Origin of the sequence: Sphingomonas sp. UYEF23 (genome assembly GCF_040546165.1) — a bacterium.
Classification (GTDB): Bacteria; Pseudomonadota; Alphaproteobacteria; order Sphingomonadales; family Sphingomonadaceae; genus Sphingomonas; species Sphingomonas glacialis.
Genome location: NZ_JBEPNG010000001.1, coordinates 342,227 through 396,605 on the forward strand (window position 1 = coordinate 342,227; position 54,379 = coordinate 396,605).

The 54,379-nt window shown below is 66.7% G+C and carries 58 protein-coding genes and 3 tRNA genes (2 of these 61 cut by a window edge); 24 read left to right on the forward strand and 37 right to left on the reverse strand.

Features of this window, described 5'->3' with window-relative positions; translation table 11 throughout:
* The 3 genes in view from ABIB28_RS01535 to smpB are tightly spaced (at most 58 nt apart) and all read right to left on the reverse strand, a layout consistent with a single transcriptional unit that may run on beyond the window.
* Nucleotides 1-409, reverse strand: partial view of a M13 family metallopeptidase gene (locus ABIB28_RS01535; protein WP_189674846.1) — the 5' portion only. It extends 1,643 nt beyond the left edge of the window; only the first 409 of its 2,052 coding nucleotides appear in the window; it begins with the start codon at nucleotides 407-409; its stop codon lies off the left edge, out of view.
* A 58-nt stretch (nucleotides 410-467) separates the two neighbouring features.
* The gene (locus tag ABIB28_RS01540; RefSeq protein WP_189674847.1) at nucleotides 468-1,052 is read right to left on the reverse strand and encodes a DUF2062 domain-containing protein; all 585 of its coding nucleotides are present in this window, start codon (nucleotides 1,050-1,052) and stop codon (nucleotides 468-470) included.
* Nucleotides 1,045-1,527, reverse strand: a complete 483-nt coding sequence (gene smpB, locus ABIB28_RS01545; RefSeq protein ID WP_010186783.1) for an SsrA-binding protein SmpB — start codon at nucleotides 1,525-1,527, stop codon at nucleotides 1,045-1,047. Before smpB ends, ABIB28_RS01540 begins: the two co-directional genes overlap by 8 nt.
* 153 nt (nucleotides 1,528-1,680) lie before the next feature.
* Here smpB and ABIB28_RS01550 point away from each other — a divergent pair, with 153 nt between their 5' ends.
* Nucleotides 1,681-2,097 carry an acyl-CoA thioesterase gene (locus tag ABIB28_RS01550; protein ID WP_133188542.1) on the forward strand — a complete coding sequence of 139 codons (417 nt, stop codon included), beginning with the start codon at nucleotides 1,681-1,683 and terminating at the stop codon, nucleotides 2,095-2,097.
* Nucleotides 2,098-2,103: 6 nt separating this feature from the next.
* Here the strand turns inward: ABIB28_RS01550 and ABIB28_RS01555 are convergent, their stop codons facing one another.
* Entirely contained in the window at nucleotides 2,104-2,466 is a 363-nt protein-coding gene (locus tag ABIB28_RS01555) for a GIY-YIG nuclease family protein (RefSeq protein ID WP_354285860.1), read from the reverse strand.
* A 62-nt stretch (nucleotides 2,467-2,528) separates the two neighbouring features.
* Nucleotides 2,529-3,407 (reverse strand): 4-hydroxy-tetrahydrodipicolinate synthase, encoded by an 879-nt coding sequence (gene dapA, locus ABIB28_RS01560; protein WP_354285862.1) that lies wholly within the window; start codon nucleotides 3,405-3,407, stop codon nucleotides 2,529-2,531.
* A gap of 86 nt (nucleotides 3,408-3,493) precedes the next feature.
* Here dapA and ABIB28_RS01565 point away from each other — a divergent pair, with 86 nt between their 5' ends.
* The 6 genes from ABIB28_RS01565 to ABIB28_RS01590 all read left to right on the forward strand — a co-directional run bounded on the left by ABIB28_RS01565 (nucleotide 3,494) and on the right by ABIB28_RS01590 (nucleotide 8,271).
* Nucleotides 3,494-5,485 carry a lytic transglycosylase domain-containing protein gene (locus ABIB28_RS01565; protein ID WP_354285864.1) on the forward strand — a complete coding sequence of 664 codons (1,992 nt, stop codon included), beginning with the start codon at nucleotides 3,494-3,496 and terminating at the stop codon, nucleotides 5,483-5,485.
* A 45-nt stretch (nucleotides 5,486-5,530) separates the two neighbouring features.
* Nucleotides 5,531-6,265: an NYN domain-containing protein gene (locus ABIB28_RS01570; protein ID WP_354285866.1), complete on the forward strand. Its 735-nt coding sequence runs from the start codon at nucleotides 5,531-5,533 to the stop codon at nucleotides 6,263-6,265.
* A gap of 21 nt (nucleotides 6,266-6,286) precedes the next feature.
* Entirely contained in the window at nucleotides 6,287-6,793 is a 507-nt protein-coding gene (gene greB / locus ABIB28_RS01575; RefSeq protein ID WP_354285868.1) for a transcription elongation factor GreB, read from the forward strand.
* Between the two features lie 55 nt (nucleotides 6,794-6,848).
* Entirely contained in the window at nucleotides 6,849-7,229 is a 381-nt protein-coding gene (locus tag ABIB28_RS01580; protein WP_189674852.1) for a DoxX family protein, read from the forward strand.
* 126 nt (nucleotides 7,230-7,355) lie between these two features.
* Entirely contained in the window at nucleotides 7,356-7,631 is a 276-nt protein-coding gene (locus ABIB28_RS01585) for an acylphosphatase (protein ID WP_189674853.1), read from the forward strand.
* A 67-nt stretch (nucleotides 7,632-7,698) separates the two neighbouring features.
* The gene (locus ABIB28_RS01590) at nucleotides 7,699-8,271 is read left to right on the forward strand and encodes a Uma2 family endonuclease (RefSeq protein ID WP_354285871.1); all 573 of its coding nucleotides are present in this window, start codon (nucleotides 7,699-7,701) and stop codon (nucleotides 8,269-8,271) included.
* A gap of 24 nt (nucleotides 8,272-8,295) precedes the next feature.
* Here ABIB28_RS01590 and ettA read toward each other — a convergent pair whose 3' ends face one another.
* Nucleotides 8,296-9,975, reverse strand: coding sequence for an energy-dependent translational throttle protein EttA (gene ettA / locus ABIB28_RS01595; protein ID WP_140849044.1), 1,680 nt, complete (start codon nucleotides 9,973-9,975; stop codon nucleotides 8,296-8,298).
* Nucleotides 9,976-10,076: 101 nt separating this feature from the next.
* Between ettA and ABIB28_RS01600 the strand changes: the two genes are divergently transcribed.
* From ABIB28_RS01600 to ABIB28_RS01615, 4 genes are all read left to right on the forward strand, one after another.
* A complete protein-coding gene (locus ABIB28_RS01600) occupies nucleotides 10,077-10,337 on the forward strand; it encodes a hypothetical protein (protein WP_189674855.1) in 261 nt (86 codons plus the stop codon).
* Entirely contained in the window at nucleotides 10,334-10,777 is a 444-nt protein-coding gene (locus ABIB28_RS01605; protein ID WP_354285874.1) for a type II toxin-antitoxin system VapC family toxin, read from the forward strand. The genes ABIB28_RS01600 and ABIB28_RS01605 overlap by 4 nt, the downstream gene beginning before the upstream one ends.
* Nucleotides 10,774-12,177, forward strand: a complete 1,404-nt coding sequence (locus ABIB28_RS01610) for a M20/M25/M40 family metallo-hydrolase (RefSeq protein WP_354285876.1) — start codon at nucleotides 10,774-10,776, stop codon at nucleotides 12,175-12,177. Before ABIB28_RS01605 ends, ABIB28_RS01610 begins: the two co-directional genes overlap by 4 nt.
* 158 nt (nucleotides 12,178-12,335) lie before the next feature.
* A complete protein-coding gene (locus ABIB28_RS01615; RefSeq protein ID WP_133188568.1) occupies nucleotides 12,336-12,614 on the forward strand; it encodes a hypothetical protein in 279 nt (92 codons plus the stop codon).
* A 44-nt stretch (nucleotides 12,615-12,658) separates the two neighbouring features.
* Here the strand turns inward: ABIB28_RS01615 and ABIB28_RS01620 are convergent, their stop codons facing one another.
* The 16 genes from ABIB28_RS01620 to ABIB28_RS01695 all read right to left on the reverse strand — a co-directional run bounded on the left by ABIB28_RS01620 (nucleotide 12,659) and on the right by ABIB28_RS01695 (nucleotide 26,520).
* Nucleotides 12,659-13,312 (reverse strand): tetratricopeptide repeat protein, encoded by a 654-nt coding sequence (locus ABIB28_RS01620; protein WP_354285878.1) that lies wholly within the window; start codon nucleotides 13,310-13,312, stop codon nucleotides 12,659-12,661.
* Nucleotides 13,313-13,471: 159 nt separating this feature from the next.
* Nucleotides 13,472-13,870 (reverse strand): VOC family protein, encoded by a 399-nt coding sequence (locus ABIB28_RS01625; protein ID WP_133188572.1) that lies wholly within the window; start codon nucleotides 13,868-13,870, stop codon nucleotides 13,472-13,474.
* Between the two features lie 85 nt (nucleotides 13,871-13,955).
* A complete protein-coding gene (locus tag ABIB28_RS01630; protein ID WP_354285881.1) occupies nucleotides 13,956-15,008 on the reverse strand; it encodes a Glu/Leu/Phe/Val family dehydrogenase in 1,053 nt (350 codons plus the stop codon).
* Between the two features lie 27 nt (nucleotides 15,009-15,035).
* A tRNA-His gene (locus ABIB28_RS01635) sits at nucleotides 15,036-15,112 on the reverse strand.
* A 54-nt stretch (nucleotides 15,113-15,166) separates the two neighbouring features.
* Complete coding sequence (locus tag ABIB28_RS01640; protein WP_354285883.1) at nucleotides 15,167-15,898, reverse strand: type II secretion system protein N; 732 nt, start codon at nucleotides 15,896-15,898, stop codon at nucleotides 15,167-15,169.
* Complete coding sequence (locus ABIB28_RS01645; RefSeq protein ID WP_354285885.1) at nucleotides 15,895-16,371, reverse strand: type II secretion system protein M; 477 nt, start codon at nucleotides 16,369-16,371, stop codon at nucleotides 15,895-15,897. Before ABIB28_RS01645 ends, ABIB28_RS01640 begins: the two co-directional genes overlap by 4 nt.
* Nucleotides 16,368-17,465, reverse strand: coding sequence for a type II secretion system protein GspL (gene gspL, locus ABIB28_RS01650; protein WP_354285887.1), 1,098 nt, complete (start codon nucleotides 17,463-17,465; stop codon nucleotides 16,368-16,370). The genes ABIB28_RS01645 and gspL overlap by 4 nt, the downstream gene beginning before the upstream one ends.
* Nucleotides 17,462-18,457, reverse strand: a complete 996-nt coding sequence (gene gspK, locus ABIB28_RS01655; RefSeq protein WP_354285889.1) for a type II secretion system minor pseudopilin GspK — start codon at nucleotides 18,455-18,457, stop codon at nucleotides 17,462-17,464. Before gspK ends, gspL begins: the two co-directional genes overlap by 4 nt.
* The gene (gspJ, locus tag ABIB28_RS01660; protein ID WP_354285891.1) at nucleotides 18,441-19,067 is read right to left on the reverse strand and encodes a type II secretion system minor pseudopilin GspJ; all 627 of its coding nucleotides are present in this window, start codon (nucleotides 19,065-19,067) and stop codon (nucleotides 18,441-18,443) included. The genes gspK and gspJ overlap by 17 nt, the downstream gene beginning before the upstream one ends.
* Nucleotides 19,064-19,432: a type II secretion system minor pseudopilin GspI gene (gene gspI / locus ABIB28_RS01665; RefSeq protein ID WP_354285893.1), complete on the reverse strand. Its 369-nt coding sequence runs from the start codon at nucleotides 19,430-19,432 to the stop codon at nucleotides 19,064-19,066. Before gspI ends, gspJ begins: the two co-directional genes overlap by 4 nt.
* Entirely contained in the window at nucleotides 19,425-19,901 is a 477-nt protein-coding gene (locus tag ABIB28_RS01670; RefSeq protein ID WP_354285895.1) for a GspH/FimT family pseudopilin, read from the reverse strand. Before ABIB28_RS01670 ends, gspI begins: the two co-directional genes overlap by 8 nt.
* Entirely contained in the window at nucleotides 19,876-20,316 is a 441-nt protein-coding gene (gspG, locus tag ABIB28_RS01675; protein ID WP_354286325.1) for a type II secretion system major pseudopilin GspG, read from the reverse strand. The genes ABIB28_RS01670 and gspG overlap by 26 nt, the downstream gene beginning before the upstream one ends.
* A 104-nt stretch (nucleotides 20,317-20,420) precedes the next feature.
* Nucleotides 20,421-21,647: a type II secretion system inner membrane protein GspF gene (gene gspF / locus ABIB28_RS01680; protein ID WP_354285897.1), complete on the reverse strand. Its 1,227-nt coding sequence runs from the start codon at nucleotides 21,645-21,647 to the stop codon at nucleotides 20,421-20,423.
* Nucleotides 21,648-21,751: 104 nt separating this feature from the next.
* Entirely contained in the window at nucleotides 21,752-23,296 is a 1,545-nt protein-coding gene (locus ABIB28_RS01685) for a GspE/PulE family protein (protein ID WP_354285899.1), read from the reverse strand.
* 147 nt (nucleotides 23,297-23,443) lie between these two features.
* Nucleotides 23,444-25,660 carry a type II secretion system secretin GspD gene (gspD, locus tag ABIB28_RS01690; protein WP_354285901.1) on the reverse strand — a complete coding sequence of 739 codons (2,217 nt, stop codon included), beginning with the start codon at nucleotides 25,658-25,660 and terminating at the stop codon, nucleotides 23,444-23,446.
* The gene (locus ABIB28_RS01695) at nucleotides 25,657-26,520 is read right to left on the reverse strand and encodes a type II secretion system protein N (RefSeq protein WP_354285903.1); all 864 of its coding nucleotides are present in this window, start codon (nucleotides 26,518-26,520) and stop codon (nucleotides 25,657-25,659) included. Before ABIB28_RS01695 ends, gspD begins: the two co-directional genes overlap by 4 nt.
* A gap of 210 nt (nucleotides 26,521-26,730) precedes the next feature.
* On the opposite strand from ABIB28_RS01695, the gene ABIB28_RS01700 reads away from it, so the two are divergent.
* On the forward strand, nucleotides 26,731-27,342 hold the full coding sequence (locus tag ABIB28_RS01700) for a prolyl hydroxylase family protein (RefSeq protein ID WP_354286327.1): 612 nt from the start codon (nucleotides 26,731-26,733) through the stop codon (nucleotides 27,340-27,342).
* Nucleotides 27,343-27,385: 43 nt separating this feature from the next.
* On the opposite strand, the gene ABIB28_RS01705 is transcribed toward ABIB28_RS01700, so the two are convergent.
* From ABIB28_RS01705 to lon, 3 genes are all read right to left on the reverse strand, one after another.
* Nucleotides 27,386-27,460 (reverse strand) — tRNA-Val (locus ABIB28_RS01705).
* Between the two features lie 130 nt (nucleotides 27,461-27,590).
* Entirely contained in the window at nucleotides 27,591-27,863 is a 273-nt protein-coding gene (locus tag ABIB28_RS01710; protein ID WP_133191967.1) for an HU family DNA-binding protein, read from the reverse strand.
* Between the two features lie 153 nt (nucleotides 27,864-28,016).
* Nucleotides 28,017-30,503, reverse strand: coding sequence for an endopeptidase La (gene lon / locus ABIB28_RS01715; protein ID WP_133188600.1), 2,487 nt, complete (start codon nucleotides 30,501-30,503; stop codon nucleotides 28,017-28,019).
* Between the two features lie 82 nt (nucleotides 30,504-30,585).
* Here lon and ABIB28_RS01720 point away from each other — a divergent pair, with 82 nt between their 5' ends.
* From ABIB28_RS01720 to ABIB28_RS01730, 3 genes are read left to right on the forward strand one after another with little or no spacing between them, the layout of a single operon-like run.
* Nucleotides 30,586-31,254: a hypothetical protein gene (locus ABIB28_RS01720; RefSeq protein ID WP_354285906.1), complete on the forward strand. Its 669-nt coding sequence runs from the start codon at nucleotides 30,586-30,588 to the stop codon at nucleotides 31,252-31,254.
* Complete coding sequence (locus ABIB28_RS01725) at nucleotides 31,251-32,978, forward strand: M1 family metallopeptidase (protein WP_354285908.1); 1,728 nt, start codon at nucleotides 31,251-31,253, stop codon at nucleotides 32,976-32,978. Before ABIB28_RS01720 ends, ABIB28_RS01725 begins: the two co-directional genes overlap by 4 nt.
* Nucleotides 32,979-33,029: 51 nt before the next feature.
* Nucleotides 33,030-33,632: a methyltransferase family protein gene (locus ABIB28_RS01730; RefSeq protein WP_354285910.1), complete on the forward strand. Its 603-nt coding sequence runs from the start codon at nucleotides 33,030-33,032 to the stop codon at nucleotides 33,630-33,632.
* On the opposite strand, the gene ABIB28_RS01735 is transcribed toward ABIB28_RS01730, so the two are convergent.
* The 6 genes from ABIB28_RS01735 to ABIB28_RS01760 all read right to left on the reverse strand — a co-directional run bounded on the left by ABIB28_RS01735 (nucleotide 33,627) and on the right by ABIB28_RS01760 (nucleotide 39,463).
* The gene (locus ABIB28_RS01735; protein WP_354285912.1) at nucleotides 33,627-34,271 is read right to left on the reverse strand and encodes a GNAT family N-acetyltransferase; all 645 of its coding nucleotides are present in this window, start codon (nucleotides 34,269-34,271) and stop codon (nucleotides 33,627-33,629) included. The two genes, ABIB28_RS01730 and ABIB28_RS01735, sit on opposite strands and share 6 nt — an antisense overlap.
* Nucleotides 34,272-34,328: 57 nt before the next feature.
* Nucleotides 34,329-35,597 (reverse strand): ATP-dependent Clp protease ATP-binding subunit ClpX, encoded by a 1,269-nt coding sequence (clpX, locus tag ABIB28_RS01740; protein WP_010186846.1) that lies wholly within the window; start codon nucleotides 35,595-35,597, stop codon nucleotides 34,329-34,331.
* A gap of 154 nt (nucleotides 35,598-35,751) precedes the next feature.
* Complete coding sequence (locus ABIB28_RS01745; RefSeq protein ID WP_133188610.1) at nucleotides 35,752-36,426, reverse strand: ATP-dependent Clp protease proteolytic subunit; 675 nt, start codon at nucleotides 36,424-36,426, stop codon at nucleotides 35,752-35,754.
* A 62-nt stretch (nucleotides 36,427-36,488) separates the two neighbouring features.
* A complete protein-coding gene (locus tag ABIB28_RS01750) occupies nucleotides 36,489-37,442 on the reverse strand; it encodes a glycosyltransferase family 2 protein (RefSeq protein ID WP_354285915.1) in 954 nt (317 codons plus the stop codon).
* Nucleotides 37,443-37,658: 216 nt separating this feature from the next.
* Nucleotides 37,659-39,302 carry a trigger factor gene (tig, locus tag ABIB28_RS01755; RefSeq protein ID WP_354285917.1) on the reverse strand — a complete coding sequence of 548 codons (1,644 nt, stop codon included), beginning with the start codon at nucleotides 39,300-39,302 and terminating at the stop codon, nucleotides 37,659-37,661.
* A gap of 76 nt (nucleotides 39,303-39,378) precedes the next feature.
* A tRNA-Leu gene (locus ABIB28_RS01760) sits at nucleotides 39,379-39,463 on the reverse strand.
* A gap of 133 nt (nucleotides 39,464-39,596) precedes the next feature.
* Between ABIB28_RS01760 and ABIB28_RS01765 the strand changes: the two genes are divergently transcribed.
* The 4 genes from ABIB28_RS01765 (at nucleotide 39,597) to ABIB28_RS01780 (ending at nucleotide 41,390) form a co-directional block, all read left to right on the forward strand.
* Complete coding sequence (locus ABIB28_RS01765; RefSeq protein ID WP_354285919.1) at nucleotides 39,597-39,773, forward strand: hypothetical protein; 177 nt, start codon at nucleotides 39,597-39,599, stop codon at nucleotides 39,771-39,773.
* On the forward strand, nucleotides 39,770-39,973 hold the full coding sequence (locus tag ABIB28_RS01770; RefSeq protein WP_133188616.1) for a hypothetical protein: 204 nt from the start codon (nucleotides 39,770-39,772) through the stop codon (nucleotides 39,971-39,973). The genes ABIB28_RS01765 and ABIB28_RS01770 overlap by 4 nt, the downstream gene beginning before the upstream one ends.
* 66 nt (nucleotides 39,974-40,039) lie before the next feature.
* A complete protein-coding gene (locus tag ABIB28_RS01775; protein ID WP_354285924.1) occupies nucleotides 40,040-40,681 on the forward strand; it encodes a hypothetical protein in 642 nt (213 codons plus the stop codon).
* Nucleotides 40,682-40,868: 187 nt separating this feature from the next.
* Complete coding sequence (locus ABIB28_RS01780) at nucleotides 40,869-41,390, forward strand: hypothetical protein (protein ID WP_354285926.1); 522 nt, start codon at nucleotides 40,869-40,871, stop codon at nucleotides 41,388-41,390.
* 45 nt (nucleotides 41,391-41,435) lie between these two features.
* Here ABIB28_RS01780 and gatB read toward each other — a convergent pair whose 3' ends face one another.
* The 4 genes from gatB to ABIB28_RS01800 all read right to left on the reverse strand — a co-directional run bounded on the left by gatB (nucleotide 41,436) and on the right by ABIB28_RS01800 (nucleotide 46,704).
* Nucleotides 41,436-42,908: an Asp-tRNA(Asn)/Glu-tRNA(Gln) amidotransferase subunit GatB gene (gene gatB, locus ABIB28_RS01785; RefSeq protein WP_133188622.1), complete on the reverse strand. Its 1,473-nt coding sequence runs from the start codon at nucleotides 42,906-42,908 to the stop codon at nucleotides 41,436-41,438.
* A 71-nt stretch (nucleotides 42,909-42,979) separates the two neighbouring features.
* Nucleotides 42,980-44,464, reverse strand: a complete 1,485-nt coding sequence (gene gatA / locus ABIB28_RS01790) for an Asp-tRNA(Asn)/Glu-tRNA(Gln) amidotransferase subunit GatA (RefSeq protein ID WP_354285928.1) — start codon at nucleotides 44,462-44,464, stop codon at nucleotides 42,980-42,982.
* A gap of 109 nt (nucleotides 44,465-44,573) precedes the next feature.
* On the reverse strand, nucleotides 44,574-44,876 hold the full coding sequence (gene gatC, locus ABIB28_RS01795) for an Asp-tRNA(Asn)/Glu-tRNA(Gln) amidotransferase subunit GatC (protein ID WP_354285930.1): 303 nt from the start codon (nucleotides 44,874-44,876) through the stop codon (nucleotides 44,574-44,576).
* A gap of 37 nt (nucleotides 44,877-44,913) precedes the next feature.
* Entirely contained in the window at nucleotides 44,914-46,704 is a 1,791-nt protein-coding gene (locus ABIB28_RS01800) for a DUF4153 domain-containing protein (protein ID WP_354285932.1), read from the reverse strand.
* Between the two features lie 135 nt (nucleotides 46,705-46,839).
* Here ABIB28_RS01800 and ABIB28_RS01805 point away from each other — a divergent pair, with 135 nt between their 5' ends.
* From ABIB28_RS01805 to ABIB28_RS01825, 5 genes are all read left to right on the forward strand, one after another.
* Nucleotides 46,840-47,940 carry a DUF3089 domain-containing protein gene (locus ABIB28_RS01805; RefSeq protein WP_354285934.1) on the forward strand — a complete coding sequence of 367 codons (1,101 nt, stop codon included), beginning with the start codon at nucleotides 46,840-46,842 and terminating at the stop codon, nucleotides 47,938-47,940.
* Nucleotides 47,937-48,401, forward strand: coding sequence for a Holliday junction resolvase RuvX (gene ruvX, locus ABIB28_RS01810; protein WP_354285936.1), 465 nt, complete (start codon nucleotides 47,937-47,939; stop codon nucleotides 48,399-48,401). Before ABIB28_RS01805 ends, ruvX begins: the two co-directional genes overlap by 4 nt.
* A 239-nt stretch (nucleotides 48,402-48,640) precedes the next feature.
* A complete protein-coding gene (locus tag ABIB28_RS01815; protein ID WP_354285938.1) occupies nucleotides 48,641-49,264 on the forward strand; it encodes an alpha/beta hydrolase in 624 nt (207 codons plus the stop codon).
* A 105-nt stretch (nucleotides 49,265-49,369) separates the two neighbouring features.
* Nucleotides 49,370-50,104 carry an SDR family oxidoreductase gene (locus tag ABIB28_RS01820; protein ID WP_354285940.1) on the forward strand — a complete coding sequence of 245 codons (735 nt, stop codon included), beginning with the start codon at nucleotides 49,370-49,372 and terminating at the stop codon, nucleotides 50,102-50,104.
* Nucleotides 50,101-51,261: an L-dopachrome tautomerase-related protein gene (locus ABIB28_RS01825; RefSeq protein ID WP_354285942.1), complete on the forward strand. Its 1,161-nt coding sequence runs from the start codon at nucleotides 50,101-50,103 to the stop codon at nucleotides 51,259-51,261. Before ABIB28_RS01820 ends, ABIB28_RS01825 begins: the two co-directional genes overlap by 4 nt.
* A gap of 10 nt (nucleotides 51,262-51,271) precedes the next feature.
* On the opposite strand, the gene ABIB28_RS01830 is transcribed toward ABIB28_RS01825, so the two are convergent.
* Complete coding sequence (locus ABIB28_RS01830) at nucleotides 51,272-52,051, reverse strand: formate/nitrite transporter family protein (protein WP_133188640.1); 780 nt, start codon at nucleotides 52,049-52,051, stop codon at nucleotides 51,272-51,274.
* 5 nt (nucleotides 52,052-52,056) lie between these two features.
* Nucleotides 52,057-54,379, reverse strand: partial view of an FdhF/YdeP family oxidoreductase gene (locus tag ABIB28_RS01835; protein WP_354285945.1) — the 3' portion only. It continues 23 nt past the right edge of the window; the window shows 2,323 of its 2,346 coding nt (coding positions 24-2,346); its start codon lies off the right edge, out of view; it ends in the stop codon at nucleotides 52,057-52,059.

Sequence of the window (54,379 nt, forward strand, 5' to 3'; positions counted from 1 at the left end):
CGATCCAGGGCTGGATCGGCGCGATGCCCTTCGCGTTGACCGCGGCTTCATCCATGAAGCTCGCGTAGAAATCGCCGATCTTGTTGCCCGGCGTCTGCGTCGCCTTGTCGAGGATGATGCGCGTCCGCTCGAGCGAGCGATCGGCCAGCGCGTTGAACATCCCGTAGGTCGCCTTGTCGTCGGGGATCTGCGTCTTGGCTTCCCACGCGCCGCCGGCATATTTGGCGAAATCGTCGCCGGGCTTTACTGCGCTATCCATGCCGGCGGTATCGATGCCGAAGCTACCGATCTCGGCGCCGGTGCTTGCGCTCGGCGCAACGACGGGCTTGGGCTTGCTCGTCTGGGCGTAGGTTACGCCCCCCGCAGCGGCCGATGCCAGCAGCGAGAGTGTTAGGAGCGAAAACCGCATACAAATGTATCCTTCCTGAACCGTATTGCCGCGTGTTGTACCGCTATGACACGGCCAGTCAAATCGTTCTTGTCGCCCCACCGCGATGCGCGCGCGCGCGCCATTTCCGTGCGATCCGCAGCCGCCAGACGAGGCTCGTCACGCCGTAACCCGCGACCGAGAGCCCGATCGCCAGGATCACCAGCCCGACGATCGTCGCGGGGCCGCCATGCGACACCAGCCAATGCAGCCAGCTCGCATTCGCCGCGACGTTGCTCGCGATCGGCGCGCCGGGAACATCGCGGTCGAGCCGCAGCACCCAATGGCCGATCTCGTACGCGCTCCAGAACAGCGGGACGGTGGTCAGCGGATTGTGGAGCAGCGTCGTGCCGACCGCCACGGGCACGTTCGCGCGCACCGGCAGCGCGGTCAGCGCGGCGAGCGGCATGTGCGCCAGGGGAAAGAGGATGCCGGTGAACAGCCCGAGCGCGACGCCGCGCGGCACCGAGCGGCGCGTGAAGCGCCACAGCGACGGTGCGAGGATGCGGTGCGAGACGGGGCGGAGAAAGCGATTCGCCTCGATACTGTCGCGCGTCGGCACATGACGGCGCGCCCAGCCCGTCGCACGGGCAACGGGTCCGCCACGCGCCACGCGATCAGCCACGGTCGCGCATGATCCGGCCCTGCTCACGCTTCCAGTCGCGCTCCTTGATCGAGTCGCGCTTGTCGTGATCCTTCTTGCCCTTGGCGAGCGCGAGCTCGATCTTGGCGCGGCCCTTCGAGTTGAAATAGACCATCAGCGGCACGAGCGTCATGCCCTCGCGGTTGACCGCGCCATGCATCTTGTTGATCTCGCGCTCCTTGAGGAGCAATTTGCGGACGCGCTTGGGCTCATGGTTGTAGCGGTTGCCGTGGCTGAATTCGGGCACGTTCGAATTGATCAGCCAGACCTCGCCGTCCTTCACCTCGGCATAGCTCTCGGCGATCGAGCCGGTGCCGCTGCGCAGCGACTTCACCTCGGTACCCGTCAGCGCGATTCCCGCTTCGTACACCGTCTCGATGTAATAATCGTACCGTGCGCGCCGGTTCTCGGCGACGATCTTGGTCTTTTCGAAGAGCGGGGGTTTCGGACGTGCCATGGGAGCCGCGATGTAGGCGTTGCCGCGACGAAACAAAAGCCATGCGGACAATTTAGCCGACGCGCGCAAGCAAAGCGCGCGCAAAGCCCCTATCTTAAGGTTAGGGTGCAATGGCCGCTCGCGTGATTGCCCGATCCAGTGTAGAGTTCCGCCATGTCCGATTTCGCCGCTCCCAAATTCGCGACCCACAGCTTCCCGATCGCCATCGACGCTGCCGACATTGATTTCATGGGGCACGTCAACAATGCCTCGTATCTCAAATGGGTGCAGGACGCGGTGGTCAGCCACTGGCAGCGCTTCGCGCCGAGCGAGGCGGTGGCGACGCACGCCTGGGTCGCGCTCAAGCACGAGATCACTTATCGCAAGCCGACCTTCCTCGACGACGAGGTGATCGCGACCGTGCTGCTCGAAAAGGTGCAGGGCGCGCGCGCATTCTACGAGACGGTGATCAAGCGCGGCGAGGACGTGCTCGCCGAGGTCAAGTCGAGCTGGTGCTGCCTCAACGTCGAGACGATGCGGCCGGCAAGGCTGGCGCAGGGCGTGATCGATCGGTTCTTCGCAAAGGATTGAGCGCCGTCACCCGGCCGTCACCCCGGCCTTGTGCCGGGGTCCACCGAGAAGGGCGTTAGCCGGCAGCGGCTCGAGGCCGAACCCAACCGCGAGATCGTTCCAGGCGGGGTTGTCGGATTCGATGAGGTTCCGCTTCCAATCTCGGCGATAGCGCTTGAGTTGTTTCTCGCGCATTATCGCGGATTCCATCGTTCCCGCGACCTCAAAGTACACGAGCCGGAGTATCCCATACCTCTTCGTGTGCCCGTCGAAAGTACCGGAGCGATGTTGGAGCACGCGACCAATTAGATTCGACGTCACGCCGACATAGACCGACCCGTTGTACCGGGACGCCAGAATATAGACGCACGGGGTTCGCTCGATCGTCATGCGGTGAACGTTGCCGCACGGTGGACCCCGGCACAAGGCCGGGGTGACAATCGTGTGAGGCGTTAGATCCCTGCCGCAGCCAACCCCGTATCGACCGCGCGCTGGCTCGCTTCGCTCGGCCAGGTCATCGGCAGGCGCAGCGCCGTCGGGAAATCCGGGCGGACCTTGTTTACCGCATATTTCACCGGCCCGGGCGAGGCATCGGTGAACAGCGATACGTGCAGCGCGAACAGGCGGTCATGCAGCGCGAGAACCGCGCCGTAATCCCCTGCCCCGCACGCCGCCTGGAACGCCGCGCACAACCGCGGCGCGACGTTTGCCGTTACCGAGATGCACCCGATCCCGCCGGTCGCATTGAACGCGAGCGCCATGTCGTCATTGCCCGAAAGCTGCTCGAACCCCTCGGGGCACGCCGCGCGCTGCGCCGACACGCGCTGGATCACGCCCGTCGCATCCTTGATGCCGATCACGCTCGGCATGGCGTGCGCAATCCGCGCGACGGTCTCGACCGCGATGTCGGTGACGGTGCGGCCCGGCACGTTGTACAGCACGATCGGCAGGTCGCACGACCCCGCCACCGCCTCGAAATGGCGGAAGATGCCTTCCTGGTTGGGCCGGTTGTAATAGGGCGGGACCATCAGCGCCGCGTCGGCACCTGCCGCCTTGGCGGCCTTGATGTTGTGGATCGCGACGCGCGTGTCGTTCGAGCCTGCGCCCGCCAACACCGGCACGCGACCGCGCGCCTGATCGACGCACACCGCGACGATCGCGAAATGCTCCTCGGCGGTCAGCGTCGCCGCCTCGCCGGTCGTGCCGCACGGCACCAGCCCGGCCGAGCCCTCGGCGATCTGCCACTCGATGAAATCGCGATAGGCGCGCTCGTCGAAACTGCCGTCAGCGGCGAACGGCGTGACCAACGCCGGGATCGATCCCGAAAACATAGCGAATTGCTCCTGCGAACCGAATTTCGTCGCATTTGAGGTGTAATGCGCGGGACAAATACGGACCGGAGGCATAGTCTGTCCACATGATTGCATGGCTCTTCAAATCCGGTGTTCTCCTCGCGGGGGTTTCGACCCTCGCCGTTACCTCTGGCGACGCGCAGGATCAGCTCGGCTGGGGTCGCGCGACGCAGGTGCTGACCGGCACGACCGCCACCAACAGCGCGCTCGCCGCGTCGATCGCCGAGTGGAAATCGCTTCAGCAATCGTCGAGCTACAGCTTCGACAGCTACGCCCGCTTCCTGCTCGCGCACCCCGGCTGGCCCGGCGAGACCGCGATGCGGCGGATGGCGGAGAAGGCGCTCGATTCTGGCGGCTGGTCGCCGTCGACCGTGGTCGCGTTCTTCCGGCGCTTCCCCGCGCTGACCGGCGCGGGGAAGACGCGCTTTGCCGAGGCGCTCGCCGCGTCGGGGCAACAGAGCGAAGCCGCGAGCGCGGCGCGCGCCGCCTGGGTCTCGGGAACGCTGTCGAGCACCGACGAGAGCAAGATCCTCGCGACCTTCCCCGGCGCCCTGTCGCTTGCCGATCACGATGCGCGGATGGACATGCTGCTGTGGCAGGGCGCGACCGCGTCGGCGCAGCGCCAGCTGATGCTGACCAGCCCGGCGCGGCAGAGCGTCTTCGCCGCGCGGCTCGCCTTCCGCACCAGCGCGCCTGATGCGGGCGACCGGCTGATCGCGACGCAGGCCTATGGCGCGACCGATCCCGGCTGGATCGCCGACCGGGCGACCTGGTATCGCAACACCGGCGCCTCGGCCAGCGCGCGCAATTCGCTTGCTCAGCGGCCCGCGCTCGCGGTCGTACCGGGCAGCGCCGAGCAATGGTTCGAAGTGCTGCTGACCAACGCGCGCGCCGCCGCCAATGACGGGCAGAATTCGCTCGCCTATGACATCGCGCGCAAGCTCGGCGATGCCTATCCGATCGGCACCGACGTCAGCACGCGGCCTTACGGCGAGCGCGACGACTATACGAGCCTCGCCTGGCTCGCGGGCCGCACCGCGCTGAAGCAGCTCGCTCGCCCGGCGGATGCAGTGCCGCTGTTCGTCAGTTACGCCGCCGCCTCGAAGACCCCGACGACGCAATCGAAGGGCCTGTATTGGGCCGGGCGCGCCGCCGAGGCCGCCGGGCGTCGCGACGAGGCCAACGGCTATTACGCGCGCGCCGCGGCGTTCCGCGATCTGTTCTACGGCCAGCTTGCCGCCGAGCGGATCGGCCAGCCGCTCGTCGCGCCGGGCGATCCGGTGCTGCGTCCGGTCGACCCGTCGACGCGCGCGGCGTTCTATGCGCGCGAGACGGTGCGCGCGGCGCAATATCTCGGCACCGTCGGCAATTGGGAAGACCAGACCGCGTTCGTCCGCCAGATCGCGCTCGATGCCAAGAGCGACAGCGACCATGTGCTCGCGACCGAACTGTCGCGCACGCTCGGGCGGCCCGATCTCGGCGTGATGGTCGGGCGCAGCGCGCTGCAGAACGGGCTCAGCGAATATTCGACCGTCGGCTTCCCCAATGTCCGCGTGCCGGTGGCGAGCCAGGACGACTGGACGATGATCCACGCGATCGCGCGCCAGGAAAGCCAGTTCGACCGCGCCGCGATCAGCCATGCCGGCGCGCGCGGGCTGATGCAGCTGATGCCCGGCACCGCGCGCGACCAGGCTGGCAAGCTCGGCCTGGCGTACAATGCCGCGGCACTGACGACCGATACCGACTATAATATCATGGTCGGATCGACCTATTTCCGGCACATCTACGACATCTACGGCAGCTATCCGCTCGCGGTGGCGGCGTACAATGCCGGCCCGGGCAACGTGAACAAATGGCTCCGCGCGAATGGCGACCCGCGCAGCGGCGGCGTCGACATGCTCGACTGGATCGAGGCGATCCCGATCTACGAGACGCGCAACTACGTCCAGCGCGTGCTCGAGAATGCCGTGGTGTACGATCTGATGAACCCCACGCGCTCGCGCTCGTCGGGGTCGAACCGGATCAGCTGGTATCTCGGCAAGCGCATTCCAGGCTGAGCGCGGAGGCTGGCCCAGCCGATCGCAAGCGTCTAGAATAGTGCGATGAATGACCTTGTTCCGACCGGCAACGTTGCACTGCTGATTGATGCTGACAACGCCAGCCACACCGCGATCGATCCGGTCCTGACCGCGCTCGCAGATCTTGGCACCGTCAACATCCGGCGGATCTACGGCAATTGGAGCAAAGTCGCGCTCAAGGGTTGGAGCGAGGTCGCGCTGCGCTATGCACTCGATCCCCAACAGCAATTCGACTTGACCAAGGGCAAGAACGCGACCGACATGAAGATGACGATCGATGCGATGGACCTGCTGTTGACGGGGCGCGTCACGGGGTTCGGCATCATGTCGTCCGACAGCGATTTCATGCCTTTGGTGACACGCATCCGTCAGCAGGGGCTTCAAGTCTACGGCTTCGGTCGCGCCAACACGCCGGAGGGCTTTCGGCAAGCGTGCAACCGCTTCATCGATGTCGAAACGCTAGAGAAGACCGCCGCCGAGATGCCGATGCCGCTCCCGCCGGCGATCCTGTCGAAAGAGGGAAAGGAACCTGTCGACAGCGCGCTCGTACGCCTCCTGATCGATGCCTATGATGCGTCAAAGCGCGATGGGCAGGGCTTCGCTTCGCTGGGTGAGGTCGGACAGCGCGCGAGCAACCGCTCGAGCTTCGACACGCGAAACTATGGCTTTTCGCGGCTGTCTGATTTGGTCGAGGCGGTGCCCGGTTTCGTAGTCGAACGACGCGACGGCGGCGGCGTCCTTGTCAAGCGCGTCAAATAGCCGGCCGCCGGACAGATCGCGATGACCGACCGCCCCAATTACATCACCCCCGCGGGCTACGCCGTGCTCAGCGCCGAATATCGCCAGTTGCTCGGCGAGGAACGGCCCAAGCTCGTCGACGTCATCTCCTGGGCGGCGGGCAATGGCGATCGTTCGGAGAATGGCGACTATATCTACGGCCGCAAGCGGCTGCGCGAGATCGACCGGCGGCTCGGCTTCCTCGCGCGGCGGATGAAAGCCGCCAAGGTGATCGACCCCGCCCAGCAGCCCGATCGCGCGCGAATCTGGTTCGGGGCAACCGTGACGATCGCCGATGACGACGATGTCGAGCGCGTGCTGACGCTGGTCGGCGACGACGAGACCGATGCCGCGGCGGGCAAGATCGGGTGGAACGCGCCGATCGCGCGGGCGCTCCGCGGCGCGGCGGTCGGCGATCTGCGGCGCGTACTGCTGCCCGCGGGCGAGCGCGCGTATGAAGTGGTGGCGATCACCTACCCGTCAACCGAGCGTTTCATCCCCGGCGATTGACGCTGGGTGGTGCGCCGCACACGGTTGGGCCCTGACCATCAAAGGACCCTTGCCAATGCCGCTCCCCCCTCTCTGGTCGCCCCGCTTGCTCAGCCTGCTGCGGATCATCGTCGGGCTCGGCTTCGTTCAGCATGGCTGCTCCAAATTCTTCGGCATCCCGCCCTTCCCCATGCCGCTCAATCCCTTGCTGACCGTGGCCGGCGTGCTTGAGCTCGGCGGGGGCGCGCTGATCCTGGTCGGGCTGTTCACTCGGCCGGTGGCGTTCGTGCTGTCGGGCATGTCGGCCGCCGCCTATTTCATCGCGCATTTCCCCAAGAGCGTCTTTCCGGCCGCCAACGGTGGCGAAGCGGCGATGCTGTATTGCTTCGTCTTCCTGTATCTCGCCGCGGCCGGAGCCGGCCCGATCAGCTTGGATGCGCGCCGCTCTAGGATGTGAAGCACGGCGTGCGACGGATATTGCGCGCCGTGCGATCGATGGTCGTGCGTTGCGCGATCGACGCGGCTATAGCGCCGGTCCGGCGTGCGTCATTCCAGCGCGCCGTGTCGGGAGCAGTATAAGACAATGACGATGCAACGCGTGTTCGTGAGTGGGAAGGTTCAGCGGACGGGGTATCGCGATTGGGCAGTGCGCAAGGCGCAGGAGCTGGGCCTCACCGGATGGGTCCGCAATTTGAACGACGGGCGAGTCGAATTGCTCGTCGTCGGCGAGGATGAAGCGGTCGTCGCGATGGCCGAGGCGTGCCGCGAGGGATCCGAACATTCGCGCGTCGACCATGTCGAGGCGCTTCCCGCCGACGAGCGCGCGCCAAAGGGCTTCACCAAGCGCTTCACCGCCTAGCGGACTGCACCGAAACGGGGCCAATTTCGCAACTGCGCTTAACCTATAGCAGTGTTATTCTAGGCGCATGAGCGATGCGCCGCCCCTCAATACCGCGCCGCTGCCAGTCCGGCTGCGGGCCGAGGATTATCTGCTGCTTCACCAAGCAGGAGCATTCGCCCCCTACACTCGCACCGAGTTGATCGACGGGGGGGTGTATTTCGTGAACGCACAGCATCGACCGCACGCGCTCGCCAAGATCGAATTGTATGATGCGATCCGCGCGGCGCTGCGGGCGATCGGCTCGCCGCTGCGCCCGCTGGTCGAGGCGAGCATCGCGCTGTCGGGGCACGACGTGCCCGAGCCAGACATCGTGCTGACGAGCGAGCCGCGCGGCGAGGGCTTCGTCCCGCTCCTATCGGTGCACCTCGTCATCGAAGTGTCCGACACGACAATGCACAGCGACATCCGCCGCAAGGTCGCGAGCTATGCCCGCGCCGCGATGCCCGAATATTGGGTGGTCGATATCAAGGCGCGCACGATCCACCAGATGTGGTCGCCCACCGGCGACATCTACGCCGAACGCTGCGCGGTCGCTTTCGGCGATATCATCGCAGCGGCGACGATCGTCGGGTTGAGCGTCGATACGGCGAACCTGTAGGGCCCGCCGCATCGACCGCGCAGATCAGCGCGTCAGCTTCTTGTAGGCCAGCCGCGTCGGGCGGTCGGCCGCATCGCCGAGGCGACGGCGCTTGTCTTCCTCGTACGATTCGAAATTGCCCTCGAACCATTCGACATGGCTGTCACCCTCGAACGCGAGGATGTGCGTCGCGAGGCGATCGAGGAAGAAGCGATCGTGGCTGATGACCACGGCGCAACCCGCGAAGCTCTCGAGCGCTTCCTCGAGCGCGCGCAGCGTCTCGACGTCGAGATCGTTGGTCGGCTCGTCGAGCAGGAGGACGTTGCCACCCTCCTTGAGCATCTTGGCGAGATGGACGCGGTTGCGCTCGCCGCCCGACAGCTGGCCGACCTTCTTCTGCTGGTCCTGGCCCTTGAAGTTGAACGCGCCGACATAGGCGCGCGTGCCGAGCTCCTGCTTGCCGAAGCGGAACACTTCGAGCTTGTCGGACACTTCCTCCCACACCGTGTTCGACGGCGTCAGGTCGTCGCGCGACTGGTCGACATAGCCGAGCTTGACGGTCTGGCCGACTTCGATCGAGCCGCCATCGGGCTGCTCCTGGCCGGTGATCAGCTTGAACAGCGTCGACTTGCCCGCGCCGTTCGGCCCGATCACGCCGACGATGCCGCCCGGCGGGAGCACGAAGTCGAGATTGTCGAACAGCAATTTGTCGCCGTAAGCCTTGGTCAGGCCCTTGGCCTCGATCACCTTGCCACCGAGACGCTCGGGCAGCTGGATCAGGATCTGCGCCTTGCCGACCGAGCGGTTCTCCTGCTTCTCCATCAGCTCGTCGAACGCGCGGATACGCGCCTTCGACTTGGTCTGGCGCGCCTTGGGGGTCTGCCGCATCCAGGCGAGCTCGTCCGAGATCGCCTTGGCCTTGCCCTGCTCCTCGCGATCCTCCTGCTCGAGCCGCTTGACCTTCTTTTCGAGGTAGCCCGAATAGTTGGACTCATAGGTGTAGTAACGCCCGCGATCGAGCTCGAGCACCCAGTTCACCACGTTATCGAGGAAGTAGCGATCGTGGGTGACGAGGATCACGTTGCCGACATAGTCGCGCAGGTAGTTTTCGAGCCAGGCGACGCTCTCGGCGTCGAGATGGTTGGTCGGCTCGTCGAGCAGCAGGATGTTGGGCTTTTCGAGCAGCAGCTTGCACAACGCGACGCGGCGCTTTTCACCGCCCGAGAGGTTGGTGACGGGGCTGTCGCCCGGTGGGCAACGCAGTGCCTCCATCGCGATCTCGAGCTGGTTGTCGAGGCTCCAGCCGTCGACCGCGTCGATCTTCTCCTGCAGGTCGCCCATTTCGGCGAGCAATGCGTCGAAATCACAATCCTCGGGCGGATCGCCCATGATCGCGACGATCTCGTTATAGCGATCGACCATCCCGCCGATCGGGCCCGCGCCCGCACGCACGTTGCCGATCACGTCCTTGGTCTCGTCGAGCTTGGGCTCCTGCGGCAGATAGCCGACCTTGATGCCCTCGGCGGCCCACGCCTCGCCGGTGAATTCGGGGTCGATCCCGCCCATGATCTTCATGAGCGTCGACTTGCCCGAGCCGTTCGGCCCGATGATCGCGATCTTGGCGTCGGGGAGGAACTGGAGCGAGATGTTGTTGAGCACCGGCTTGGGGGCGCCGGGGAAGGTCTTGGTCAGGCCCTTCATCACATAGCTGTACTGCACGGCCATCGGCTGCGGACTCCGGGGGTAAAGATGGTGGATTGTTGGCGTGGCAGATAGCGATGCGCGGGGGCGTTGGCAACGTGGGCGGGGTGCGGTAGCCTGTTGCGATGGAACGGATCGACATCTCGGATGATCGCCGCGTCGCGGATCTGGTCGAAGCGGTCGAGCGCGACGGCGCGGTGGAGATCGTGCGCGATGGCGTGGTGGTGGCGACCGTTGCGGCGCGGGAGCCAGACGTCTCGGCTCGCGAACCGCAGCCTATCGACATCGCGGAACTCGAGCGCTTCCACGCTGAACACCCGATGCCGCGTTTCGAGAAGAGCTGGGGCGAACTGCTCCGCGAAATGCGGGACGAGGACGATCATTGAGCCACTATTGCGATGCCAGCGTGATGGGCACGCTTGTGTTCCGCGATACCGATTGGATCAGCGTGCGGCATTGGATCGAGACGACCAAGCCCAGCCTCAGCTATAGCGACTTCGGCTTCGGGGAGCTTGCCTCGGCGGTCGGTCGGCGGGTCCGGATGCAGCAATTGGATGCTACCAAAGCACAGACGCTGCTACTCGATTTCCCCACGCGTCTTCCCGATTGGGCCCGCACCACTGTCGCGCCATCCGATATCGATGTCGCGACGGGCTACATGCTGCGCTTCGAACTCGGTTTGCGCCTTCCCGACGCGATTCACATTGCCACTGCCGGACGCCTCGGGCTTACACTCGTTTCGACCGATATCCGCCAAGTCCGCGCTGCCGCCTCGCTCGGTGTCGCCGCCATCAACCCCTTGCAAACAGACGGGACTCCTTCTTGACCAAGCTTCGCGCCCTAGCCCCTTGCCTGCTGCTCGCCTCGACCCTGCTCACCGGCCCGGCGCTCGCCCAGCGCCCTGCCCCGCTGGTCGATCCCGCAGTCGCTGCGCTGCGCGACAAGGCGCTGAACGACGACATCGCCTACGACATCGTCGAGGGGCTCACCACCGAGGTCGGGCCCCGCCCCGACGGCTCGCCGCAGGAAGAGCGCGCGCGGCAATGGGCGGTGGCGAAGCTCAAGAGCCTCGGCTTCAAGAATGTGCGGATCGAACCGTATGAACTGCAGAATGTCTGGGTCCGCGGCGTCGAGACGGCGGAGGTGGTCGCGCCGTTCGCGCAGCCGCTGCGGCTGACCGCGCTCGGCAATTCGGGCGCGACGCCCGCCGAGGGGCTGACGCTGCCGGTCGCCTTCTTCCCCTCGCTCGCAGACCTCCGCGCGGCGCCGGATGGGAGTCTTAAGGGCAAGATCGCCTTCGTCTCGAACGCGATGCAGGCCAATCAGGACGGATCGGCCTATGGCCCCGAAGGCCAGGCGCGTCGCGCCGGACCGAGCATCGCCGCGACCAAGGGCGCGAGCGCGATCGTGATCCGCTCGATCGGATCGGACCACGGCCGTGGCCCGCACGCCGGTGTCACCAATTTCGCGCCGGGCGTCGCGCCGATCCCCGCTGCCGCGCTCTCGGTCTCCGATGCGGCCAACCTCGAGCGGATGATCAAGCGCGGCAAGCCCGTCATGCTCCACCTCACCCTCACCCCGACCTTCGTGCCGAGCCACATGTCGGGCAATGTCGTCGCCGAAGTCCCCGGCACCGATCCCACGGCAGGCACGATCCTGATCGGCGGGCATCTCGACAGCTGGGATCTCGGCACCGGCGCGATCGATGACGCCTCGGGGGTCGCGATCACCACCGCCGCCGCAAAGCGGCTGATGGACAGCGGTCGCCATCGCCGCACGATTCGCGTCGTCTGGTTCGGCGACGAGGAGACCGGCGGCCTCGGCGGCTTCGCCTATGCCAAGGCACATGCCGGCGAGACGCACGCACTGGCGGCCGAATCCGACTTCGGCGCCGACCGCGTCTGGCGATTCGAGACCAACCTCCCCGCGACCGCCAAAGCCGTCGGCGATCGCCTCGCCGCCGCGCTCGCGCCGCTCGGAATCGTTCGCGGCAGCGGAATCGGGGGCGACGGGACCGATGTCGGCCCGGCTCTGGCGACCGGCGTCGCCGCGATCGACCTCAACCAGGATGGCACGCGCTATTTCGATTACCACCACACACCCGAGGACACGCTCGAGCGGATCGATCCGCAACAATTGCGTCAGAATGTAGCGGCTTGGACGACAATGCTCGCGATCGTCGCCGATGCGCCCGAGGCAATCGGCCCGGTTACGCCGAAAAAATAGCCCGCGCTCGCTTCGTCGCAAATATGGCCGAAAGGTGGCAGAAGCGCCCGTCTATGGCCGATTTGCGATTGACGCACCGCAGCGGGGCGCTATGCCTCCGATCTTCGCGGGCGGCATAGGGCCGGCTGCGAAGCGCTAATTTGCTTGGGAGCAATTGCATGAAGAAGATCGCCCTTGTTCTCGTCGCCGCCGGCCTGGTCTCGCTCGCCGCTTGCAACAAGAACCCTGAAGCTGCTGCAATCGAAAACAATGCTGACGTCATCGCCGACGGCATCGACAACAACGCGTCGATGATCGACGACATGGCTTCGAACACCTCGAACGCGGTTGCTTCGGACGTCCTGGCGAACAAGGCCGACGAACTGCATGACGCTGCCGACAACGTCCGTGACGCGGGCGAAGCCAAGGCCGACAACGTCGCCAAGGCTGCCAACTAAGATCACTGGGCTTCGGCCCGGGTCTGAAGATTTGGGGCGCCTTCCTAGCGGAAGGCGCCCTTTTTCGTGCCCGCTGCGTCGAGCTGCGCGAGGACCATGTCGAGCGCCGCCAAGCGCAATGCGATCTCGCGACGATACGAGGTGCCAGCGGGCGCCAGGCTGAGCGCCCGCGCCCAATAGCGATGCGCGGTGCGATAGTCCCTGGCCTGCGCGTAAGCGAGCCCTTCGAAAAATGCTGGTGCGGGATGGTCTGGCGCGAGCCGGGTCGCCTGCTCGAACGCGAGCCGCGCCGCGGGGGACATCGCGGCGTCGTGCTGCGCCATCGCGGTCCCCAGCCCGGTCCACAGCGTCAGGCTGCGCGGATAATGGTTGAGGCCGAGCAGGATGACATTGACGCCGCTACGCCGGCTGCCCGCGCGCATCAGCGCGTCCGACGCGATCAGATATGCGCCGTCGCCAGTAAAGCGACCGAGCATCGCGTCGCGCAGCTCGACCATTTCCGGGGCGACCGCCACGGGGATCGCATCCGACACCGCCAGATGTTCGCCAAGCCCGGCGCGTTGCTGAAGCGCATATCCGGCAGCCCCGAGCATAAAGGCAGCGCCGACCAGCGTCCACAGCGAGCGCGACACGCCGCTGGCCCATAAGGCTGCGGCGGCCACGACGCCGATCAGCGCCAAACCGATCCAGCCACTCATTGCGTCTGCTTTGCGTTCATCAGGCTGCTGTACGGGATTTGCGCGCGACGTCTAAGCACAAGTGCAGGGTCTAAGCACAAGTGCGGGGTCTAAGCACAAGCGCGGGGTCTAAGCACAAGCGCGGGCGCGCCGCCGCTTCACGGGCGCTACACCCACGGGTCAGTGGCCAGAACGTATTGGCTGGATCAGATCCCAGCGGTTTCCGCACAGATCCTCGAAGACCGCGACAATACCGTACGGCTCGTGTCGCGGCGGCTCGACGAACCGGACGCCGCGCTGCGTATAGGCATGATGGTCGCGGGCAAAATCATCGGTCTCAAGAAACAGGAACACGCGTCCGCCGCTCTGATTGCCGACCGCGCTGACTTGTGCCTCGCCAACGGCTCGCGCCAGCAGCAGCCCGTTTGCACTACCCGGCGGCGCAACGACGACCCAGCGCTTCTGATCGCCGAGCGCAGTATCCTCGCGAAGCTCGAACCCGAGCGCATCGACGAAGAAGGCAATGGCGAGATCATAATCCGCAACGAGTAGCGAGGTCAGGGCGAGACGCTGTGGCATCCGGCCCTTCTGACCGATAACGCCCGTCGCGCCAATGCCAGACCGCCCCTCAGCGGACGCCCGAGGGCGTCCGAGTGGGCGGCCTTCAGGCGCGGCCGATCAGACGCTGTGCGATCGTGTCGGCGACGTCGGAGATCGGCGCGCCGGTGCGCTCGGCCTCGTCCCACACCTGGAGCAGCCGGTCGGGAATGCGAGCGATACGCGTCTCGACTTCGGCCTGATCGCCGAGGCCAAGATATTCGAGCGCGACGTTGATGATGCCGCCGGCGTTGATGACGTAATCGGGCGCGTACAGGATGCCGCGCGCCTGGAGGGCCGCACCCTCGGCCTTGGTCTCGAGCTGGTTGTTCGCGCCGCCTGCGACGATCGTGGTGCGAAGCGCAGCGATCGATGCCGGGGTCAGGATCGCGCCCAGCGCGTTGGGGCTGACGATGTCGGCCTCGACGCCGAGAATCTCGTCGGCACCAGCGGTCTGTGCACCAAGCTCTTCGGCAAGCGCCCTCGCACGGTCGGCGTTGACGTCCGCCAGCGTGAGCACCGCGCCGTCCTTGGCGAGCAAGCGGGCGAGCCCGCCGCCGACGCTGCCGACGCCCTGGATCGCGACGCGCACGCCCTTCATGTCGGTCGCGCGGAGACCGCGCTGTGCGGCTGCCTTGACGCCGAGATAGACGCCCATTGCGGTGTACGGCCCGGGATCGCCGCCCGCGCTGCCGGCTGCGACGGGGAGGCCCGACACATGCTTGGTCATCGTCGCGATCGTCTTCATGCTCGCTTCGGACATGCCGACGTCTTCGGCGGTCACATAGCGCCCACCGAGCGATTCGACCGCGCGGCCGAACGCCTCGAGCTGTGCGTGGCTGATGCTGTCACCAGGGTTGGCCGCGAGCACGACGCCCTTGCCGCCGCCCATCGGGAGATCGGCCATGGCGTTCTTGAAGCTCATCCCGCGCGACAAGCGCAGCGCATCGGTGATCGCGCGGTCGCTATCGGCATAGTGCCAGAAGCGCACGCCGCCAGCCGCCGGCCCGAGCTTGGTCGAATGAACCGCAATGACCGCGCGAAGCCCCGAAGCGGGATCGGTGAAGAGGTGCACGCCCTCATGATCATCAAAATCGGGGAAGCCCCAGCCGGTGGTCACGGACAAATTCCTGGCTGTTGAAAGAAGTGGGGCGACCGACGGGACTTGAACCCGCAACATCCGGCATCACAAGCCGACGCTCTAACCAATTGAACTACGATCGCCGCAGAGGAAGCGCCCCTAGCGGGGTCGAGGGGCCAGCGTCAAGAATGGATCGTTCAGAATTTACCGTCAATCGACAGCCGATGCCCCGACGGGCTCGGTTGAAAGCCGCTCAGCTCGAGTTTCTGCGCCGCGCTCGGGTCGCTCGGCTTGACCGTGAGGTCCGCGCGGAACCGCCCGTTCAGCCACAGCCGCAACGCGATCTGCTCGGTCCCCGCCTGGCTCGCGAGCGGCAGCAGCAAAGCACCTGCGTCGCAGCGCGCGGTGCCGGTGAGCCCCTGCCCCAGGCTGATCCCTGCAATATCGGCGCCGAGCGTCGCCTTGACGCGCCCCTCGGCACTCTCGCACGTGCCGTTGACGAAATGGACGGTAACGGCGTCGAGATCGATCCCGCTAACCGGCAGCGGCGCGAACACCGCACCGGCGGGCACGCTCGCGGTCATGTCGTCGAGCCCGACGCCGTGCCGCGAAACGCTGATCGCGCCGTGGATCGCGCGAGTCGCGTCCGCACCCGTCGCCGGATTCGCGAGATCGACGCGCGCCCGGCCGGCGAGCAACGCCCAAGGCGACAGCGATGCGCTCAGATCGCCGAGCGCGATGCTGCCGACCTGCGCCTCGCGGAGATGCCCGAACCACACGCTGCCGCTCGCCTCGCGCGCGGCGACTCGCGTTTGCTCGAGCTCGAACGCCCCGAGCACGAAGCGCAGCGGCAGCAGCACGAGCAGCGCCACGACGAACACCGCGCCGAACAGCGCGACGGGGCCGGTCTTCAATCGAAAGCGCGTCATTGGCCCTTCGCCTTCAAGGTCAGCTGGACCGACACGGTACGGTCGGCGCCAGCAGTGGTGGCGAGCCGGTCGACGAGAATCCCCGCCGCCTCGAGTTCGGCAATCCACGCGACCAGCGCGCCGGGTCGCGCCGAGCCGATCGCGATCTCGACTCGGTCGCTGCCCTGCGGCGTGACGCTCGCTAGCGCGAAGCCGGCATCGTTGGCGCGCGCGCGAATCACCGATTCGAGCGGCGCATCGAGCGGGGCGACGCGCAGCGTCTGCGCCGCCTTGACCGCATCGACGCGGATCTGCGTCTCGCCGAGCGCGATCACCGCATCGGCATGCCGCGCCTTGGCCGACTCGAGCGCATCGCCGAGCGGCACGACGAGGAAATAGCACAGCACCAGCAGCGTGAGCACCGCGCCGGTGAGCACGAGATATTGCTCGCGCTGCGTGCGCGCGCGAAACCAGAGGAGCAGGCGCTCGGTCATCGTGGTTTCACCATCAGATCCCCCGAGAGGCGGCCGTTCACCGACTGGAACTGGCCTTGCGGCGTCGCGTCGAACCCGCTCGCGCCAAGCTGGCGCTGCAGGTCGAGGATCTGGCCTTCGTTCTGGACGCCGACGCCGACGCGCACCGTGCCGTTGGGATCGAAGGCGAGCGTGTGCGCTTCGCTTCCCGGCGTCGCGCGGATCGCCGCGAACACCGCCGCCGTGGTCCGGCTGAAGCCCTGACCGCCGCCGCGCAGCCGGTCGAGCCGCGCGGTCAACTGACGATCGGCGTCGCTCACCGCCTCGCCGCGCGCGAGCCCGGTCCGCGCGAGCAGTTCGGTGCGGCGTTCGAGATCATCCGCTGCGGTCGAATATTTGATCAGCTGGACGATCGTGATGAGCAGCGTCACGCCGAGGATCGCCGCACTCAGCCAGCCGAGCCGGCGGACCAGCACCCAATCGACCGCGCGGCGCGTCTTGCGCGCAAACGCGCCCTGGCGAAGATCGAGCGACGGCGCCGCCACCGCCGCAACGATCGCGGTCTCGAGCGCATCGCGCAGCAGGACCACCGGCGCGACCCCGCCAGTGACAAGCTCGGTCAGCCGCGCTTCATCGGCGAACCCGCTCGTGACCCCGCGCACCACGCCCTCGCCGCCGACATCGGCGCGCAGATAGCCCGTCTCGGGCCGCGGCAGCAGCATCGGCGCGGGCAAGACCGCATCGGGATCGACGCCGTTTTCGGCCAGCAGATCGAGCCATGCGCGCATCTGCAGCGCGGAAACGACGCCGATCGGACGCTCGACGACCTCCCCCTCGCGCCCGACCGCGACGTGCAGATCGCCGATCGGGCCAGCGCTTGCATCCGCCGCGAGCATGCGTGCGGCGGTGACCGACTGGGCAAGCGAGCGATCGGGCAGTTCGGCCCAATGCAGCGTCACCGCGTCAGCCGGCGCGACAGCGACACACGCCAGCGGCGTATCGGCGGCGAGCAGCGGAAAGCCCTCGCCGCGCGCCGCGACGGTGTCGCCCGCGATGCGCAGCCAGCGCCACGGCAGATCGGGGGCGGGCAAGAAGAGGACGAGCGTTTCTGTCATGATGGCTCGCCCCATTGCCGCGATACGAGCCGCGCGGGAAGCACCGTCGCGTCGATCAGTCCGGTTTGTTCAAGCGTGGCCCCGCCGAGCGCGACGCGCACTTTGAGCGAGAACCATGTCGTCTTTACGTCGGTCTGCGACGGCGCATCGTCGCCGGTGCTGCTGCGCACCGCACTTTGCGCCCAGAAGGCCGTCGTCGTCGCGAAGCCCAAAGGCGGGCGCTGGAGCAGCACTTGCCGCACCGCCTCGGGCGAAAGGCCGATCCGCAGCATCGCGATCAGCGGCGCCTGCTCCGGCAACAGCGTGTTGACGTTGATCCGCGACAGCGCGGCGATGGGCAAGGTGCACAGCCACGGCCGGAGCTTGTCATAATCGCTGCGCGTCACGCCGCGCACCGCGCGCAGTTCGCTCGGATCGGTCATCAGTGTGTTCGCGGTGCGATAGGGTTGCGCGCCGCCGCGATAATCGCGGTCCTCGGCGCCGCCGGTAATCGGCGAATCGTCGCTGTCGATCCAGTCGGCGGTGGCAGCGGCGATCGCGTCGGGCGATGCCGCTGCGGGATCGACCAGCCGAATCAGTCGCGCAAACTGGATTTGCGCTGGCGTGTAGGCGAAATAGCTGCCGCTTTTCGCGGGCGTCTCGGTCACGAGGCTGTTGAGGTTGAAGCAATTGCCGCCATCGACGACCGTTGCCGTCGCGGTGCCGTTCGGGATCGGCAGCGGGTACGGCGTGCCGCTCCAGCCGCCCTGCAGCGTCACCTTGTCGGGGCTCTTGCGCAGCAACTCGCTGACCCTGACGACCGCGAGCGTCTCGGCCGCGAACGAATAGGCGCGCGCCTGGTCGAGCGCGACGGCGTTGCCGCCGAGCCGCGTGGCGAGCCGCAGTCGTTCGAGCGCGGTCCCGGCAAGCACCGCGATCACCGCGACGAGCAGCAACACCGTGAGCAGCGCGGCGCCGCGCTCGGAGGGTTTGCGCTCAACCGACGCGGTCATCGACGCGCCTCCCATAGCCGGTGCCGACGAGGAAGAGCTGGCGCGTCGCGATCCCGCTGTCGCGCACCACGCGCAGTTCGAGCGCGTCGGGCAGCGGCGATTGCGGGCTGCCGCTCCAGCGGTCGCTCCACGCGCCCTTGATGCGGTAGCGCAGCGCGACCTGGCGGACGTGCGCCAGCAGCGGCGTCGGCGGGAGCGGCGGCGCGCCGTCGAGCATCGGATAGGCGGTCCGCACGAGCGCGCCGTCGACCACGCCATATTCGACCTTCTGCACGCTCGCGCGCGGCGTTCCGTCGAGATTGCTCCAGCCGCTGCGCACCAGCCGCAGCATCGGCGCTGCCGCCGCGCCCGCTTCGCCGGTGAAAGGAGCGAGGACGCGGCCATCCTCGCCGCGCGTCGGGCGCGGCGTCGCTTGCGCCAGATCGGCAGTGAGGATCGCGCCGAGCCGGTTCATCGCCGAGACGTCGTCGAGTTTCACGCCCGTCGCGGTCTGCGCGCGGACCGAGAACGACAACAGCGCCACCCCCGCCGCGGCGAGCAAGCCGAAGATCAGCAGCGAGATCATCACTTCGACGAGCGTGAAGCCCGCGTCGTCGGTCGCGGGCGTCATGGCGCGCGCGTCCCGTCGCGCACCACGGTCAGCCGCCCCGCCTGCCGCCCCGCCGGATCGCGCACGGTGACGTCGATCCGCAGCACGCGAATGTCGCCGGTCGGCTGGACGCTGCGAGTCCAGCTCCACGCGCGCCCACCATTGCTCTCGACGCCGCTCGCCGCGCCGATCGTGGGGGGCTTGGCGTCGGTCATCGCCTCGATCGCGACGTTGCGTGCGACCGTCTGTGCGAGCAGCGTCGTGTCGAGCGTCGAGGCGCCGCGGATCGTCGCGCCCTCGAGCCGGATCAGCGCGAGCGCGGCGAGGCTGAACACCGCGAGCGCGACCATCATCTCGATCAGCGTGAAGCCGCGGGGCTTAGCCACCAACGCGGACCTTGCCGTCATTGCCGACATGGACGACGACGCTCTGCCCGCTGCGCTCGAGCGTCACGTCGAGCGGGCGATCGGTCCCGCCGGTCGAATCGAACAGGATGCGGTCGCGCGTTCCGTCGCCGCTCGGCAGCGCGCGCGTGCCCTTGCCCCACTGCGTCACGCGCAGCGGCTTCTCGGCCATCGCGACCCAAGCGCCGTCGACCCGCTCGTCGAAGCCGTAGCCGCCCTGCGACACCCACACGCTGATCGGCTTGGCGCCGACCACCGCGAGATCGCGCGCGGCGCTGGTGCGCGTCGCGAAGCGCGCGGCCTCGTCGGCGAGACGACCGCGCGGATCGGGCAGCGCGAACACGACGGCCGCACTGGCGAGGCCGATGATCGTGACGACGACCATCAGCTCGATCAGCGTGAAGCCGCGCTCGCCTTTCCGGCGTTTACTGCCAGCTGCCGATATCGGCATTGACGCCCTCGCCGCCTTCCTTCTTGTCCGCGCCGAGCGTCCAGACGTCGGCCTCGCCATGCGCGCCGGGCGCCGCATAGAGATACGGCTTGCCCCACGGATCGAGCGGGAGCTTCTTGATATAGCCGCCGCGCTGGTACTTCGACGCATCGGCGTCCGCGGGGGCCGAGACCAGCGCCTGCAGGCCGTCGGTGGTCGAGGGGTACGAATCGTTCTGCAGCTTGTAGAGATCGAGCGCGCCCTCGATCGTCGAGATGTCGGCCTTGGCCTTGACGATCTTGCCTTTGTCGCCGAGCGGCAGGACGTTGTAGGTGACGATCGCGGCGAGCAGCCCGATGATGACGATCACCACCATCAGCTCGATCAGCGTGAAGCCCGATTCCCCGTCGTCGTCATGCCGGACGTGATCCGGCATCGACGCGAGACGCTCGGCGTCGAGCGCAACGTCGGCGGTCTCGCCTGGACCCCGCATCAAGTCCGGGGTGACGGGGGCTTGGGAAACTTCAGACATAACAAACCTCATTGTCCGGCAAGCGTGTTGAGCTGCAGGATCGGCAGCAGGATCGATAGCACGATCGTCGCGACGACACCCCCCATCACGACGATGATGATCGGCTCGAGCAGCGACAGCGCGGTCGTGGTGAAACGATCGAACTCGCGCTCGAGATATTCGGCGGCGCGCTCGAGCATGTCGTCGAGCTGCCCCGCCGTCTCGCCCGATGCAGCCAGATACGTCAGCAGCGGCGGAAAGACGCCCGCGCGGCGCATCGCCGCCGACAGGCTGCCGCCGCCACGAATCGATTCGATGATCTCGTCGGAGGCTTGCTTGAGGCGGAGGTTGTGGATCGTGCTGCCCGTCAGCGTCAGGCCTTCGAGCAAGGGCAAGCGGCTCGCCACCATCGTCGCGAGCGTGCGCGCCATTCGGGCGGCGTGGAGATCGCGGAACAGGCGGCCGAGCAGCGGCAGCTTGAGGATCCAGGTGTCGAAGGCGAGCTTGATCCGCGGGTTCTTGAGCGCGCGCCACGATCCGAAGCCCGCGAGCAGGATGACGAGCAGGATCGCCCACCAATAGCCGACCATGAAGTTCGACAGACCCATCACGACGCGCGTGAGGAACGGGAGCTGCTGCCCGACGGTGTCGAACTGTTCGACCACCTGCGGGACGACGAACACCATCAGAGCGGTGACGACCGCCATTGCGACCACCGCAAGGACGGCGGGGTAAGCGAGCGTGGTGATGATCTTGCCGTTGATCTCGGCCTGGCGCTCGAGCAGCACAGACAGGCGTTCGAGAATGACGGGGAGCGAGCCCGAGCTCTCGCCCGCCGACACCATCGCGCGGTAGAGCGAGGGGAAGCTCTTGCCCTCGCGCGCCATCGCCTCGTGGAGGCGGCGGCCCTCGACGACGCCTGAATGGACCGACTCGACAATCGCGCGGACATGCGGCTGCTCGGTCTGGCGCGAGATCGTGCGGAGCGATTCCTCGAGCGGCGAGACGCGGTTGAGCGTGGCGAGCTGGCGGGTGAAGAGCGTGAGCTGCTTGGTGCTCATCTTCTTGGAACCCAGGCGCAGGTCGGAGAGGAGCGGCTTGCCCTTGGGCTGGCGCCCCGAGCCGGGTTCGACCTTGACGACATAGAGCCGGCGACGGTCGAGCAGCACGCGCGCGGCATCGATCGACGGTGCGGCGATCGCTCCGCGTGTTTCGCGGCCCTTCACGTCGATCGCGATGTAATCGAAGTCAGGCACGGGTCATACCGTCGCCCCGGCGAAGGCCGGGGCCGCTGCGTTCTGGAGTGCCGTCGCGCCCTACAACGCAGCGGCCCCGGCCTGCGTCGGGCCGACGATTGCGGTCACTCACCCGCCACCTCCGGCACCACCATCGGCGCCTCGGCATCGGCCATGTCGCGCCGCGACACGCGCACCGCTTCCTCCGCCGTCGTCACCCCGTCGCGCACCAACTGCCGCGCCGCCGACCCCAGCGTCGGCGCATGCAGGAACGCATGCCGCGCGATCAGCGCTTCGTCGCCGCCATCGTTGATCAGCCGCCGCACCGTCTCGTCGATGCGGATCGCCTCATAGACACCGACGCGCCCCTTATAGCCCGTCCCCTGGCACTGCTCGCACCCGACCGCCTGATACACGATCGCGCCCGGCTCGAACCCGAGCAGCGCCGCGACCGACGCATCCGCCGCCACCGGCCGCCGGCACACCTCGCACAAGCGCCGGACCAGCCGCTGCGCGATCACCGCGCGGAGCGTCGATGCCAGCAGGAACGGCTCGACCTTCATGTCGCGCATCCGCGTGATCGCGCCGACCGCGTCGTTGGTGTGGACGGTCGAGAGCACGAGATGCCCGGTCAGCGACGCCTGCACCGCGATCTCGGCGGTTTCGCGGTCGCGGATTTCGCCGACCATCACGACGTCGGGATCCTGCCGCAGGATCGCGCGCAGGCCCGCAGCGAAGGTCAGCCCGACCTTGGCGTTGACTTGCGTCTGGCCGACGCCCTCCATCGCATATTCGACCGGATCCTCGACCGTCAGGATGTTGCGGCTGCCGTCGTTGAGCAGCCGCATCGAGGCGTAGAGCGTCGTCGTCTTGCCCGAGCCGGTCGGCCCGGTGACGAGGATGATCCCGTTGGGCTCGGTGATCGCCTCTTTCAGCAACTGGTTGATCGCCGGCGTCATGCCGAGCACGTCGAGCGTGATCCCGGCATTCTCCTTGTCGAGAATACGCAGCACCACGCGCTCGCCCGCGCGGCTCGGCAGCGTCGAGACGCGGACGTCGAGCAGCTTGCCGCCCAGCGTCAGGCCGATCCGCCCGTCCTGCGGGACGCGCCGCTCGGCGATGTCGAGCCGCGCCATCACCTTGACGCGGCTGACCACGACGGGGGCGACGTGCGGCGGCATGCGGAGCGTCTCGCGCAGCACGCCGTCGATGCGCATGCGGACGACGAGGCCGGTCTCGTACGGCTCGATATGGATGTCCGACACGCCGTTGCGCGCGGCGTCGGCGATGATGCCGTTGATCAGCCGGATCGCGGGGGCATCGTCGGCGGTGTCGAGCAGATCGTCGGCAGTGGGGAGATGGTCGGCGAGCAGGTCGAGTTCGTCGCCGAGGCCGAGCGTGCCCGCCGCCATCGCGGCGGCCTGGCCGTCCATCGCATAGGCCTCGGACAGCAGGCGGTCGAATTCGGTCGCGACGACGAAGGTCACGTCGAACGCGCGCGCGAGGTGGCGGCGCAGTTCGAGCAGAACCTTGGGGTCGGAGCCCTCGCGCATCGCAACGGTGAGGTGGTCGTGGGTGGGGTCGAGGACGACGCCGAAGCGGCGTGCGAAGGCGTAGGGGATGGTTGCCGCTGCCACGCTTGTCAGCGCCAGAAGATCGATCTCGGCCATCCTAACGCGCTTCCCCGGCGCAGGCCGGGGCCCAGTCGCGGAGGTCAGGCGCATCGCGCGCAGCGTCCGAACACTCAGCCGCCCGCCCCTGGGCCCCGGCCTGCGCCGGGGAAGCGCAGAAGGAGAAAGCGGGACCGCGCATCGCCATCACCGGTCCCGCTTCGTGCGGATCACCGTGCTCGAGCTCCGCTGTACCGGCACCATGATCCGCGGATCTTCGATATTCCCCGGCACCGGCGCGCTCGGGATCGGTGGCGCCGCGCCCATATAATCGCGCACCAGCTGGTCGATCGACGGCTCGTCATTGGGCATCGCCAGCCCCTGCTGGAGCCGGAGATAGCCATAACGCTGCTCGGTCAGCTTGCGGCTGTCATCGGCGGTGCGCAGAATCGTCGGGCGGATGAAGATCATCAAATTGGTCTTGGTCCGCGACTTGGCCTTCGAGCGGAACAGGTTCCCCAGCCCCGGAATATCGCCGAGCAACGGGATCTTCTCGATCGTCCGCCGCTCGTTATCGTCGAGCAAGCCGCTGATCACCGCAATGTCGCCGTCGTCGACGGTGCGGACGGTCTCGACTTCTCGCTTGTTGAGGATCAAGTCGCTGTTGCTGCTCGACACCGGCCCGGCGATCGAACTGACCTCGAGCCGCAGGTTGAGCTTCACCGTCCCGCTCGAATTGACCTGTGGCCGCACCGTCAACTCGATCCCGACATTCTCGCGCTGCGTCGTCTGGAAGGCATTGTCGAAATTGGTCGACAGCGCCTTGCCCGTGGTGATCGGGATTTCCTGCCCGACCAGGCTGTGTGCTTCCTGATTGTCGAGCATCACCAGATGCGGCACTTGGAGCAGGTTCGAGGTCGTGTCGCTCTTCACCGCGTTGATGATGGAGCCGAACACGGTGTCGCCGATCTTGCCCGCCCAGCCGCCAAAGCCGCCGCTCGCGCCGAGCACCGAGCTGATCGCGCTTTGCGTCAGCGAATCGCTCGACGAGCTGCCGGTGCTCGTCGTGACGGTGGCGCCGTTGATCGTCGTCGTCGTCGTCGCGAGCTGCCGCGCGCCGATCGCGCCGGCGATGGTGAGCAGGCTCGGCGCCGAGTTCTGGAAGCTCGACGCGGCGAACGCGCCGCCCTTCAAGTTCGCGATCGCGAATTGCGCGCCGAGCGAGCTCGCCGTCTGGTCCGACACTTCGGCGACGATCGCCTCGACGAGCACCTGCTCGCGCCGCGTGTCGAGCTGACGCACGACGTCGGCGAGCTGACGCTGGACTTCGGCGGGCGCGGCGATGACGATTGCGTTCGCCCCGACGAAACGCGTCACGACCGAGGCGGTGCGCCCGCCCGAAGTGATCGCAGTCTGCGTCGGTGCGTTGCCGGTATTTCCTGTGTCCTGCTGCTGGACCGCAGGCGTGTTCGCTGCGCGCGAGCTGGGATTGTTGCCGTTGCTGCCGCCCGACTGGCTGTTGGTGCCGAAGTTCGACGCCGACAATTGCTGGTTGGTGATCGGCGATGGCGTCTGCCCGACGAGCTGCTGGAGCACCGGCAGCAATTGCTCGGCATCGGCGTTTTCGAGGAAGATCACCTTGATCTCGGTGCCGTTCTTCGCGCGCCGGTCGAGATCCTCGGCGACCGCGGCGAGCCGCGCGACCGAGGTGGCATCGCCGCGAATCGCGACCGAGTTCGAGCTGTTGACCGCAACGACGCTGACCGACGTCCCGGCGCCTGCGGGGGCTGCGCCCCCGGCACCGCCCGCGCTTTGCCCGGCGAGCGCCTGCAATGCGGTCGCGATCTCGCGCGCGCCGGCATTCTTCAGCGCGATGATCCGCGTCGAGGCATTGTCGGTGTCGATCCGGCGCAGTACTTCGCGCACGCGGCGCACATTGTCGGCAAAGTCGACGATGACGAGGCTGTTGCCGCCGCGATTGGCGGTGACCGAGCCTTGCGGCGAGATCAGCCCGCGCACCGTATCGACCGCCGATTGCGCATCGATCGAGCGCAGCCGGACGATTTCAGTGATGTAGCTGTTGCTCGTCGCGCCGCGCGAGCCGATGCGGCTCGGCTGCGACGCGGCGCTATCGGTCGGCTGGATGCGGAACGCGCCATTGGTCGTCGGCACCGCGACGAGCCCGTTGGCACGCAGCGTCGAGAGGAAGATCTCGAAATATTGCGACTTGCTCACCGGGTGATCGGTGACGACGGTCACCTTGCCCTGCACCCGCGCGTCGATGATGAAAGTCCGCCCCGTCACGCGGGCGGCATCGGCGATGAACGCGCGAATATCCGCATCGCGGACATTCATGGTCTGTTGCGCATGCGCCGCCGTGACAAGCGTGATCGCGAGGATAGGCGCCAGGATTCGTTTCTTCATTGCCCCGCAATCGTGATGACGAGTGGTACACTGTCTGCGCCACGTTCGACCGTAAAGCCTAGCGTGCCGCCCTTTGCATATTGCGCGCCGAGACGCTCGATGTCTGCAGCGCCGCCGACGGGCTTGCCCGCGATCTGCGTTATGACGTCACCGTCGCGCAACCCTGCCGCGCGGAAGCCCGCGCCGTCGCCTTGCTGCCGCACCGTCAACCCCGTCACGCGGCCGCCGTCGATCCGCGGGATGAAGCCGACATCGCGCCGCAACTGCGCAAAGCTGACGCCTTGCGGTCCGACCGCGGCAGGCGGTGGCGCGGTGATGACTGCGGGTGCGCTGCCGCCGATCAGCGGTGGCCCGTTCGGCATCGCGGGCGCGACCGGCGCTTGCTCGGTCTGCGGCAGATAGAGATCCTCAGAGACGCCGCCGCGATCGATCGTGACGTGGTCGAACGCAACCGCCTTCAGCCGCACGCCCGGCATGATCTCCTGCCCCACGCCGATGCTTTGCTGGACGCCGTCGGGGCCAGCGATGATCGCCGAGCCACCGCCCTGCGCTTCGTCGATCCGCACGCCGAACAGCGAGAGCTGGAGCGTGGTGACGACCGACGGCCCCGCGACATCGCCGCCGCTCGCGCGGTAGAACGGATCGAAGCCGCGCAGGATCGCCTCGGGGGAACCGGGCACGCCGCCTTGCTCGGGGCGCCAGATCCCGACCGGGCCGACCGGCGTCAGCACCGCCCAGACGAGCCGCGCGCTTTGCACGGCAAGCCCCGCGATCAGCGCGAGCTCGAGCGCGGAATAGACCGTGGTAACCGGAAACCGTCGCAGAAAGGCCCGCGCCCGCGCATCCAAAACCAAGCGCATGTGGAACCCATCCCCGATCGCGACGCCATATTACAGCCCGTGTTACCGTTCCGCGGTGCCGCTGTGAACCTTGTACGTGGCGCCCCCCGCATCGGACGCGCTGCCAGCACCTGGAAAATGCGCGAAGTCTTTGGCAAAGTGTGTCGCGTGACCGATGCTCCCGCCTTCCCAGCCGCCCCCAGCTTCGGTTCGGGTCTCGATGCAGCGGCAATGGTCGCACATCTCGCCGCTCTGCCGGGCGTCCAGCGTGTCCCGTCTCCCAAACTGACGTTGTTCGTGTGCCGCAAGTTCCTCGATGCCGAAACCTGCGCGCAGGTGCGCGACGCGGTCGACGCGACGCGGCGCCCTTCGACGGTCGCGGACTTCAACGGCGACCGCGCGTTTCGCACGAGCGAGACCGGCGATCTCGACTCGCTCGCCCCGCTCACGCAGTGGCTCGACGCGCGGATCAGCGCGTTCACCGGGCTCGACCCGGCGCACGGCGAACCGATCCAGGGTCAGCGCTATGCGGTTGGCCAGGAGTTCAAGCCGCACACCGATTATTTCGAACCGGGCGGCGTGGATTTCGATCGCCATTGCCGTGTTGCGGGCAACCGCACCTGGACCGTGATGCTCTATCTCAACGAACCCGAAGCGGGCGGCGCGACGCGCTTCAAGGCGATCAACAAGATCATCCAGCCCGAGACCGGCAAGCTGCTCGCCTGGAACAACCGGCAGGCCGATGGCACGCTCAACCCGGCCACGCTCCACCACGGCATGAAAGTCCGCGCGGGGACCAAATACGTCATCACCAAATGGTTTCGCGAACGCGCCTGGCGGTAACCGAAAAAGCCGCCGGACCCATGCGGATCCGGCGGCTGCAATATGGTGGGCGCGGCAAGGATTGAACTTGCGACCCCACCCGTGTGAAGGGTGTGCTCTACCACTGAGCTACGCGCCCGTTGCCTTTTCCGCCGGTACGGCGGGGCGAAACGGAGAAGGGCGGCATTGACGCCGCCCTGTTGCAGTCTCTTAAAACGAGCCGGCGCCGCTTGTCCAGCGCCGATGCCCAGATTTTGCGAGTCAGTCGATCAGTTGACCGAATCCTTGAGGCCCTTGCCGGCCTTGAACTTGGGCTGCGACGAGGCCTTGATCGTCATCGGCTCGCCGGTGCGCGGGTTGCGGCCGGTCGACGCCTTGCGCTTGCTGACCGAGAACGTCCCGAAACCGACGAGACGGACTTCATCCCCCTTTTTCAGCGCGGCCGACACGGCTTCGAACACGGCTTCGACGGCCTTGCTTGCATCACCCTTGGTCAGACCCGACGTGTCGGCCACCGTCGCGATCAGTTCCTGTTTGTTCATGGCCACGAAACCCCCGTTTAAAAAACTACTGAAATGATTCCCAGGCGAAAGCCGGTGGCGCAGTAAGGCGGCTCGCACCGGGGCTGTCAAAGCAAAAACATCCCCGCCGTCGGTCAAAACGGCGAGGATGCAGTATTATACGCCGATCCGAGCTCAGTGGTGCAGTTCACCACCGATTGCCGGGACGCCCGCCGGGGGCTGTGCCGCCAGATCGTCCGCTTCGGTCCAATCGATCGCCGTCAACGGCGCGGTTAGCGCAAGACGGAGCACCTCATCGACATGCGCCACCGGGATGATCTTGAGCCCGTCACGGATATTCGCGGGAATATCGGCCAAGTCTTTCTCGTTCTCGTGCGGGATCAGCACCGTGGTGATGCCACCGCGCAACGCCGCGAGCAGCTTTTCCTTCAAGCCCCCGATCGGCAGCACGCGACCGCGCAGCGTGACCTCGCCCGTCATCGCGATGTCGCGGCGCACCGGCACGCCGGTCAGCGTCGAGACGATCGCGGTGACGATGCCGATGCCCGCCGACGGGCCATCCTTTGGCACCGCACCTTCGGGCAGATGGATGTGGATGTCCTTGCGCGCGAAGATGCTCGGCTTGATTCCGTACGAAGGCGAGCGTGCCTTGATGAAGCTGAACGCGGTCTCGATCGATTCCTTCATCACGTCGCCGAGCTTGCCGGTGATCTTCGCTTGACCGCGCCCGGGCACGGTGACGCTTTCGATCGTCAGCAATTCGCCACCTACTTCGGTCCAGGCGAGCCCGGTGACCGCGCCGATCTGGTTCTCTTCCTCGCCCAAGCCGTGACGATACTTCTTCACGCCGGCGAAGTCGGACAGATTGTCGGGCGTTACGGTGACGCTCGTCGTCTTGCCCTCGAGGATCTGGCGCAATGCCTTGCGCGCGAGCTTGGCGATCTCGCGCTCGAGCGTGCGGACGCCGGCTTCACGCGTGTAGTACTGGATCAGCGCGCGAAGACCCTCGGTGGTGAGCGTGAACTCACCTTCCTTCAACCCGTGCGCCTCGATCTGCTTCTCGATCAGGTGGCGTTCGGCGATTTCGACCTTCTCGTCCTCGGTATAGCCTTCGAGCCGGATGATCTCCATTCGGTCGAGCAGCGCCTGCGGGAGGTTGAGCGTGTTCGCGGTGGTCACGAACATCACGTCCGACAGATCGACGTCGATCTCAAGATAGTGATCCTGGAACTTGGCGTTCTGCTCGGGGTCGAGCACCTCGAGCAATGCCGACGCCGGATCGCCGCGAAAATCCTGGCCGAGCTTGTCGATCTCGTCGAGCAGGAACAGCGGGTTGCTGGTGCCGGCCTTTTTGAGGTTCGTCACGATCTTGCCCGGCAGCGAGCCGATATAGGTGCGGCGATGCCCGCGGATCTCGGCTTCGTCGCGCACGCCGCCCAAGGACTGGCGGATGAACTCGCGGCCGGTCGCCTTGGCGATCGACTTGCCGAGCGAGGTCTTGCCGACGCCGGGCGGGCCGACGAGGCACAGGATCGGCCCCTTCAGCTTGTTGGTACGCGCCTGCACCGCGAGATATTCGATGATCCGGTCCTTGACCTTCTCGAGCGCATAATGGTCCTCGTCGAGCACCGCTTGCGCCGCCGAGATATCCTTGCGGATCTTCGACTTCTTGCCCCACGGGAGGCCGAGCAGCACGTCGAGATAATTGCGCACGACGGTCGCCTCGGCACTCATCGGCGCCATCGTCTTGAGCTTCTTGAGCTCGGCGGTCGCCTTGGTGCGCGCCTCCTTCGAGAGCTTCATCGTCGCGATCTTCTGCGTCAGCTCGGCGATCTCGTCGCCTTCGCCGTCATCGCTCTCGTTGCCGAGTTCGCGCTGGATCGCCTTCAACTGCTCGTTGAGATAATATTCGCGCTGGGTCTTCTCCATCTGGCGCTTGACCCGCGACTTGATCTTCTTCTCGACCTGCAGAACGCCGAGCTCGCCCTCCATGAACGCGAACACCATCTCGAGCCGCTTGGCCGGATCGCGCTCGATCAGCAGCGCCTGCTTGTCGCTGACCTTGACCTGGATGTTGGCGGCGACCGCGTCGGCGAGCTTCGAGGGATCCTCGATCTCGCCGAGCTGGACGGCAGTCTCGGCGGGCAGCTTGCGGTTGAGCTTGGCGTAATTCTCGAACTGGTCGATCACCGAGCGCATCAGCGCCTTGAGATCGGGGCTGAGATCGTCGGGCGTGATCTCGCCAACGCGGTCGCCCAGCTCGGTGCTCGCGGCTTCGAGCTCGTCCGACCCGGCATCGCCCTCGAGCATCTCGACTTCGGCGGACAGATAGCCGTCGCTCTGGACGAGCGAGGTCAGCGCGGCGCGGCGCTTGCCCTCGACCAGCACGCGGACGGTGCCGTCGGGCAGCTTGAGCAATTGCAGCACGACCGCGGTGACGCCGATCTCGTACAGATCGTCGCGATCGGGGTCGTCCTCGCTCGGATCGAGCTGCGCGACCAGGAAAATCTCCTTGTCGGCGGCCATTGCGGCTTCCAGGGCTGCGACCGACTTGTCGCGACCGACGAACAGCGGCACGATCATGTTGGGGAAGACAACGATGTCGCGCAGCGGCAGGACGGGATAAGCCTGAGTGGACGGGGTGGAAGAAGCTTGGGTCATGGATACTCCGAGATCGCGACAAGGCCGCGTGCTTGCCCCCTTATATGGGGGGAGTTGCCGATCCATCAATCGTCGTGCGATTTTGGGCGGAACGATCGCGATCGCGGCGCTGCCGCAGGCGATCGGTGCTGCGGGGCGCGGTGGCGACGCGGTGGCCCGCGCGATGATCGCTGCGGGCGGGCGCGACCGGCTGGCGCGCGTCCGCGTGCTGACGTGGAGCGGCATGGCACGGATGATGCTCGGCAAGACCCCGGTCGACTTGCACGTCGAAAGCCGGATCGAGCCGTTCGCACGGTCGCGGTCGGACAGCTGGCTCGTCAGCGAAACGCGCAGCGCCGCGCGGACCGTGATGATCGAGCGCGACACCGCCTTTCTGGTGCAGGACGGCGCGCAGACGACGCTCGCCGCCGCGCAGGCACGCTTCGAACGCCAGCGGCTCGGCGCGTTCGCCTATCTGCTGCTTGCCCCGGCGTTCGTTTCCACCGCGGGCTATAACCGGCTCAACGCCGCGCGCGACGGCTATCCGCCGATCGCACTGACGCTCGATCGCGACGGACGGATTGCCGCGGCCGATTATGTGCTGACGGCACCCGAACCCGGCGCCCCCGCGATCCGCCAGCATTTCAGCTTTGCCGGCAGCGTAAGCGCGCAAGGCGTCCGCTTCCCGCGCGTCACGACGATGCTACAGGACGGCCGCCCGTCGCTGCGCCTGACGATCACCGATTTTTCCGTGGAACTGAGCCCCGCATGATCCCTGTTCGTATCGCGCTCCTGTCGAGCTGCCTCGCGCTGACCGCCGCCGCGCTGCCGACCAAGGGCGAGCCGCCGCTGACCGCACAGATGCAGAAATCGGGCGGGCCGATCGACGCCGAGCAGGCCAAGCTCGGCTTCGACGCCGCCGACCTCGCGTTCGAAGTGCTGCCCGAGACCGAGACGCTGCGCGGCGTCGCGACGCTGCGCTTCACCGCCAAGGCGCCGCTCGCCCGGCTCGTGCTCGATCTCGACCGCAATCTGCCCGTCGATGCGGTATCGGTCGACGGCACACCGCTTGCGCCATCGGCCTGGCGCAATCCCGAGGGCCAACTCGTCATCACGCTCGCACGCATGGTCGCGGCGGGCGGACACGTCACCGCCAAGCTGACCTATGGCGGCACGCCGCACGTCGCGGTCAACGCACCGTGGGACCCCGGCGTCGTGTGGGCGAAGACGCCGAGCGGCGCGCCGTGGTTCGGCACCACCGCAGAGGGCGCCGGGTGCGACCTGTTCTGGCCGTGCCTCGATTTCCCGACCGGCGAGCCCGGCCTCGTCACGCTCCACATCACCGTGCCCAAGGGCCTCAAGGCGCCGTCGAACGGCGTGCTGCTCGGGGTCGACACGCTCGCCGATGGGCGCACGACATGGAACTGGCGCGTCAAGCACCCCAACACCTATGGCATCGCGCTGACGGTCGGGCCGTTCGACGAGATTTCGGGCAGCTACAAGAGCCGCTACGGCAACACGATCCCGATGGCCTATTGGTATCTCCCGGGCGAAGAGGCCAAGGCCAAGGCGCTGTTCGCCGAATTCGCGCCGACGCTCGATTTCTTCGAGGGCGAAGTCGGCCCCTACCCGTTCGGCGACGAGAAGCTCGGCGTGGTCGAGACGCCGTACAAGGGCATGGAGCACCAGACGATCAACGCCTACGGCAACGGCTATGCCAAGGCGCCCGAAGGCTTCGACTGGCTGTTCCAGCACGAATTCGCGCACGAATTCTTCGGCAACCAGCTGACCGCCGCCAATTGGGACGATTACTGGCTGCACGAAGGCTATGGCAGCTACATGCAGCCGCTCTACGGCCGCTGGCGCGAGGGCGAGGCGCGCTATGCGACGATGCTCTCCGACCAGCGTAACAAGATCGCCAACCTCCGCCCTGTCATCTCCGGCAAGATCCGCACCGAGGAAGAGGTGTACGAGATCAGCAAGGGCGGCCCCGGCCAGGACATCTATTACAAGGGCTCGTGGATGCTCCACAGCCTGCGGACCCTGATCGGCGACCGCGCGTTTCGCGATGTGACGCGGTTGATCGTCTACGGCCGGCTCGATCCGCGGCCGGGCAATTTCACGCCGCGCTACGCCTCGACCGCCGACTATGAGCGGATCGTGCGGCGCGTGACGGGCAAGGACTATCGCTGGTTCTTCGACGTCTATCTGCGCCAGGCGGCGCTGCCAGAATTGGTCGAGACACGCAGCGCGACCCGGCTGACATTGCATTGGCAGGCGCCGGGCGGCGGAGTGTTCCCGATGCCGGTCGATGTGCAGATCGGCGGGCGGATCGTGCGGCTTGCGATGGCGGGCGGCTTTGGCAGCATCGCGGTCCCGCGCGGGGCGCATCTCGTGATCGATCCGAACGCCAAGCTGCTGCGCCGATCGATCGCGATCGAGGATTATCAAGCATGGCGCGACGCAGCGGCAAAGGCCGCCAAACCGGCCAGTTGACACCGCGGTGTCATAGCTGAATACTACAGCGCTGTTGCAAGGGGCTTCGCCATGAATTTCATCCCGTTGGACTCGGTCGGGCTTCCCGGACTCGCGGCGTTTGCGATCGGCATACTCGCGGGACTGACGGCGCTGCTGCTGGCGCGCGCGCGTGGCCGGCGCGCCCCGGCAAGCCCCGATTCAGGACGCCGCAACGCCTCGATCCTGTGGATCGTCGTGCAGGGCTTGGGGATCGGCAGCGCCGGGCTCGGGCGAATCCGCATCGCGCTCGATCCGCTTTCGGCCAAGGCGCTGATCGAGGCGGGCGTCGTGCTCGCGCTTATGCTCGCGGCGGCGTGGCTGTTCGACTCGGCGTCGCGCGCGATGGGGCGGAACTGGGCGCTGGTCGCACGGACGCGCGACGACGGGCAATTGATCGAAACGGGTCCGTTCGCGCTGATCCGCAACCCGATCTACGTCTCGCTGGCGTTCGTGATGATCGCGATGGCGATCGCTTATGGTCACACCGCGAGCCTTGTCGTCGGCATCCCGCTCTTCGCGCTTGGCACATGGATGCGCGTGCGGCACGAAGAGGTGGTGCTGCGCGCTGCGTTCGGGCCCGCGTTCGATGCCTATGCCGCGCGGGTCAAACGCTTCGTGCCGGGCCTCCTATGAACTGGCTGGGCGCAGCATCGACCAGAAGCGCGGGCCTCCCTTGGGCACGCTCCATTCGGCGGTGATCTCGAAGCCGAGCGCGCGGTAGAAAGCGAGGTTCCGCTCGGTTGCGGTTTCGAGATAGGCCGGGAGTCCGCTCCCGAGGAGGCGATCGAGCCCGCCGCGCACCGCGGCCGCGCCGAAGCCCCGGCCCTGTGCCGCGGGATCGCAACCTGCGATGTGAAGATACCACACGGCCTCGCGCGGGAAATGCGCCGAGATCGCGTTCGACACCGCCAGCGCGCGGCCGATCGATCCGCCGAGCGCGCGCCACAGCGGCCAGGCGTGGAGCAGCATCGTGAGCATGCTGTCAGACGTTTGCCCCGGTCCACGCCACAGCGTGGCCGCCTCGCCGCCAGCGGTCACCAGCCGGATGCCGCTGGACGCGTCGGAATCGAACAGCACGCCAAACAGCCGCGGCAGCCGGAGCGCACGGTCAGCAGGATCGGAAAAGATATAGGCCATCGCCGGATCATCGGCGAAAGCGCGCGCGAGCAGCGCGACGATACGGTCACGATCGGCGGTGCCGGCAACCCGGACACCCGCGACAGGGTCAGCGTTCCGGTCGGGACGCACCACGGACCCGTGCGAAGGCGTCATCGGACGCCTCCGCGCACGCAGCGCCCTGCCCCGCGAACGGGACAGGGGCTGACCAGATTAGGCCGCGCCGGCGCCGGCCTTTTCCTTCTTGCCGTAGACGCGGATCGGCTCCTTGCGGCCCTCGATCACGTCCTTGTCGATCATCACTTCCTCGACGCTGTCCATACCGGGCAAGTCGAACATCGTGTCGAGCAGGATCCCCTCGAGGATCGAGCGAAGCCCGCGCGCGCCGGTCTTTCGGTCGATCGCCTTCTTTGCGACCGAGACGAGCGCTTCGTCGGTGAAGCCGAGCTTGACCGCCTCCATGTCGAACAGCTTCTGATACTGCTTGACCAGCGCGTTCTTCGGCTCGGTCAGGATCGTCACCAGCGCCGGAACGTCGAGATCCTCGAGCGTCGCGATGACCGGCAGACGGCCGACGAACTCGGGGATCAGGCCGAACTTGAGCAAATCCTCGGGCTCGACTGCCTTGAGCGTCTCGCCGGTTCGGCGTTCCTCAGGGCTTGCGACATAAGCACCGAAGCCGATCGACTTACCCTGCAGACGGTCGCCGATGATCTTCTCGAGGCCGCTGAACGCGCCGCCGCAGATGAACAGGATGTTGGTCGTGTCGACCTGCAGGAACTCCTGCTGCGGATGCTTGCGGCCACCCTGCGGCGGGACGCTCGCGGTGGTGCCTTCCATCAGCTTGAGCAGCGCCTGCTGGACGCCCTCACCCGAAACGTCGCGCGTGATCGAGGGATTCTCGGCCTTGCGGCTGATCTTGTCGATCTCGTCGATGTAGACGATCCCGCGCTGCGCCCGCTCGACATTGTAGTCGGAGGCCTGGAGCAGCTTGAGGATGATGTTCTCGACGTCCTCGCCAACGTAACCGGCTTCGGTCAGCGTCGTCGCATCAGCCATCGTGAAGGGCACGTCGAGGATGCGCGCGAGCGTCTGGGCGAGCAGCGTCTTGCCGCAGCCGGTCGGCCCGACGAGCAGGATGTTCGACTTGGCGAGCTCGACATCGGCGCCCTTCTGGCCGTGGTTGAGGCGCTTGTAATGGTTGTGCACCGCGACCGACAGAACGCGCTTGGCGCGCTTCTGGCCGATCACATAATCGTCGAGCACGTCGCAGATTTCCTGCGGCGTGGGCACGCCGCCATCCTTCTTCGAGACGAGCGCCGACTTGGTCTCCTCGCGGATGATGTCGTTGCAGAGTTCGACGCACTCATCGCAGATGAAAACCGTCGGTCCGGCAATGAGCTTGCGGACTTCATGCTGCGACTTGCCGCAGAAGGAGCAATAAAGCGTGCTCTTCGAATCGCCGCCGCTGAGCTTCGTCATTCTAACCATCCTTGGCGCCACCAGGCGCGCATATGCGAAACGTGTATCCTAGACCGTCCTCGCGCAATCCGACAATCACCAAAATACCCGGTGATGTCAGCACCGGGACGTACGTATGACGCCCCGGTGCCCAACAGAACCTTAACCGGCAAGCTTACGCCGAGGTCAGCGCAGGCGGCGTGCTCGAATCGTCGGGCAGTGCCGGACGCTTGTCGAACACCTGGTCGACCAGGCCGAAATCCTTGGCTTCGTGTGCCTCGAGGAACGTATCGCGATCCATCGCGCGCTCGATCTCCTCGAGCGGCTTGCCGGTGTACTGCGCGTAGAGCGCATTCATCCGGTTCTTTATGCGCTGGATTTCCTTGGCCTGGATCTGAATGTCCGACGCCATGCCCTGCGCACCACCCGAAGGCTGGTGGATCATGATCCGCGCATTGGTCAGCGCGACACGCATGCCCGGCTCACCGGCGGCGAGCAGGAACGAGCCCATCGAGGCGGCCTGCCCCATGCACACGGTGCCGACGCGCGGACGGATGTACTGCATGGTGTCATGGATCGCCATGCCCGCCGTGACGACGCCGCCCGGCGAGTTGATGTACATGAAGATGTCCTTCTTGGGGTTCTCCGACTCCAGGAAGAGCAGCTGTGCCGAGATGACCGAGGCCATATGGTCCTCGACCCCGCCGGTCACGAAAATGATGCGTTCGCGCAGCAGTCGCGAATAAATGTCGAAGCTGCGCTCGCCGCGGTTGGATTGCTCGATGACGATCGGAACGAGGCCGTCATTGATGGGGGCCAGAAAGTCGCCGGTGTCGAACGGATTGCGCATGATGAGCCTTTTAGTCCTTTATGCCCCTAGAACCGCATACATCGGCGCTGCACGAAACGAGTTCAAGCCCCGACGGCGTCCGAGCGACGGTCATCGCCACCCGGAGCACGGTGGCTGAGATAAGCAAGCCGCCGCACTTCGCGCCGACCGCGGACCACCGTGTCGAGGATCAACCCGGTAAAGACGTTGAGCGCGGCGAGGATCGCGAGCCCGACGACCAGCACCGCAGTCGGCAGCCGCGGCACAAGATGCGTGTGCATATAGGTCACGATCAGCGGGATCCCGAGCGCGAGCACGGCGAGCGACAGCAGGGCTGCGATCGCGCCGAAGAACAGCAGCGGCCGCTCGATCCGGTAGAGCGTGACGATCGTGCGCGCGATGCGGAAGCCGTCGCGATACGTGCTGAGCTTCGATTCGGACCCTTCGGGCCGCGCGAAATAGGCGGTCTCGATCTCGCCCGTCGGCATCTTGAGTTCGAGCGCATGGACGCTGATCTCGGTCTCGATCTCGAACCCGGCCGAAAGCACCGGGAAGCTCTTGACGAAGCGCCGTGAGAAGACGCGGTACCCCGAGAAGATATCGGTGAAACTGCGCCCGAACAGCTGCGCGAGCATCCCCGTCATCGCCTTGTTGCCGAGCACGTGCCCGCGGCGATACGCGGCGGTGATCTGCGTCACGCGGCTGCCCACCACCATGTCGAGCTGCTCGTCGAGCAGCCGCGCGACGAGCGCCGGCGCGGCGGTCGCGTCATAGGTCGCATCGCCATCGGCCATGACGTAGATGTCGGCATCGACATCGGCGAACATGCGGCGGACGACGTTGCCCTTGCCCTGCATCCGCTCGGTGCGCACGACGGCGCCCGCCGCGCGCGCCACGGCGACGGTGTCGTCACGGCTGTTATTGTCATAGACGTAGATGGTCGCATCGGGGAGCGCGGCGCGGAACGCCGCAACGGTCTGCGCGATGGCGGTGCTCTCGTTGTAGCACGGCAGCAGGACGGCGATACGGGATGTCATGGCCGAGCCTTAGGGCGTTATCGTGACGGGTTCGACTGTTTTGTGGTGTGCGGCGTGGCGTCTGCGTTTGCCGCCGCCGGCCCAGACCTTACAACGCCGTCACCCAGGTCTCGTGCCGGGGTCCACCATGCCGCTCGACGTATCGTCTAGGGCGGGGTGGACCCCGGCACAGGGCCGGGGTGACGGATGATGGAGTCGAGCGGGCGGGTGTGCGCCTTATTCGGCCTTGTCGGCAGCAGCCTTCTTCTTGGCAGCCGGCTTCTTTACGGGGGCAGCAGCCTCCTCAGCCGGAACAGCCTCGGCTTCAGCGTCAGCAGCAGCTGCCGCCTTCTTCGCCGGCGCCTTCTTGGTCGCGGCCTTCTTCACCGGCTCGGCTTCGACGAGGTCGTCGCCAGCGGCTGCCGGCTCGATGTCAGCCGCTTCCATTTCCTTGGCGTCGTCGGCAGCGGGCTTCGCCTTCTTGCCAGCCGCCTTCTTTGCCTTGGGCTTGTGGTTGTCGTGATCGTGGGTGTGCGTGCCGCTCGAGAAGCCTTCTTCGCTCTCGATCGCCGCTTCGAGCTCTTCGCGCGTCACTTCGCGGTCCGAAATCTCGGCCTTCTCGAACAGGAAGTCGACGACCTTGTCCTCGTACAGCGGCGCGCGCAGCTGGGCGGCGGCCATCGGCTCCTGCTGGATGTACTGCAGGAAGCGCTGGCGGTCTTCGTTGTTATAGTTCTGCGCGGCCTGCGCGATCAGGCGGTTCATTTCCTGCTGGCTGACTTCGACGCCATTGGCCTGGCCGATTTCCGACAGGAGGAGGCCAAGGCGCACGCGGCGCTCGGCGATCTTGCGGTAATCGTCGCGCTCGGACTCCATCTCGGCGAGTGCTGCCGCGGGGTCTTCCTCGTGCGTCGCTTCGTGCTGGAGCTGCTGCCAGATCTGGTCGAATTCGGCTTCGACCATCGACGGCGGCACTTCGAAGTCATGACCCTCGGCGAGCTGGTCGAGCAGCTTGCGCTTCATGTGGGTGCGCGTGAGGCCGTTGAGCTCCTGCTCGATCTGACCCTTCAGGAGACCGGTGAGCTGCTCGAGGCTCTCGAGCCCGAGCGAGGTCGCGAGGCTGTCGTCGATCACGCTCTCGCCGGCGGTCTTCACCGCGGTGATGCTGAGGTCGAAGGTCGCTGGCTTGCCGGCGAGTTCCTTGGCCTGATAATCCTCGGGGAAGGTCACCGTGATCTGGCGCTCGTCGCCGACCTTGACGCCGACGACCTGCTCCTCGAAGCCGGGGATCAGACGACCGGTGCCGAGCTCGACCGACATGTCGCTGCCGGTGCCGCCCTCGAACGCCACGTCGCCGACCTTGCCGACGAAGTCCATGACGACCAGGTCGCCCATCTGCGCTTCATGGCCCTCGGCCGCGTCGTCCCACTTCTTCTGCTGGTCGGCAAACTTCTGCAGCTGCTCCTGCACGACGGCTTCGTCCGCAGGAACGGTGAGGCGCTCGAGCTTGAGCGCGTCGATCGCCGGGGTCGGCACGTCGGGGAGCACTTCGAGCGTGACGGTGATCTGCGCATCGTCACCGAGCTTGAAACCTTCGGCGAGCTCGACCGAAGGCTGCAGCGCGGGGCGCAGCTTCTGCTCGGCGATCAGCTCCTGGATGCCCTGCTGGATCGAGCTGTTGAGCGCGTCCTGCATCAGCGCGTCGCCGTGCATCTTGCGCACCAGGTTCGCGGGCACCTTGCCGGGGCGGAAGCCGGGCATCTTCACCGTCGGCGCGACGCGCTTCAGTTCGGCATCGACACGCGAATCGATATCCTTCGCGGTGATCGTCAGCGTGTAGGCGCGCTTGAGGCCTTCGTTCAACGTCTCGACAGTCTGCATTTCAGATCTCACGCCCAATGGATAAGGAGTTCAGGGATAGTGTGTCGCAGTCCCCATGCACAAACGCATGAGAGACTGGTGCGGGCGAAGGGACTCGAACCCCCACATCTTTCGATGGCAGGACCTAAACCTGCTGCGTCTACCAGTTCCGCCACGCCCGCAAGGACACCGCCGGTGTGGGGGGCGTCTATACCAGCCATGCGCCCGGGGGCAAGCGGGCAAACACCCGACGCCGCATCGCCACGCAACCGCTAGGATGATGGCGCGTTGATGCAGCGTAAGAGGAGAGACGTTATGGCCAGCACGCCCCCAACCGAACTGCCGATCCCGAGCGAACCCGGCCAGCCCGATTCGATGCCGACCGAACTGCCGAGCCCGACGCCCGACGTGGTCGTGCCCGATCCCGCGGGCGACCCCGGCGGCGACCCGATCGCGCCGACCGACACCGGCATGACGGGGGATTTTGCATGAGCGACCCGCATCCCGACAGCCTGCCCGAGAACGACAACGATACCCGCAGCGACATCGAACAAGCAGTCGAAGCGCGCAAGGACGCGGTCGAGCGCGGCGAAGGCGGGCGCGAGCCCGATGCCTTTACGTCTCCGGGCATGGAAGACGGCGTCGGCGGAACTGGCGGCGTGGTGAAAAACCAGGACGACGACGCGCAGTAAATCAGCTCCCGTTGCAACGGTCTGAATATCCGTCTAATTCCCCCCGGACATGTCCGGGGGGATACGGTGGTATTCAAGGTTTCGATAGGTCTTGCAGCCGCTTTTATCGCGTGCTTTCCCGCCGCTGCAAAGTCGTCGTCATCGGATGCAGCCTGTGAGCTCCATATCTGGCCAGGCGCGGGCCTTAATTCTGTTTACAGTGGCGTGTTCCACGGAGGCATCGTCAACGGTGCAGTAACCGGGCGAGACGGATATCCCGCCTTGGCGGTCGAACCCATCGACACCGCCAATCAGGTCGAACTGCTGCGAAGTGCTGCTTTGCGCGATCAACTTAACTTGGCAAAGTATCAGCCAATCGTCCACGAGGAGGCGTTGTCGAGTCGCCTCATGCGGACAAGCGTCGCGCGCATCGCGCCCTCGTCGGCGCCCTGTTATGCGGAATTTATCGTCGACAGTGTCTTCTTCCAGCAAGACATCGTAGACGGGAGTTACCTCAAGATCCTTTTCCGCTACCGCGACTTCACGACCGAGCCCGCACCACGTCGGGTCTTCAGCACCTGGACCAAGACCAGACTGACTTTGCTTCCGCCGACGCCCGCAACCGACATGGTCGCCGCCGCCGCCGAGCTGCGCGCGGCCTTCACCCGCGATGTCGCGCTTTTCGCAAGCGCCTTAGCAAAGCCATCCAAGACCAAAGCGTCACATTAAATAAGGCCGTCCATGACGACCCCTGGGAAAGGGGCCGAAACCAAAGGGGGAGACTATAATGACCAACGCAGTCCATCGCGTCCTGGGAGCCGCTTTCGCTACAGTCGCCTGTGCGATCGGAGGCATCGGCAGCGCTCAGGCAGCGCCGTGCGAACTTCACATCTGGCCGGCCGAACGGATGAACTCGATGACGACCGGATTGCTCGGCGGCGGTCTGCTCGATGCCGCACTCCACAGCGGGAAGGACGCTAGCAACAAAGCCCAGATGGCAAGCGCCCTCGATAGTCCGTCGCAGCTCGACGCGCTGCAGTCGCTCAAATTGACCGATCTGCTCAACCGTCAGCCCGGCACCGTCATCGTGCGCCACGAAACACCGCTCGAGCGCAAGACGATGAACAAGGTCAAGACGCGTCGGTCGGATTCGACCGCGGCCTGCTATTCCGAGCTGATCGTCGCCGATGTCTTCTATCAGAAGGCGGCGATCTACGGCCGGTCGCTGCGCACGCTGTTCATGCTGCGCGACTTCGGCAACGACCAGACGATCGATTACGAATATAAAGCCTGGGGTGGCAATGGTTTGAAGCTATTTCCCGCCAAGGAAGGCGAGGACGCGACTGCCGCGCTCAATGAGCTGGTTTCGGTGTTCGACAAGAATTTCGAGGAATATGCCAACAACGCGCGCAAGGCGATGACCGCAAAGAAAGGCTGACTACCCGCAGTCAGGGCGCCCGGTTGGCCGGGCGCCCGCGTTTCTTTACCCCAGCATCTTCTTCAGCACGTCGTTGACGACGCCCGGGTTCGCCTTGCCGCCCATCGCCTTCATCGTCTGCCCGACGAAGAAGCCGAACAGCTTGTCCTTGCCGCCACGATAATCGGCGACCTTGTCTTCGTTCGCCGCCATCACCTCGGCGATGACGCGCTCGATCTCGCCGGTGTCGCTGGTCTGCTTGAGCCCGCGCTCCTCGACGATTTCGGCAGCGCCCTGCCCGGTTTCGAGCATGATCTCGAACACCTGCTTGGCGAGCGTACCCGACAGCGTGCCATCGGCGATCAGGCCGAGCAGTTCGGCGGCCTGATCGGGGCTGACGGGCGAATTCTCGATGTCCCGGCCGGTGCGGTTAAGCGCGCCGAACAGCTCCGACGTCGTCCAGTTCGCCGCAGCAACCGGCGCCACGCCCGTGTCGAGCAACGCATCGAACCAGCGCGCCGCCTCGACCTCGGCGGTCATCACCGCAGCGGCGTAAGGCGTGATGCCGAGCGCCTCGTAGCGGCGGCGCTTGGTGTCGGGCAGCTCGGGCAGCGACGCGCGGCATTCTTCGAGGAACGCGTCGTCGAGCTCGAGCGGGAGCAGATCGGGATCGGGGAAGTAGCGATAATCGTGCGCGTCTTCCTTCGAGCGCATCGAGCGCGTCTCGTTGCGATCGGGATCGTAGAGCCGCGTTTCCTGGACGATCCGGCCGCCGCTTTCGAGCACGTCGATCTGGCGCTTGGCCTCCTGCTCGACCACCGCCATCACGAAGCGGACCGAATTGACGTTCTTGGTCTCGGTGCGCGTGCCGAGCTCGTCACCGGCCTTCCGCACGCTGACATTGACGTCGGCGCGCATCGAGCCCTCTTCCATGTTGCCGTCGCACGACCCGACGTAGCGCAGAATCGATCTGAGCTTGCGGAGATAAGCCCCTGCTTCGGCAGGAGAAGCCATATCGGGCTTCGACACGATCTCCATCAACGCAACGCCCGAGCGGTTGAGGTCGACGTAGGAGCGCGTCGGATGCTGGTCGTGCATCAGCTTGCCCGCATCCTGCTCGACATGGATCCGCTCGACGCCGATGCGCTTGCCCGCAGCGTCGGGGTTCTTGTCGTCGAGGCTGATGTCGATCGCGCCCTCGCCGACGATCGGGTGGTAGAGCTGGCTGATCTGATAGCCCTGCGGCAGATCGGCGTAGAAATAGTTCTTGCGGTCGAAGCGCGACCAGCGGTTTATCTGCGCGTCGATCGCCATGCCGGTGCGGACCGCCTGGCGGATGCACTCGCGGTTGGGAACGGGGAGCATGCCGGGCATCGCGGCGTCGACCAGCGACACCTGCGTGTTGGGCTCGGCGCCGAACGCGGTCGCCGCGCCCGAGAAGAGCTTGGCGTTCGAGGTGACCTGCGCATGGACTTCGAGGCCGACCACGACCTCCCAGTCGCCGGTTTCGCCGCGGATCGTGTATTTGGTGTCAGTCATGACCTAAATTCCGTTCGGGCTGAGCGTGTCGACGCCCTGCCCTTCTTTGCCCGAAGTAAAGAAGAGCGCGATCACCACCACGCCTCGGCACGTGCGGTGAACCCGGCGCGCTGCTCGAGCGCAAGCCCGGCATTGAGCACGCCTTGCTCGTCGAGCGGCTTGCCGATGATCTGCAGGCCGAGCGGCAGCCCGGCGCCGTCGAGGCCACCCGGCACCGACATCGCCGGCAAACCCGCCAGCGAGGACGGCACGGTGAAGACGTCGTTCAAATACATCGCGATCGGGTCGGCCGACTTCTCCCCCAGCGCGAACGCCGAGGATGGCGCGGTCGGGGTGAGCAGCAGGTCGCACTTCGCCCAGGCCAGCTCGAAATCGCGCGCGATCAGCGTGCGGACCTTCGATGCCTGTGTAAAGTACGCGTCGTAAAACCCTGCCGACAGGACATATGTCCCGATCATGATCCGGCGCTTGACCTCGTCGCCGAACCCGTCGGCGCGCGTCGCGGCGTACATGTCCTGCAGCCCTGCCCCCTCGGGCAGATCGCGCAGGCCGTAGCGCACGCCGTCATAGCGCGCGAGGTTGGACGAGGCTTCGGCCGGCGCGATGATGTAATAGGCCGGCAGCGCATATTTGGTGTGCGGCAGCGAGACCTCGACGATCTCCGCGCCGGCGTCCTTCAACCAGTCGATCCCCTGCTGCCACAGCGCGTCGATCTCGGCGGGCATATTGTCGACGCGATATTCCTTGGGAATACCGATCCGCTTGCCCTTGAGATCGCCCGACAATCCGGCTTCCCACGCGGGCACTGGCAGATCGAGCGAGGTCGCGTCCTTCGGATCGAAGCCGCTCATCGCCTCGAGCAGGATCGCGCAGTCGCGCACGTCGTGCGCCATCGGCCCGGCCTGGTCGAGCGACGAGGCGAACGCGATCGTCCCCCAGCGCGAGCAGCGGCCATAGGTCGGCTTGATGCCGCTGATGCCGGTGAAGGCGGCCGGCTGGCGGATCGATCCGCCGGTGTCGGTGCCGGTTGCCGCCGGGCACAGCCGCGCGGCGACCGCCGTCGACGAACCACCCGACGACCCGCCGGGCGCGAGCGGCGCGTTGCCGCCGTCGCTCCGCCGCCACGGCGAGATCACGTTGCCGAATGCGCTGGTCTCGTTCGACGAGCCCATCGCGAACTGGTCCATGTTGAGCTTGCCGAGCATGCCCGCGCCAGCATCCCACAAATTGGCCGACACCGTCGATTCGTACGGCGGCACGAAGCCTTCGAGGATCAAGCTCGCCGCGGTGGTCGGCACGCCCTTGGTGCAGAACAGATCCTTCATCCCGATCGGCACGCCGGCGAGCGGCTTGAGCGTCTCGCCCGCAGCGCGCGCCGTATCTGCGGCATCGGCGGCGGCGAGCGCGTGGTCGGGGGTTTCGACCAGGAACGCATTGAGCGCCTTGGCCTTCGAGACGTTGGCGATGAACCCCTCGGCGACTTCGCGCGCGGAGAAGGTGCCGGCGCGGACGCCGTCGCGGATGGCGGCTACGCCGAGATCGGTGAGGTCAGTCATACGGTCATTCCCGTCGCCCCGGCATAGGCCGGGGCCGCTTCGTTGTGGTGCAGGCCGCTCGCGACGAACGCGGCGGCCCCGGCCTGCGCCGGGGCGACGATGGCGCGGATCATTCGATCACCTTGGGCACGGTGAAGAAGCCGTGCTCGGCCTGGGGAGCATTGGCCAGCACGGCATCGCGGATGCCGCCGCCGGTCAGCGGGTCGGCGTTGACGACGTCGTCGCGCAGCCGGAGGTGGTTGGGGATCACCGCGGTCATCGGCGCGACGCCGGTCGTGTCGACCTCGCTTAATTGCTCGATCCAACCCATGATGTTTTCGAGCTCGGGCGCGATGCGCACGGCATCTTCCTCGGTGATGGAGATGCGGGCGAGGCTCGCGATCTTGCTGACGGTAGCGATGGTGACTGGCATGGCTTGCGGCTAGCAGAGCGCCCGAGCCTTGCGCAACCTATTCGAACGGATCGCCGACCGGAACGCCCCCGATGAACACCCGGCGCGCGGGCACGGCGCGGATCTCGACCTTGCCCGCGGCATCGCCCGCCTTGAGCGCGGCGCGCTCGGGCGCACTCAGCGGCGCGCGCGTATTTGTGTCGATCCGCGCCCAGGTCTCGCCGGTGCGCCGATAGCGCGTGGGGCCGCACGCCGACTGAAATGCGGGTGCAGGATCGCGGCGAGAGGTCTCTACCTTCGGCGGCGCCATCAGCTGATCGACGCAAGCCCCTGATATTGCAACAGCTTCGGAAGAGCCCGGATCATAGAGCAAGGAGCAGCGGTCTTTGACATCGGTGCTGCAGCCCTGCCAGTCGGTTAGCACCTTACGCAGTGCGAATGGCACGGCCACCGCCACGGGCACCACGCGCAGCCGTTTGACGAGCACATCGGCGTCGGCCTGTGCGCGGTCGACGCTCGCTACGTCCCAGCGGTTGGTCTTGGTCGCGACGTCCTTCGCGCGCGCCGCGATGCCCGGGGTCGCCGAGCGGGCGAGCCGCCGCAGCGCCGCCTTGCCGGGATCACCGAAATCGAACGCCAGCGCCGCCCAGTCGAACTTCGCGGGCGCAACCCGCCCCGATTCGAGCCGCGCGACCTGGTCGAGCGTCGCGAGCGCGTTGAAGCTCGCGAGCGGCGTGGCGAGCAGCAGCCCGACACCGGCGACGACGAACGCGATCCGCAAATTGCTCGGCCGCACATAGCGGCTCCACGCCAACCGCCCGCGCAGCACCGCGACGAGATAGGCAACGCCGTAAAGGTTCGCGAACCCCACGAACACGGCTGCCCACAGCCGGTCGGGCGTCAGGCCGTATTGCGCGATCCGCAATCCCGTCGCGATCGCAGCGATCACCGCCAGCGGCAGCACCGCAAGCGCCAGCGCGATCGCGCCGAAGCGCAGCACCGGATGGGTCGCTTCCTCGCCCGCGCCATTGCCGACCACCGCATTGGCGAGGATCAGCGCGCCGATCATGCAGCTGAGCAGGATCGGCGTGGTCGACTTGGTCGCCTCCCACAGTGCGTCGAGCCCGGTGAAGGGCAGCGCGAGCAGAAACACCAGCAGCCCCGCGCCGAGCACTGGCGCAAGCACCGCGAGCACCGCGGTCACCACGCGCTGGAGCAGCCGCAGCACGCCGTCGCGCTCGCGCAGCAACCCGAGCGATCCGCCAAAGCTCGCGCCCGCCAGCAGCGCGGTAAACCAGTCGTGGCGCAGCAGGTCGCGCAGCACATGCACGCCGATCAAGTCGAACAGCGCGGCGAGCAGCCATGCCAGCGCGAATGCGACGCCAGTGAACAGCCAGCAGGCACACCACAGCACGACGTTTGTCCATGCGTCGCCATGCACGTCGGCATACGGGAAGCGCACCGCACCATGATCGCGCGCGGTCTGGAACAGCGGCACTGCGATCGCGATCGCGATGAACAGGCTCGCGCCGCGCCAACTGTACCACGCGCCCCAGCCGCCACCGTTCCAATAGACGATCAGCCCCGCGACCGCGCCGATGCCGATCCCGAAGGCCGCCGCCCAATACCAACGCCGCCGCTCGAGCGCGAAGCCGAAGGTCACCGCCCCCGTACCGATCGCGGTGGTCAGCGCGATTCGCCACGCCGCCGGGTCGATTACGGGAAAGTGAGGGCCGCGGTCGAGCAGCTGCTGCACCGCGAGCGCGGCGAGCGCGCCGACCACGGCGAGCAGCATCGCCCGCAACGGCCAGCCGTGGGTATCGCGTTCGAATCCCGGACTTTCGTTCATCGCATCGCTCCCCCGCGCCGTGGCCGCACCAACGCCAGCACCAAGGCGATTGCAAGCGCGGCGATCCTGCGGCACGGAAAACCGCAGCACGCTTGCATGGGCACCGCCGCGCCATGCCGTGGGAGGTCGACCGGTTTGGCGCGCAAGTTTCTCTACATCTTCACCGTGCTGATCGTGATCGTGATCGCGGGTGCGTTTGCCTATGCGATCTGGGGCACCGAGCTGATCAAGCTGGCGATGATCCCGCGCGCCGCCTTCATCGCCGAGCCGCGCCAGCCCGCCGCTGCGTACCGCCGTGCCGAGATGTGGCTCGCGCGCCCCGACAAGCCGGGCAATCCGGCGCTATGGCTTCCGCCCGGCTACACGCCCGCCAAGGACACGCGCGCGGCGGTGTTCTTCATCCACCCGACGTCGTTCCTCAACCGTTCGCGCTGGAACGCGCCGCTCGACGATGCCGAGGCCAATGCCCGCGCCGAGCTGTTCCTGCGCGGCCAGGCCAGCGCGTTCAACGCCGTCGGCGCGATCTGGGCGCCGCGCTATCGCCAGGCGACCTTCGGCGCGTTCCTGACGACGCAGGATAATGCCGCCAAGGCGCTCGACCTCGCTTATGGTGACGTCGCGGCGGCATTCGACGCGTTCGTCGCGCAAGCGGGCGACCGGCCGATCATCCTCGCCGGCCACAGCCAAGGCGCGCTGCACCTGCTGCGGCTGCTGCGCGAGAAGATCGCTGGCACGCCGCTGCAGAAGCGGATCGTCGCCGCCTATGTCGTCGGCTGGCCGGTCTCGCGCAGCGTCGACCTGCCCAAGCTTGGCCTGCCCGAATGCCGCAGCGCAGATCAGGCCGGCTGCATCCAGTCGTGGGAGAGCTTCGCCGAACCCGCCGAGCCGTCGCTGGTGCTCGACACCTACAACGCCAGTCGCGGCAGCGATGGCACGCCGCGCCGCGGCACCCCGATGATCTGCACCAATCCGCTGACCGGAACCCCCGATGCGACCGCACCCGCGATCGCCAATCTCGGCACGCTCGTTCCCTCCGCCGATCTCTCGAGCGCGACGATCGTCGTGGGCCAGGTTCCTGCGCGCTGCGATTCGCGCGGGCTCCTGCTGATCGGCGATCCGCCCAAACTCGGCGGTTACGTGCTGCCGGGCAACAACTACCACGTCTACGACTACAGCCTGTTCTGGGCGAACGTCCGCGCCGATGCGGCACGACGGCTGGCGGTCTTCGCGAAATGATCACGACCGATCGCACCGAATTCCGTGGCGCGCTTCCCGCTGGTGGTCGGCTGATCGGGCTCGACGTCGGCACCAAGACGATCGGCACCGCCTTGTGCGACGCCGGGTGGAGCTTCGCCTCGCCCGCGTTGCTGATCCGCCGCACCAAGTTCCAGAAGGACAAGCTCGCGCTCGCCGAGATGATCGCGGCGCAGCAGGTGAAGGGGATCGTCATCGGCCTGCCGCTCAATCTGAACGACGGCAGCGAGAGCCCGCGCAGCCAGTCGAGCCGGGCGTTCGCGCGCAACATGACCGATCTCGACCTGCCGATCTTCCTGCAGGACGAGCGCTGGTCGACCGTCGCGGTTACGCGCACGCTGATCGAGCAGGATGCGAGCCGCGCCAAGCGCGCCGAACTCGTCGACAAGATGGCCGCTGCGTACATCCTGCAAGGCGCGATCGACGCGCTCGTCGCGATCTAGCCGCTACAGCCCGTCCGCGGCCCAGTCGACGCGATCCCCGCTGGCTATCCGGTCGTGCAATGCCGCTCGATCCGTGTGCACCGCTCGTTGCTCGGCTGGGCGCTTTCCAGACGCCTTCCAGCGCTTCCGCTCTTGCCGGTTTAGGCGATGCGCATACGCTCGCGTGTTGGGGGGCGTGTTCCGAGTCGGCGCGCTGAGATCGTCGCACCGGACTGCGCTTCTGCAAGAGGAGAGCCGCCATGACGCTTGCATTCGAGTCGCCGACCGAGCGTCCCGTCCCGATCGTGGTGACGGCGAAAGGCGATTCCGCCGCCCCGGCATTGCCAGCTCGGATCGAGCTCGATCTCTCGAAATTCCACAATGGACGCTGGGCGCTCCACCTCGACGCCGTGTTTGCGCGGCACGAGGCCCCCGTCGTCATCCTGGCGCATGGCATCGCGTGTCGCGCGGTGGCGTGGTGGGCGCAGCTTTCGCCGCGCAGCTATTTGCGGGCGATCAGCGGTGCGCTGTTCCAAACGCCGTTGCATGTCGGATTCGATCAGATTGCGGCCGCGGCGGCGATGCAGAACGGCCCTGCCTGCCGCCTGCCCTTTCCCTCGATCGTCATCAGCGATCCGTCGTTCCAGGTCGAGCAAGCGCTTGCCCTCGCCGACGCGTGGGGAAGCCGCTTCGTCGCGACCGATGCCGCCGCACCGGGACAGGCAAGCAACCGTAACGCGCGCTTTACCGCGATCGAGACGATGCTGCTCGGCCACCGCGATCGCTTCGAGATCAACCGCGCGGCCGCGATGCAGCCATCTGGACCATGCCCCATCGCGATGCAGCTTAGTCCTTCCGATCACACCACCATCAAGTCTGATTGACGCTGTTCGCGGCGTTCCGACGCCGTCCCTCGCGCAACTTCCACAGCGCCGGCGTGTTACACCGACACGCTGGCCGCCGCGGCCATGGCGCGAAGGAGTGACGCGATGGACATGCAGGATCTGACCGGGAAGGTCGCCGTCATCACTGGCGCCTCAAGCGGGATCGGCGAAGCCACCGCGCGGCTGCTCGCCAAGGAAGGCGCCCAGGTCGTGCTCGTCGCGCGGCGCAAGGACCGGATCGACGCGCTTGCCGCAGAGATCGGTGAGAGCGCGATGGCGATCGAAACCGACGTTGCCGATCTGGCGGCGGTCCAGGCGATGGTCGCCGCGGTCAAGACGCGCTTCGGCGGGATCGACTTGCTGTTCAACAATGCCGGCATGGGCGTCAACGGCGCGTTCGCCGACAGCAATCCCGACGACTGGAAAACGCAGATCGACGCCAATCTCTATGGCGTGCTCAACTGCACCCACGCCGCCTTGCCGCTGATGCACGGCCGCGCGGGCGCGATGGTCTCGATCGTGTCGAGCGTCGGCGGGCGGTACGGGATCGCCGGCTGGTCGGTCTACAACGCCACCAAGTTCGCGGTGGTCGGCTTTGCCGATGCGCTGCGCAAGGAAGTCGGCAATGCGGGCATTCGCGTCTCGCTGATCGAGCCCGGCGCGGTGTGGACCGAATGGGGCCACAACGTCCCCGAGGAAACGATGCGCGAGCGTCGCGAATCGCTCGACGCGCTCCAGGCCGAGGATATCGCGCAGGCGCTGGTCTACGCCTTCGCGCAGCCGCCGCGCGTGCTGGTCGAGGAAATCCTCGTCCGCCCGGTCAAGCAGGTCGCGCCATGACGCGCCGGTCCCTGCTCCGCACCGCGCTACGCGCCAGCGCGATCACGCTCGTCGCGACCGCGGCCATCGGCGCCTTCGCGCGGCGCCCGTCCCCGTCGCCATCCTCGTCGCCGGTCGAACGCGTCGCGACCTTCGGCGATGCGATGCCGACGGGCGTCACCGTCGCGGCGAACGGCCGGATCTTCGTCAACTATCCGCAGTGGGGCGACAATCCGCGCTTCACCGTCGGCGAGCTCAAGGACGGTGTCGTCACCGCCTATCCCGACCAGGCGATCAACCACGCCGATCCCGCGCGCCCGGGCGAAACGCTGATCAGCGTGCAAAGCGTCGTCGCCGACAGCGCGAACCGCTTGTGGATCCTCGACACCGCCGCCCCCAATTTCGCGGCGCCGATCGCAGGCGGTGCAAAGCTCGTCGCGGTGGATCTCGCGCGCGACCGCGTGGTGCAGACGATCGTACTCGGCCCCGACGTCGTGCTGCCGACGACCTACCTCAACGACGAGCGCTTCGATCTGCGCCAGGGGATCGCGGGCGTCGCTTATATCACCGACAGTTCGGTGACCGGCCCCGGCGCGATCATCGTCGTCGATCTGGCGAGCGGTGCCGCCGTCCGCCGGCTGTCGGGGGATGCGACGACGATGCCCGACCCCGCCTTCGCGCCCGTCGTCGAAGGCAAGCCGGTGATGACGCGCCCCGCCGATAGTCCGGCAAAGCCATGGAAGGTCGCCGCCGACGGCATCGCGCTCTCGCCCGATGGCGCGACGCTCTATTATTCACCGCTGTCGAGCCGCCATCTCTACGCCGTCCCGACCGCCTTGCTGCGCGATCCCGTCGTCGACCCGGCAAAGCTCTCGGCCGCCGTGCGCGATCTCGGGCTCAAGGGCGCCTCCGACGGTCTGGCGGAAGACTCGCGCGGCCGCATCTATGGCGGCGACTATGAGCATAATGCGATCCGCCGGCTCGCCGACGGAAAGTGGGAGACGATCGCGAAGGACCGCCGGATCCTGTGGCCCGACACGCTGTCGATCGGCACCGACGGCTATCTGTATTTCACCGCAAACCAACTCCACCGCCAGCCCGGCTTCCACAAGGGCAAGGATCTGCGGCGCAAACCCTACGAGCTGCTGCGGATCAAGATCGACGCCGGGCCGGCCTGACGCTGTGCGATTACTGGCGCGCCATCGGCGCGTCGGTTTTTGCCGCAAGGCCATAGGCGCCGACCACGAACAGCAACCCGCCGATCCCGTTCCCGAGCGTGACGAACGCCAGATTGCGCAACACTTGCGCCAGCGTGATCGTCTCGCCCGGCGAGAACAGGCCAAGTGTCAGCGCGGTCATGTTGGCGACCGAATGCTCGAACCCGGCGGCAACGAACGCGAGCAGCACCCACGCCATGACGAGGCTCTTGGCGGCATCGCCCGTCACCCGCGCCGCAGTCCAGATTGCGAGGCACACCAGCCAGTTGCACAGCACCGCGCGCGCGATCAACGCCGTCGCATCGGCCTCGACCTTGTGCGCGGCATAGGCGTTGAACATCGTCGCGGCATTGGCGAACACCAACCCCCCACCGCCCGCGATGAAGATAGCCGAAAGCAACAGCGCGCCCGCCAGATTGCCGATCCACACCACGACGATCAGCAAGGCGGCGTCCGCCACACTGACGCTGCGCCGCATCAACCCGAAGCCGAGATACATGACATAGCCGGTGAACAGCTCCCCCCCGGCGAATACGGTGAGGATCAGCCCGAGCCCGAAGGTCGCGCCCATCACCAATGGGCGCACGCCGGCCGGCAATGCGTCGGCGGTGCTGAGGGCAAGGATCATCGCGATGCCGATATAGGCCCCCGCCAGCATCGCGCCGACGAAGAAGCCCAGCGGCGAGCGGCGGATCGAAGCGGCTTCGGCGGCGGCGCGATCAGCGAAGCCGGTTACCGTCGGTGCATACATGGATTTTACGCTTTCACAGAGATTTTGCGGCCGGCAACGCCCGCCCGCGCAACGATACGGTCCGCCGCGTTCTTGGTTCCCGCGCTGCGGATCTGGACCGGCACCGACTTGTACGACGGGGTCAGGCTTTGCGGATCATGGTCCTCGAGCGCGATCAGCGGCTGTGTCTCGGGGTAATAGGACGCGCAGCACCCATCGGGCAGCGCATGCTCGACGAGCATCAGCCCCTGGACGATCCGGTCGTCGCGCTTGAACGTGAGCGCGGTCGTCACGTCGACGACATCGCCTTCGACAAAGCCGAGCCGGGCGATCTCCTTCGCGTTCAGGAACAGCACGTCGCGCCGCCCGAACACGCCGCGATAGCGATCGTCGAGGGCATAGATCGTGGTGTTGTACTGGTCGTGTGAGCGCAGCGTCGTCAGCCGCAGGACGCTTGGATCACGCGCCGTCTCGTCTTCCTCGACGCCCGTGGCGACGATGAAATTGGCCTTGCCCGTATCGGTGTTCCAGACGCGCTCGGCCGCCGAATTGGGCAAGTGGAAGCCGCCTGGCGCGCGGATGCGCGTGTTGTATTCCTTGAACGCCGGGAACACCGCCTCGATCTTGTCGCGGATACGGTCGTAATTGGCGACATAGCCGTCCCAATCGATCGCGCCCTTGCCGCCGAGCGTCGCCTTGGCGATCTCCGCGACGATCCACGGTTCGGAGCGGACATTCTCGCCCGGCGGCATCAGGAAGCCGCGCGAGGCGTGAACCATCGACATCGAATCCTCGACCGTCACGGCTTGCGGGCCATCCTCCTGCGTATCGCGCTCGGTGCGCCCGAGGCACGGCAGGACGTAGCTCGCCTTGGCCATCAGCAGATGCGTGCGGTTGAGCTTGGTGGTGATGTGGACCGCGAGGTCCATGTTGCGGAAGCCTTGCGCGCAGGCCTGCGGATCCGACGACGCGATCGCGAGATTGCCGCCGAGGCAGACGATCGCCTTGGCCGTCCCGTCGCGCATCGCAGCGATGCTTTCAACCACCGAATGCCCATCGGCACGCGGCGGATCGAAGCCGAATACGTCCTGGATCTTGTCGAGCAACGCCGCGCTCGGCCGTTCGGTGATGCCGACGGTCCGGTCGCCCTGGACGTTGCTGTGGCCGCGCAAGGGACAGATGCCCGCGCCGGGCCGCCCCATGTTGCCGCGCAGCAGCAGCAGGTTGGCGATTTGCTGGACGTTGCTCGTGCCCGTGCGGTGCTGCGTGATGCCCATGCCGTAGCAGCAGATCGTCGCCTTCGACTGCGCATAGATCTGCGCGACCGCCTCGAGATCGGCGCGCGCGAGGCCGCTCGATTGCTCGATAGCGGCCCAGTCGGTCGCATCGAGATCGGCGCGGAACGCCTCGAGGCCCGCCGTATGCTCGGCGATAAAGGCGTGGTCGAGCACCGGCGTCTCTGGCGTGTCGAGCGCCACCAGCGCCTTCGCGATGCCCTTAAGCGCCGCAGCATCGCCGCCGACCTTGACCTGCAAATAGCTCGTCGCGATCGGCGTCGCCGACAAGGTTGCCATCTCGACCACCGATTGCGGCGATTCGAAACGTTCGAGCGAGCGCTCCTTGAGCGGGTTGAACACGATGATCTTGCCGCCGCGCCGCGCCACGTCGCGCAGCGTCGCCATCATCCGCGGATGGTTGGTGCCGGGATTGTGGCCGATCGAGAGGATCAGGTCGGCATGGTCGAAATCCTCGAGGCTGACGGTGCCCTTGCCGATGCCGATCGACTTGGGGAGGCCGACCGAAGTCGCCTCGTGGCACATGTTCGAGCAATCGGGGAAATTGTTGGTGCCGTACAGCCGCGCGAACAGCTGGTAGAGGAACGCGGCTTCGTTCGAGCAGCGCCCCGAGGTGTAGAATTCGGCCTGGTTGGGATCCTCGAGCGCGGCCAGACCCGCACCGATCTCGGCGAGCGCCTCGTCCCAGCCGACGACTTCATAATGGTCGGTCGCCGCATTGTAGCGCAGCGGCTCGGTGACGCGGCCCTGATCCTCGATCCAGTGATCGGTCTTTTCCCACAGCTCGGAGACCGAATGCTGCGCGAAGAAATCGCCGCCGATCCGCTTAGCGGTCGATTCCCATGCGACTGCCTTGGCGCCGTTCTCGCAAAATTCGAACGAGGAGGAGTGCTTCGGGTCGGGCCAGGCGCAGCTCGGGCAATCGAAGCCGTCGGGCTGGTTCGACTTGAGCAGCGTCTGCGCGCCCTGCGACACGATCTGCTGCGCCTTGAGCGAGACCGCGACCGCCTTGAGCGCCCCCCAGCCGCCCGCCGGGCCGGTATAATCCTTGATC

Excerpts from the sequence above, each read along its gene's own strand:
- dapA (WP_354285862.1), bottom strand. The coding sequence starts at position 3,407 with ATGTTTTCGGGATCGATCCCGGCGTTGGTCACGCCGTTCGCCGCTGAC.
- gspD (WP_354285901.1), bottom strand. The coding sequence starts at position 25,660 with ATGAAGAAACGAATCCTGGCGCCTATCCTCGCGATCACGCTTGTCACG.
- ettA (WP_140849044.1), bottom strand. The coding sequence starts at position 9,975 with ATGGCCGTGCAGTACAGCTATGTGATGAAGGGCCTGACCAAGACCTTC.
- clpX (WP_010186846.1), bottom strand. The coding sequence starts at position 35,597 with ATGACGAAGCTCAGCGGCGGCGATTCGAAGAGCACGCTTTATTGCTCC.
- ABIB28_RS01615 (WP_133188568.1), top strand. The coding sequence starts at position 12,336 with ATGAAGAAGATCGCCCTTGTTCTCGTCGCCGCCGGCCTGGTCTCGCTC.
- ABIB28_RS01750 (WP_354285915.1), bottom strand. The coding sequence starts at position 37,442 with ATGACATCCCGTATCGCCGTCCTGCTGCCGTGCTACAACGAGAGCACC.
- ABIB28_RS01800 (WP_354285932.1), bottom strand. The coding sequence starts at position 46,704 with ATGAACGAAAGTCCGGGATTCGAACGCGATACCCACGGCTGGCCGTTG.
- ABIB28_RS01695 (WP_354285903.1), bottom strand. The coding sequence starts at position 26,520 with ATGCGCTTGGTTTTGGATGCGCGGGCGCGGGCCTTTCTGCGACGGTTT.
- ABIB28_RS01815 (WP_354285938.1), top strand. The coding sequence starts at position 48,641 with ATGACGCTTGCATTCGAGTCGCCGACCGAGCGTCCCGTCCCGATCGTG.
- ABIB28_RS01700 (WP_354286327.1), top strand. The coding sequence starts at position 26,731 with ATGGTCGCACATCTCGCCGCTCTGCCGGGCGTCCAGCGTGTCCCGTCT.
- gatC (WP_354285930.1), bottom strand. The coding sequence starts at position 44,876 with ATGCCAGTCACCATCGCTACCGTCAGCAAGATCGCGAGCCTCGCCCGC.
- ABIB28_RS01590 (WP_354285871.1), top strand. The coding sequence starts at position 7,699 with ATGAGCGATGCGCCGCCCCTCAATACCGCGCCGCTGCCAGTCCGGCTG.
- ABIB28_RS01685 (WP_354285899.1), bottom strand. The coding sequence starts at position 23,296 with ATGGCCGAGATCGATCTTCTGGCGCTGACAAGCGTGGCAGCGGCAACC.
- gspK (WP_354285889.1), bottom strand. The coding sequence starts at position 18,457 with ATGACCGCGTCGGTTGAGCGCAAACCCTCCGAGCGCGGCGCCGCGCTG.
- tig (WP_354285917.1), bottom strand. The coding sequence starts at position 39,302 with ATGCAGACTGTCGAGACGTTGAACGAAGGCCTCAAGCGCGCCTACACG.
- ABIB28_RS01550 (WP_133188542.1), top strand. The coding sequence starts at position 1,681 with ATGTCCGATTTCGCCGCTCCCAAATTCGCGACCCACAGCTTCCCGATC.
- gspJ (WP_354285891.1), bottom strand. The coding sequence starts at position 19,067 with ATGACGCCCGCGACCGACGACGCGGGCTTCACGCTCGTCGAAGTGATG.
- ABIB28_RS01625 (WP_133188572.1), bottom strand. The coding sequence starts at position 13,870 with ATGCCACAGCGTCTCGCCCTGACCTCGCTACTCGTTGCGGATTATGAT.
- ABIB28_RS01820 (WP_354285940.1), top strand. The coding sequence starts at position 49,370 with ATGGACATGCAGGATCTGACCGGGAAGGTCGCCGTCATCACTGGCGCC.
- ABIB28_RS01620 (WP_354285878.1), bottom strand. The coding sequence starts at position 13,312 with ATGAGTGGCTGGATCGGTTTGGCGCTGATCGGCGTCGTGGCCGCCGCA.
- ABIB28_RS01735 (WP_354285912.1), bottom strand. The coding sequence starts at position 34,271 with ATGACGCCTTCGCACGGGTCCGTGGTGCGTCCCGACCGGAACGCTGAC.
- lon (WP_133188600.1), bottom strand. The coding sequence starts at position 30,503 with ATGACCCAAGCTTCTTCCACCCCGTCCACTCAGGCTTATCCCGTCCTG.
- ABIB28_RS01640 (WP_354285883.1), bottom strand. The coding sequence starts at position 15,898 with ATGACGCGCTTTCGATTGAAGACCGGCCCCGTCGCGCTGTTCGGCGCG.
- ABIB28_RS01825 (WP_354285942.1), top strand. The coding sequence starts at position 50,101 with ATGACGCGCCGGTCCCTGCTCCGCACCGCGCTACGCGCCAGCGCGATC.
- gspL (WP_354285887.1), bottom strand. The coding sequence starts at position 17,465 with ATGACAGAAACGCTCGTCCTCTTCTTGCCCGCCCCCGATCTGCCGTGG.
- ABIB28_RS01710 (WP_133191967.1), bottom strand. The coding sequence starts at position 27,863 with ATGAACAAACAGGAACTGATCGCGACGGTGGCCGACACGTCGGGTCTG.
- ABIB28_RS01565 (WP_354285864.1), top strand. The coding sequence starts at position 3,494 with ATGATTGCATGGCTCTTCAAATCCGGTGTTCTCCTCGCGGGGGTTTCG.
- greB (WP_354285868.1), top strand. The coding sequence starts at position 6,287 with ATGACCGACCGCCCCAATTACATCACCCCCGCGGGCTACGCCGTGCTC.
- ABIB28_RS01585 (WP_189674853.1), top strand. The coding sequence starts at position 7,356 with ATGACGATGCAACGCGTGTTCGTGAGTGGGAAGGTTCAGCGGACGGGG.
- ABIB28_RS01830 (WP_133188640.1), bottom strand. The coding sequence starts at position 52,051 with ATGTATGCACCGACGGTAACCGGCTTCGCTGATCGCGCCGCCGCCGAA.
- ABIB28_RS01780 (WP_354285926.1), top strand. The coding sequence starts at position 40,869 with ATGACGACCGGATTGCTCGGCGGCGGTCTGCTCGATGCCGCACTCCAC.
- smpB (WP_010186783.1), bottom strand. The coding sequence starts at position 1,527 with ATGGCACGTCCGAAACCCCCGCTCTTCGAAAAGACCAAGATCGTCGCC.
- ABIB28_RS01725 (WP_354285908.1), top strand. The coding sequence starts at position 31,251 with ATGATCCCTGTTCGTATCGCGCTCCTGTCGAGCTGCCTCGCGCTGACC.
- ABIB28_RS01770 (WP_133188616.1), top strand. The coding sequence starts at position 39,770 with ATGAGCGACCCGCATCCCGACAGCCTGCCCGAGAACGACAACGATACC.
- ABIB28_RS01600 (WP_189674855.1), top strand. The coding sequence starts at position 10,077 with ATGGAACGGATCGACATCTCGGATGATCGCCGCGTCGCGGATCTGGTC.
- ruvX (WP_354285936.1), top strand. The coding sequence starts at position 47,937 with ATGATCACGACCGATCGCACCGAATTCCGTGGCGCGCTTCCCGCTGGT.
- ABIB28_RS01670 (WP_354285895.1), bottom strand. The coding sequence starts at position 19,901 with ATGCCGATATCGGCAGCTGGCAGTAAACGCCGGAAAGGCGAGCGCGGC.
- gatB (WP_133188622.1), bottom strand. The coding sequence starts at position 42,908 with ATGACTGACACCAAATACACGATCCGCGGCGAAACCGGCGACTGGGAG.
- ABIB28_RS01555 (WP_354285860.1), bottom strand. The coding sequence starts at position 2,466 with ATGACGATCGAGCGAACCCCGTGCGTCTATATTCTGGCGTCCCGGTAC.
- ABIB28_RS01580 (WP_189674852.1), top strand. The coding sequence starts at position 6,849 with ATGCCGCTCCCCCCTCTCTGGTCGCCCCGCTTGCTCAGCCTGCTGCGG.
- ABIB28_RS01765 (WP_354285919.1), top strand. The coding sequence starts at position 39,597 with ATGGCCAGCACGCCCCCAACCGAACTGCCGATCCCGAGCGAACCCGGC.
- ABIB28_RS01570 (WP_354285866.1), top strand. The coding sequence starts at position 5,531 with ATGAATGACCTTGTTCCGACCGGCAACGTTGCACTGCTGATTGATGCT.
- ABIB28_RS01745 (WP_133188610.1), bottom strand. The coding sequence starts at position 36,426 with ATGCGCAATCCGTTCGACACCGGCGACTTTCTGGCCCCCATCAATGAC.
- gspG (WP_354286325.1), bottom strand. The coding sequence starts at position 20,316 with ATGCCGGATCACGTCCGGCATGACGACGACGGGGAATCGGGCTTCACG.
- gatA (WP_354285928.1), bottom strand. The coding sequence starts at position 44,464 with ATGACTGACCTCACCGATCTCGGCGTAGCCGCCATCCGCGACGGCGTC.
- ABIB28_RS01645 (WP_354285885.1), bottom strand. The coding sequence starts at position 16,371 with ATGACCGAGCGCCTGCTCCTCTGGTTTCGCGCGCGCACGCAGCGCGAG.
- ABIB28_RS01730 (WP_354285910.1), top strand. The coding sequence starts at position 33,030 with ATGAATTTCATCCCGTTGGACTCGGTCGGGCTTCCCGGACTCGCGGCG.